Here is a 57,671-nt window from a genome sequence, read left to right as displayed (position 1 = left end):
GTCTCCAATCTTTTGCCTGTTGTTTTCGCTCAAGGTTTCCCGTAAGCGCCTTGATAGGTGCCTTCGCGGATAGATTTGATCATCTCGTCCTCGCGCACCATCTGAGCCTTCACCGCCTTCAGCAGGTCCGTTGCGACCGACAGTGGGAATGAGACAACCCCGTCTTCGTCGCCGGCGACAATATCGCCCGGCAAGATCACAGATCCTCCAGCCGATACAGGCACGTTGATCTCGCCCGGACCGCTTTTATACGGTCCTCGGTGGATAACGGAACGGGCGTAGCAGGGAAAATCAGACAAGCCGAATGCTGCCACATCCCTGATCGCTCCATCTATGACGAAGCCTTCAACGCCGCGAAATTCGGCGATCGTCTTTATGATCTCGCCGATCAAGGCACGCGACTCGTCTCCTCCGCCGTCTACGACGACCACATCACCAGCGCCAACCATTTCCAACGCTCTCAAAATCGCGAGATTGTCGCCGGGACGGGTCTTCACGGTGACTGCGGTGCCGATCATGTAACGCCCCTTGTGGAACGGTCTTAATCCAACACACCCAGGAAGCCGCCCAAGATTGTCCGATATGACCGAGGTCGGCGCGCCGCGGAATCCTTCGATGACGTCTTCGGGTACTTTCAGGATTTCGGTCGAAGCAATAGATACTGTCACGGTCTGTTTCCTCAGATATAAACTGGTCCAACAACGCCAGCGCGCACCGGTTGCCGCTACTTCGCGCCCGCAGCGTTGGCTCTGTTCCAGCCACGATGGTCGTCGCCAAAGCCTTCCCAGCCTGTTTCCGTAACGACAACAGTATCTTCGAGCTTGATGTACCCTCGCGTGGGATGCTTGATGGCTGTTTCAATGGATACCACCATGCCGGCTTGCAGCGGGCGGTGTTCATCATAACCGTCGTAAGGAACGGGACCGGTCCCAGTGAGGCGCGGGCCCTCATGGCTGACCAAACCCATTCCATGAGCCAGAAACTCCATATAAGGCTTGTGAGGAGACTTTTCGATTATTGCCTCAGGCACCGTGAATATGTCACCGCCGCGCGTTCCCGCTCGGATCGGCTTTCGGGCCACATCCTGGATTTCCAAAACGAGGCCGAGCAGATCCTCGAGCTCGCTATCTGGCTCGCCCAGTATTCCCATGCGGCACAAATCGCCGATGTAGCCGTGATAATTACCTGCCGAATCCAGCGACAATATATCGCCTTGCTTGTAAACCAGGTTCGAGGGCGACCTGTTTAGATCCGCTCCCGCGGTGGGCCAGCAATATTCAAACTTCAGGTCACGGTTGACTTCCTCACGACGGATTTTTGCCACGAGGTCATTCTTGGTCATCCCCGGCGCGCAGTAGTCGAAAGTAGCCTTCATGGACGCGACGACGCGCTCAGAGGCTTCCTTGAGAAATACGAGTTCTTCCGGTGTCTTGACCAGCCGCAGCCGTTCAAGGACGAAATTCGCGTCCACAACGCGACAGTCATTGTCATACAGCAGCTGGCCGCCGTCCATTGGCACGAAGGATTTTTCAACGCCTATGGTGGAAGATGATGCGCCGATCTTCCTGATGTGGTCGACTGCGAGCTGCATTGCGTCAACGCTGGTCCACGTGACGGTTTGCGTAACTGGCGTCCAGAACTTGCCGAGAAGCTTCTCAAAGTTTTCCAGCGCGGCGCCGAAGTACGCGCTGTTTTCGGGCTTGCCTTTTTGGTAGACAAGGACGGGGAGATATCGGCTCAACGCGACGGCGTCCATGTAGTCGAAAAAGAAGAAGCGGTAGCCACCTAGCAGATACTGGATGTTGTGCTTAGAGGTAACGATCAGGACGTCTATGCCGGCTTCATCGAGGAGTCGATCAAGAAGGGCGGCGTCGAAGGGCAGAGAGGTAAGCGCAAGAGGCGGTGGAGCGTTCATGGAATATCCCCTTATGAATGATTGGCCTGAGACACTTCGCGAGGGTATCAGGCGGCTCTAAAAGGTCGCGGTGGAGTGCGCCGATCGGTGTCTAGACCGCGCTGTTGAGGGGGGAGAGCGATCCGTATGACCGAGACCAGTATACGAGCGGCTGCTCCTCACCGGAGACGATCTCTTCCACGCTGCCTATGAGAAGGACGTGCGACGCAATAGGACGGGTTTCAACCAATTCGCAATCGAAGGCGGCGACAACACCTTCGAGATAACGAGGCAGTTCTCCGGGTTTCCCTGCCCACCTGGCAGCGGTGAGGTCGTAAGGACGTCCTGTGCGCGGACGGCCCGAAAAGCGTTCGGAGTGTTCCACCTGCTCAGTCGACAATATATTGATCGAAAAGCGGCTGTGAGCGGATACTGCCTTGCAGATGGGACTGGTGGCTTTAACAGAAACCAGCACCAGGGGTGGGTCAGCCGACACAGAGATGAAGGTGCCCACCGTTAGAGCAATACGCTCCTCAGGGGCTCCCGCCACGACGACCGCGACGCTCAGCGGTACCCGGCTCATGGCTGCCAGATATTGATTGCGCAGGAGTTCTGGAGTGCTTGCTGCAGTTGATGTAAAAACTGTGGTTGTCATGGCGGTGAAGCCTTCTGAAAGTGTTTGTGGTGAGGCCCGCAAAGCGGCACGACTGCCGAACCACTAAAGCGTGGGGTTATCCAGCGGCAGCCCCAGCGCCGTTCGACCGTGCGAAATCGCACTGACATCCCAATTCTGGGTAATGTGTCGGTTTGCTGCGCTCATATCCGTGAAGTAACGCGACAGAGGGTTGCGTTCGTAAATCGCACCACCGCCGGCAGCGTCCCAAACTACGTTGACAGCGCGCGTCGCAAGCTGGCCTGCAAAGGTCGCCTCAGCACGGCAGCGAGCACGCTCTTCGTCGCTAGGAAGCCGGTCAGATTCGAGGATCTCCGTCATCTGCTCACACGCACCGTAAATCAGGAGACGGGCGGCCCGGAGACACGACAGAGCTTCCGCAACTTTTACATGTTGCGTACTGAAATCGCTGACAGCCTTACCGGAGACACGCGAAATCCGCGTACGGGCCTGATCGAGGTAAATATTGACAGCACCTTCTGCGATCCCAAGCGCCGTGCCTCCGATGTACACACCAAACATGCAGTACAAAGGCGCGCGCATATTGATGGCCTCACCTTCGAACAGGGGTGCGCGGGCGCGCATGGTTTCACCAGTGGTGGTGCGGTGTTCCGGGACAAACACTTCCTCCAGCGTAACATCATGGCTCGCAGATCCCCGCAGGCCAACAGCGTGCCAAGTATCAAGGATCGTATAATCCTTCTTGGGAACGAGGAAGTGGCGATCCTCTTCTTCGCCATTGGGGCCTTCAGTAAACGCGGTGAAGATCGCCCAGTCCGCGAGGCTTACACCGCTCACGAAAGGCCAGCGACCGGAAAGTATGTACCCGCCCTCAACGCGGCGCGCCTTGCCGAGGTTTGGGATCAAAATCCCTGAAAGAAGGGCTGAGGGATCGTCCAGCCAAACGTCCTCCTGCGCCTGCTCCGGCCAACGGCACATCATCGAGTTATGCGAGATATTCTGGACAATCGACCACGCCGAGGAGCCGCAAGCCTCACCAAGAGGACGCATGACGTCGACAGCTGCCCGGAACGGCGCGTCAGCTCCGCCAAAACGCGCAGGCTGAAACAATCGATGGATACCCGAGCGCTTGACGTCCAGGCGCGTCGCCTCGGGGGGCTGTCGCAGCGAGATCGTCTCGGCAGCCCGTTCGCGCAATGCAGGCGCGAGTTCTTGCGCCCGCTTGATAAGCTCGTCTGCGGTCCCGGCACGCTCGATCTGCGGTCGCGTTTCATTCTTCAGTGCGCTTTGAATAGTCACGTATCATGCTCCCATTTAATCTGATTTTTATGGAACATATGTTATATTAAAAACTAGCGCAACCCCATTATGGATCGTCGGAAGCCGCCGAAGAGCGCGGTTGCCGCGCTCAAACGTAGCTGATAAACTAAATCAAACGTTCGAACAGGAGTTTGCAATGCCGAAGTTAGGGATGGAGGCGATCCGCCGGCGCCAGGTGATGGATGCCGTTATCCACATCTTGTCTACGAATGGCTGGCGAGACTTGACAATCCGGGAGGTCAGCGATGTCGCTGGTATCTCGTCGGGTGTCGTCACTCACTATTTTAGCAACAAGCGGGCACTCACGCTTGATGCGATCAATGACGCGACGCTGCAGTTTGTGAAGGCTCTGACCAAGTTCGAGCATCGTCGCGGCGACGCCGTGGAGCGGCTCACGGCGCTCGTGGATTTCGTTAGCCAGCCATCGCCACCCGGTATGCCGGAGTGGCGATTTTGGCTGAGTTTGTTCGGGCGGATGCCATTCGACCGGGTTTTGCAGACCGAGGTTCAGAAAGTTCACAGGCTTTACGCGGAGGTCATTGTACGGCTCGTTGAGGCGGGGGTGGTTGAGAGGCATTTCCGCCCGGTCCGCACTCCCGAAGACATCGCGGTGAAATTCATCAGCGCTTCAATCGGATTGTGCACTCATATGGTGGCAGATCCTCAAGACATGCCTGCGGAGAGATCGCGGCGGATCCTTCTCGACCTTCTCGGTCAGGACCTTGGCATCTCTCTAGGTGAGTCAGTCTCCTCGAGACCTCTCTTGGTGAGCGGCGAGTGAAAAGGGTCGCCTGCCCAGGCTCGCGCTAGGGGTTGTTTCTCAAGGAGTATGCGTAGTTGACAATAATCTATCCGGACGACTTCAGGGGTAAACGCGTCTACAGTCAGGCCTTGATAAACGCGGCTCGTAATCTGATTCCAGTTTTGAGAGAGCGTGCGGAAGAGACTGAAAAGCTTCGCTCATTACCTTCCGAAACGAGCCAGGACTTGCGTCGCACGGGGATCGCACGTCTGCTCCAGCCAGGGAGCTTTGGCGGCGCGGAAGCACCTCTCGAAAATCTCGTCGACATACTGATTCCTGTTGCAAGCGGTTGCCCATCGACGGCGTGGTGTCTCGCCCAGTACTTGTTCCATAATTACATGATTGCTCGGTGGCCGATCGAAGCGCAAAGAGAGGTATGGGAGGACCCGACATGTCTTGTCAGCGGCATTTTGGTGCCAAGGCTAGGGAAGGGGCGCCGCGTCGATGGTGGATACGAACTGAAGGGTCAATGGCCTTTTGTCAGCGGTGTTGAGCCTTCGGACTGGTGCATTCTTTCAGGCATGGTCGAGCAGGAAGCCGCCCCGGACGAGGAGCGTTACTTCCTGGTTCCTACGTCGTCACTGACTATTCTGGATACCTGGGACCCAATCGGTCTCCATGGTTCCGGCAGCCATGACGTAAAAGTAGAAGATCTCTTCATTCCCGAACATCTCAGCCTTCCAATCCAAAACATGAAAGGAGGCGACTTCCCGGGAAAGACCGTAAATCGGGGCGCGGTTTATCGACCTCCTCTCCACATGATCAGCGGGATTTTGCCGGCGGCCTGTCTTATTGGGATGGCCGAAGCGATGTTTGAGAACTTTCTCCTGCAATCAAGAGGCCGGAAGGCCCTGCGAACAAGTGAAGATACCGCAAGTTATCCAACCCATCAGATGCGGGTAGGCGAGGTGTCTGCTTCCCTCCAGGCGGCTGAGATGCTTATTCGAGCAGACTGCCGCGAGATCATGGAATTCGCGGCCGCCGACTTCAGCTACTCGGCTGTAGAGCGTTCCAATTATCGATCAAATTCCGCCTATGCAGGCCAGCTGGCAAGGCGGGCGTCGGAGGTCGTCTGGGATTTGATTGGTGCGCGGGGCGCGTACGCGACCAATATGATTGCAAGCTACTACCGCGATATCGCGGTTGCTTCGCGACACACGGCGATTAACTGGGAAGTCAACGCAACGGAGCATGGTCGAGCCCGGCTAAGGCTCCCTCTCACCAACCCGTCTCTTTAAACCTGTTCGTAGCGTTTTGTGCCTCGCACAAAAAATGAACTTACGGGATTGTACTCTAAATACGCACTAAAATCGCGCCCTGATCCTTGACAATTTTTTTTAGATGGGATGTTCTATATAAATCAGCTGCAAAGACAGACTGATGGGAACGACTGATTAGGGAAGAAGACCGCGAACGGTTCGCCGCTAGTCAGCAGGTTTATCTCCGGAGGTTTTCATGAGTGATTTATTTTCACTAGCTAAAATGCTGGCCGAGGGCCGCATTTCTCGTCGTGGCTTTATGAAGACGGCGGCGGCGTATGGTGCTGCCACGGCTACGTTGGGAGCCGGCGCGCTTTCCGTCCGTGCGGCAGATGGCCCCCTGGTCGGGTTCAGCTTTCCAAGCTTCGACGCTTTCCGTTGGCCGCACGATCGCCATTACTTTGAGATGCGCGCAAAAGAACTTGGGCTGCGTTACATTATCCAGGGCGCAAACGAAGACGTCGCCACGCAAGATTCGCAGATCGACGCGATGCTCTCGCAGGGTATTCAGGCTCTTATCATCATCCCGGTCAACGTGGAGTCCGGTGCCAAAATCGTCGAGCGTGTAAAGAACGACTCGCCGGATATCCCCATTATCTCCTACAACTACGTCATACCGTCCGCCGCCATCGATTATTGGGCTGGCCGCGACAATTACCTGGTGGGTGAACTTCAGGCTAAACAAGCTCTCAAGGAAGCCAGGAAAGGCAACTGGGTGGTCATCAGCGGCCCGGAAGGCATCGACGTGGCCCGTCAGAAGACCGAAGGTGCGCTTCGTATTCTTAAACCCTATATCGATTCTGGCGAAATCAAAATTGTTTCTCACCAGTGGCATGACAACTGGCGTCCCGAGTCGGCTCTCAAGCAGATGGAAGACGCTCTCACCAAGAACAATAACGACATCCAGGCTGTCGTTGCGAATGAGGAAGGCCTCGCGCTTGGAGCTCTCAAGGCGCTGACTGAAGAGGGGCTCAACGGAAAAGTCTGGATCTGTGGTGAAGACGTTTGGCCTGAAGGCGCTCGCTCGATCGTCAAGGGCGACATGGCCATGAGCGCCTGGACGGATCTGATTCAAATGGGTCGCGTGGCAGCAGAAGCAGCGGACGCACTCATCAAAGGGCAGAAGCCTCAGAGCAATGACACAATAGACGTCGGCGGAAAGAAAATCCCCGGCATGCGAATTCAGTCGCGTGTCGTCAACCGCGAGACACTGCCCGAGTTCCTGAAAGTCACTGACTGGTTGAAACCGGAAGATATTGGCCTGAAGGTCGAGTAGGAGCGGGAGTGGTGGAAATGTCTGTAGCGCTTGCCTCCTCCAGCAAGCAGGGTGCCGCCGAGTTGTTAAAACTTGACGGCATCACCGTCGAGTTCGGTGCCACCCGTGCTTTGAATAATGTCAGCTTTAATGTCGCCGCCGGTGAGGTCGTCGGATTGATGGGTGCCAACGGCGCGGGCAAAAGCACTCTCGCGAAAGTCATCGTGGGAGAAATACCTTGCGGCGCTTATCGCGGCACCGTCACTTGTGACGGCAAGCTGGCGGCTTTTGCGGATGCGCGTGACGCGCACTCGGCGGGCGTGGCGCTCGTTCACCAGGAAGGCGCAGTCGTACCTCATCTCACGATTGGCGAAAACGTAATGCTCACGATCGAGCCGTCTCGATTTGGCGTTATCGACTGGAAAGAGCTTTATTCCAGAGCCGATGCCGCCATGCGGAGGCTGGGTCTCGACATTGACACCAGGCGACCGCTCGCGGGGCAGGGTGGCGTCGCGCTGATGGAGCAAGTTGAGATTGCTCGCGCGATCGCCAGCGGCAGCCGCGTATTTGTGTTCGACGAATCGACTTCGGCGCTAGGCGCTGACGAGATCGGTCTTCTCCTGGACCGGATGCGCGAACTCGCATCACAGGGCGCGGGTATAATCTTTATATCCCATCGTACGGACGAGATCCTTAAAGTGTGTGATCGCGTCGTAATACTACGGGACGGTCGCGTAGCGCTTGAGGCCGCTCGTTCAGAACTCGATCAGGGGGCCATCGTTCGGGCGATGCTCGGTGGTGCATTGGCAGAATCCGAGCGTGTCAACGAGAATGGCCGTGCTATCCAGGGGAAAGCTGCCGTTCGGCTCCGCGATTGGCACCGCGCGCGCGCATTGGAATCACCGCGCGATGTCGGTCCGATTAGCCTCGACGTCCACGGAGGAGAAATCATTGCGGTTTATGGCCCTCTTGGCGCAGGTAAAACGGAGTTTGTCGAATCTCTCTACGGCTTGATGCCGGAGCTCACGAGCGGATCTGTGGAGCTCGCAGGGAGCGATTTGAGGCCACGGAATCCACGTGACTCGATTTCTCAGGGCGTTGCCTACGTGTCCGCGGAGCGCCAGAAAGACGGTCTGGTCCCGCATCTTTCCGTTGTCGAAAACATGATGCTTGGATGGCACAAGGGAACTCCCCGCAAAGGTTCAATCGTCAATCACGAGCAGTCAAAGGAACTCTGTCGGTCATTTATCCGCGACCTCGCAATTCGCACGCAGGGTCCGGACCAGCCGATTAGTAATCTAAGCGGCGGCAACCAGCAGAAAGTATTGCTCGCGAGAGCGCTGATCAACGAGCCGCGGCTCGTTCTTCTGGACGAGCCAACACGTGGCATCGATCTTGGCGCGAAACAGGATGTATATCGCCTTATCAGGAACGTCGCAGCAGCCGGGACGGCCGTGCTTTACGCCACGATGGAAGAGGACGAGGCTTTGGAGCTCTCGGACCGCATTCTTGTGCTGCGCGACGGCAAGATCGTCACGCTCCTGAACACTAGAGACACAAACCGTCATGAGCTTCTGGCTCTGGCCGGCGGTACTGTAATTGAGAAAATGGTGGAACAGCAATGAAAACGAATGTAGCTAATCTGAAAGGTGACGTGGTTATAATCACCGCTCCAGAGGTGAAGGCCTCAACCCCAAGCCGTGCCAATTCCGTCATATCGATCCTGCGTTCGGCTGCTGGCTTGCTCGTTGCCATCGCTCTTGTCTGGCTGGTCTTTTCCGTGCTGACCGACGGTGTGTTCGTCAGCGATCGAAATCTCAGCAATTTGATGCGCCAGACCGCGATCACCGCCATTGTCGCTCTTGGTATGCTGGTCGTAATCGCTCAGGGCGAGATCGATCTTTCCGTCGGTTCATTCATGAGTCTCTGTGTGACGATCGTTGCCACGATCGAGGCAAGTGGTATGGTCGCCCCTTGGGTGACGATCTGTGCCGCGCTTGCAATGGGCGTGTCAGTTGGCCTTTGGAACGGCGCTTGGATCGCCAAACTCGGCCTGCCTTCTTTCGTGGCGACCCTTGGCTCGCTTATGTTGCTTCGCGGCTTGGCCCTCGCCCTCTCTGGCGGCAGAACGATTTCCGGCATCTCGGACAGTATCCGCTTCTTCGGGGACGCTTTCGTAACGGGTCCTGCTCTTTGGGCGTTCATCGCTATAGCAGCGTTGGTATCCCTCTGGCCGCTCCGCTCAATCAAGCAAAGTGATCATCCGCGGAGTGTGATAGTTCGTGTTATGCTTGGCTTCGCTAGCGTCGTCTTGCTTGCCTGGGCAACGATTTCCTATCGCGGTCTTCCGATGCCCGTATTTATTACGCTCACAGCTGCCGGTGTCCTCTCGTGGATGCTCAGCAACACGGTCTGGGGCCGTCATGTCTACGCGGTCGGTGGTAATCGTGCTGCCGCGAAGTCCGCAGGCATTCCGATTACCAAACATTTGGTGACCTCCTTTATTCTGATCGGAGTTTTGACGGGCATCGCAACTCTGATGTTTGTAGGCCGATTGGGGTCCGCGCCACCTGAGTCAGGTTTGTTTCTAGAGCTGAACGCCATTGCCGCTGTGGTTATCGGCGGGGCGAGCCTCTACGGCGGAACCGGCAAGGTGTCCGGTGTACTGTTGGGTGCACTGCTAATGCAGAGCTTGGGCAATGGTCTTTCACTCTTGAACGTTCCCACTGCCTATCAAAACATCACGAGTGGTATCGTCCTTCTGCTCGCTGTATACATCGACGTTCTTTCCAAGCGCGGAGGTAAGCTATTCGCACGTCCCTGATTAAAGTGGTCGCAGTTTCCCTGTTGCCTGTGGCGCTCGTCGCTTACGGCACAGGATACGTGGTCAGCAGTGCGCGTAAAGGGTCGCGCGCGCTGCGACAACGGCTCAGGCGAGATTGGCGGACCTTATCATACGGGCCGCTGCAAGTCCGAACGCCTCCTACCTGGGGTGATTTCGAACCGACCGTCGACGGCATGCTTGTCCTCCACAATCGGCCAGCCAAGATGAGAGTCGACGGCGACCTTGTCTGGTACGGATCCACGATCGAGATAAGGTTCTATGCGCCCGGCGAAAAACGCGCAACGATCGACAATGCCTCTCGATCTTGGTGCCGGCAATTGGGAACGCCGGCTTCGTCGATCATTGCAGAGCTGATAGTCGCGAATGGTGTTCGGCCAATCAAAGAACGCGAAGCACTCGCTGTTTTTAAAAAAGTCCGCCTCGCTGGCAGCTCGTCTTCGATCGTCTGGCCCAGGCCAGGCAATGTCAACATTGCTCTAAGGAGCGTTATACCGAAGCACGATTCGAAGATAGCTCGGGATTTCGAGACATTTTAAATATTCGTTGCGGATTCTGCGAGTTTTGATCGGGTTCGGTTCGGGGCAAGGACGTGAGTCCGAGCGCCTGGAAGTCAGCGATCCAACGCGCCTCGTCGTATCCCAGCCAGTTGAGCGGAGTATCCCATGCAGGATCTTTGGCGTTTGTCGGCAACTGAGTTAGCCAAACTGATCAAGACGAAGCAAATTTCAGCGAAAGAGTCCGCAGAAGCGGCCCTTGACCGGCTTCATGCCGTCAACCCAATGATTAACGCAGTCGTGGATCATCGTCCTGACGACGTAATGAAACAGGCAGAGGCGATAGATGACGCTATCGCTCGGGGTGACCAGTTAGGTACTCTCGCGGGCGTTCCGGTGACGACGAAGATCGGCGCGGATCAGGAGGGTTATGCCACGAGCGACGGCATGCGGCTTCAGCGGGGCAATCTCGCGCCAGCAGATAATCCCGCCATTGCCAACCTGAGAAAGAGCGGCGCTATTCTGCTTGCCCGTACGAACTGTTCGGCAGTTTCCTATCGGTGGTTTAGCACGAACCTTCTTCACGGAGACACCAAGAATCCCCACGATCCAGACATCACACCTGGTGGGTCGTCGGGAGGGGCAGGGGCCGCCGTCGCCGCGGGGATTGGCCAAATTGCTCATGGCAGCGATATAGCGGGTTCGATACGATACCCTGCTTATGCATGCGGCGTGCACGGTCTAAGGCCTAGTCTCGGTCGGGTGCCGCATTTCAATCCATCGTTTGGCGGTCGGACGATCGGCGGCCAGATTGGGGCAGTCTCCGGACCTCTCGCAAGGACAATCGCGGACCTGCGTCTGGGGCTGGAAGCGATGTCGGTGCCGTGCCCTTACGATCCCTGGTATGCCCCTGTGCCGCTCGAAGGCCCGGCGCGTCCGAAACGCGTTGCGCTTAGTGTTGACCCGGATGGTCTTAATCCGAAGCCTGAAGTGGTCTCTGCGGTACTTAGAGCCGCGGATCACCTCAGTCGCGCGGGATGGATTGTCGAGGAGGTGCGCGATACGCCTCCTCTGCGAGAGCCCGCCGCCCTGCAAGCACGCCTTTGGTTGGGCGATTGCTATGAAGCCCAGTTGGAGGCTGCTGAGCGCGAGGGCGATCCAGGTGCGCTCGCATGCCTGGTTGGCATGCGGGAGAGGGTCTATCCGTTCGATCTTTCAGGGACTTTGATACGTCGTGACGAGATAATTCGGACTTGGTTTGCTTTCCTAGAAAAATATACCGTCGTTCTTATGCCTGTATCGGGTGAGCTGCCCTTCAAGGACAATCTTGATCTAGAAAGCCAGTCTGAGCTCGAGCGCGTTTGGCATGCCCAGATGCCGCAGGTAGGAATTCCATTCATGGGCTTGCCGGCCTTGAGTATGACAACGGGCTTCGTGGGTCGTATTCCAGTCGGCGTCCAGTTGGTGGCAGCCCGCTTCCGTGAGGACTTGTGCCTAGCAGCGGGAGAAACCATCGAGGCGGCAGGTGTAGAGATCGCTCCTGTTGATCCCGTACACTGAGAACGGAGTGATTGTCGATGGCAGCCCGCGGTGCGTTCAAAAGGTACCCGGTCCTCTCCTCTCGATCGGTGATGCATGGAAAAAACCAAAAGTCGCTCCAGGAGAGATTGGTCAGCTCCTTGGTGATCATGGGCCGCGCGGACATAGTTCTTTCTCCCGAAGCCCGCGATATCGATAAAGTGCCATCGCGCCGAGGATCAGTTGGCTGCAAATGCGGTCGAAGAAAACGACAGGTGAAAGTTTGTCCGCATTAGATAGATTTTACGCCGGCCCGTTAGCTATGGTCGGCGCAACTGGTTGTTACGTCGCAAGCGACACGACGATGAAGCTTGCCACCGCGGGACTTCCCTTATATGAGACCCTGGCTTTACGAGGCGTATTCGCAACTGCGTGTGGGGTGCTGCTGGTCTTTGTAACAGGGCAGGTGCGCGCGATACCTGGCCTCATTGATAGGTGGGTTCTGACGCGTAACGCCTTGGAGCTGGCCGCAGTAATTTGTTACATTGATGCGCTGGTGAACCTGCCAATCGCGAATGTAATTGCGATACTCCAGATAACACCGCTTGTCGTCCTCTTGGGGGCGAGAATTGCATTCAAAGAGCGACTAGGTGCCGCTCCCATGGTATGCATTTTGCTTGGTTTTACTGGAGCTGTCATGATCGCCCACCCGACAGGCGAGGGCTTGTCGTCATACGCGCTTCTCGCAATTGGCACTGCATTTCTAGGTGGCGTCCGCGATATCGTGGGCCGGATGGTCCCGGTTAGAATCGCAGGGCTCGTCGTCGCACTCGGCGCTAGCATTATCGTCTTGATCGGTACTGCGGCAATGCATCTGATAATCGAACGCACCGTCGTGCCAAGCCTAAAACAGGTCAGTCTTCTGTCCGGCTCGGGATTCTTTTTGTTCGGCGGCCATTATCTGCTCTTCAGTGCCTATAAATCAGGTCCGATAGCTGTCGTTGCTCCTCTGTACTACCTGGTAGCCCTCTGGGCGATATTCGCCGGTGCTCTCTTTTTCCGTACCGTACCAGATGCATTGGCGATCGCGGGAATGGTTTTGGTGGTGCTCACAGGGGCTGCCATCATAGTATTTGATCCGAAACACAAAGGCAAACGATCGGCGCGGGTCGATTGATCTCGTAAGTCGAAAGACGTTATTTCTGCGGTAGGATCAACACCGCGTACCTGGCGCATAGGCGTCGTATCATGCAAATCTCGTTGATAGTTCAATGGAAGGCCGAGATAATCATCTGACATCAGGATTGGGGCTGAGACTGCTTCTTTAGGGCTTCGCAGAAATCGCTGTCGAGAGCGGCATTATTGCATGGACCGGAATAAGCGGGGGGCGAGTTTCAAATGTTTGATTGTGCGGTTTCAACTTTCATACGGACGGATTTCGAGCTTGGTGTTCGTAGCATGCGATTACCGGCGCTGCATCCGATCTTAATTTCAGTTGTCTTATTTGGCAAATTTGCGTGATCGCAGCGATGTTGCACTAGGAAGCGGACCCCCATTAGCTGATGCAATCCATATCCTTGTCGCAGCGAGCTTGAGCTCGACAAGGTAGTTGTCAGCGCGTCGATCATATCGAGTGGCCAAGCCGCGCATCTGTTTGATACGATTGAAGAACCGCTCGACGAGATTACGCTGACGATAGACCCAACGGCTAAAGCTGAAGGTCTGGTTGCGATTGGCTTTTGCAGGAATGTTCGCCCAGCATTTGCGTTGCATGGCGAAGTTGCGAATTGCGTCGGTATCATATGCCTTATCGGCCAGGATCGTTGTGCCGGGCTGCAGATCACTGGGCAGCTTTTCAGCCATAGGCGCATCCGCAGCCTGACCTGCCGTGAGTTCCAGCTTAACCGGTCGGCCATCTGCATCAAAGAGAGCATGGATTTTCGTCGTCAGGCCAACACGCGAACGTCCCACGCAAGGATCGGCAGGCCCCCTTCTTAGCATTGGCACCATGCTGGTGAACGCGAACGCAGGATGAATCGATCATCACGATATCTCCGTGTAACGCTTTGAAACCGCGTCAAGAAGGCGATCCCAGACACCTGCTTTACGCCAGCGGGAGAACCGATCGTATAGCGTTGTGCGCGGGCCGTATCGTTCGGGCAAATCCCGCCACGATGAACCGGTCCGAATCCGCCAAAGGATGCGGTTTATCACTCGACGAACATCGACGCGTTCAATCCCACGGGTGTTGGTCGGCAGAAGTGGCGCGATGACCGCCATTCTTCGTCGCTCAATTCGTGACGGCGCATGGCAATCTCCTTTTACAGAGATTGGATCACATACCATTATGAATATGAACCCCGTTTATGGGGACACAACCTAGTAGATTTATAGCCGCCGATGGCATTTTCTACTCCGGTGCGTTTCCCATATCCGGTAAGGTTTTTCCATTCCATCCGACGGCGTTCAGCAATTTTCCGGCTATGCATATGCCAGTCATGTTGATCTGGTGGACCTATGCTCAATGCGATTACAGGTGATGGAATTTAACCAGGCGATCATAACGCTAAACATCGCTCGTAAATCCCGCATCGACCGGATCGTTTATCTTTCGGTATTTGCTGCCGATCGGGTTGTGAGTATGTCACACTTTGCAGTTAAGTCAGGGGCCGAGAGGATGCTTAAACAGATGAACTTCAATACCACGATCCTTCGACCGACTTATTTCATGGGCAATGAGCACATGATAAAGTACGTGATCCTCAACCATGGGGTTTGCCCTCTGTACTCCTATAGCAGTTTCGCATCTGAACTTATGTCTGCGCAGCAAGCGCCAGGGTATACTCACTTCAACTTGCAAGCTTGCCCGGATGGGGCTGCCACCAGATGGCGGCCTCATTTTCGCATTTCATTAAACCATTCCATGACAACGGCGTGATGTTCAGCTTGGCGCTAGGCATTTTGAGGGTGTTGGTGAATAGTGGGATGGATTTCTTACATCACTTGGTCACCAATTCGAACACGAGTTGACGAATCCAGCGATGAGCAGGATGTCCATGGGTACGTTCGTGCCATATAAGCTCGATTTGGAAGCGTTCGAATAGCCAAGGGACATCTATTGCATCAAGCGGAGGCATTTTGCCCCGCAGCAAGCGCCGCGGGACTAAAGCGACAAGATCACTCTTCGCGACGATCTCTGGAACTACGAGGAAGGAGGCAGCGGAGGCCACGATTTTACGTTGGCGCCCGAAGGAATCCAAGGCCGTATCGATTGGTGTTGAAAAGCCGCCGCCCGAGGGCGAGACTATAATCTGCGCTAAATCTGAGAACCCCTCTGCGGTTACCCCCTCGGCTATACGCGGATGTCCCTTTCGTCCAATGAGAGTGTAAGTTTCCTCAAACAGGTGCTGGGTATGAATTTGAGCATGCTCATTTTCGGGCGTCGCGATCGCCATATCTACTTCGCCGTCAGCCAATCGCTGATTAAGTCTTGCCGGGTTGAGCCGATGCACTGCAACGCGCACCGCTGGCGCTTTCTCCTGTAACGCTAGTATGAGCGGTGTAACAACGACCGCTTCAATGTAGTCTGTACAAGCAATCGAAATGGTCAAGGCCGCAGTTTCGGGCGAGAAATCCGCATGATTACGAAGCGTTCCTCTAAGTTGCTCCATTGCCATTCGGAGCGGGCCGATCAGATCCAAAGCCTTGGCTGTTGGGATCATTCCCCGATGCGCGGGGATCAGCAACTGATCTTCGAACACGTCGCGCAGACGATTTAATTGCGCGCTTAGTGCTGGCTGGCTCAAATGCAAACGAGCTGCTGCCTTGGTGACGTTTCGCTCTATGAGCAAGGCTTCCAGGCTCACAAGCAAGTTAAGATCGACGCGCTTGATATCCATTGTATGGATTGGAACTCACAACTTAATCGATTTCACAAATACTGCTCGGCAAGCCAATTTGCAAGCGCGGTGGTCACCAATCGATGTACTCCGCTCAATTTGGAAAGGAAGTTTGCATGTCAAATGAGACAAGACCTCTGATTGTGATTGCGGGAAGCCTGAGCAAGCAAGGCAGGAGCGTTTCCCACTCGCTTCTTCAAAGCGGTCGTTATCGTGTCCGCGCACTGACGAGACGAACTGACTCACCTGAGGCTGTCAAATTGGCTAACGCAGGTGCAGAACTAGTCGCCGTCCCCCTTGCGGGGGGGAGGAAGGATGAATTCACCAAAGCCTTTCTGGGCGCCAATGGTGCATTCCTGCTGACGCCGGGTGTGGTGCCACCCGAAACAACTGAATTCGAGATCGGCAAGGAATTGGTTGATGCAGCAACCGAGGCAGGCGTCAAGCACATCGTATTCAGCTCGCTGGAAGACGTACACACGATTACTCAAGGGAAAATTCTCGCCCGCCATTTCACGGAGAAGGCGCGCGTCGAGGCCTATATTCGGGGTCTGCCAGTCACAAGTTCGTTTATTGAGCTTGCATTTTTCTACACTAATCTTCTTGAATATTATCCGCCGCGTCTGGACGGTGATACATTGGTGTTTCCAATCTATTTGCCAGAATATTTTCCAACTCCCTTTGTCGACCCGCTGACAGCGACCGGTCCTGCGGTTCTCGAGATATTCGATCATCCCTCCACATACGCCGGTCAAACTCTGCCAGTGATCGGAGACATTATTTCCCCTGCCGAAATGGTAGCTACGTTCAGTCGTGTCAGCGGACAAAAGGCAGCATATATCCCGGCTCATACGTCAGAGGATTTTCGAACGAATTTTCCGCAATTCAGCCAGGACTTTGTCCACGAGACAATGGAAATGGTCGAGTATGCAGTTCAATATGGATACTTTCGTTCGGACCGCGACATTGAGTGGAGCCGAAAGAACAATCCAGACACCCTGAACTGGGAGCAGTTTCTGAGAAACACCGGTTGGGATGGCCAGAAAAAGGTGTTCGGTTTGTAGACGTGACTTCGGCTCTCTAGATCACGTCGGAATGGAAGAATGTGAGTTGATCCACTTACTTCACTGTGCGGGCAAGTGGAAACCGGCTTTGCGGTGGACCGTTGCCGGTTTCCTGACACCCTTCCTATATTTTGCGATTAATTGAAAGTGTCACACGGGAACGCGCAAAGGACGTACCGTTTGCAGATGTCGAGTAATGATATAAACCGATGGTTGTGATGCGCGATAACTCAGTTCAGGATTGCGCGAATAATTAATCCAACAATGGATACTGCGGCGACGCCGACCAGCCATAGACCGATGAAATAACCGGTTCGAGAAATAAATTTATTCATGTCATGTTGTTCCTACTGCTACGGCAACTCACCCCATTCACCCGGTCTGGCGGTCAGGGGGTAACGCTGCTGATCTCATTGAGTTTACTCAGTCGTATGTGCTGTCGAGATGAGATCACCTCTTAAAGATACCGGTCGATAGAGGTATTCAATTGAATGGAAGACCGAAAGACTTTCCCGAATTATCCCACGGTTGGACCGGTTTGGTAAAAGCCATTATTCCCTCAGAATTAGGCACAACGTCGTGATCGTCGGGTGCCAGAACCCGGCCAATTCATAGCTTTTGTAATCCGGCGGACACACGCGTCTGAATTTGAGGGAAGATTGTCATTTCTCGAATGTTCGGCCAACCGTAGTGTGCCGCAAACTTATGAAAGGACGCATGATGGTTCTGAGAATTGCGATTAATGGCTATGGCCGGATCGGGAGAAATGCACTTCGGGCGCTTTATGAAGGGAGTAAGCGTGAGGCGATCGAAATTATCGCTATTAACGATCTTGCAAGTGCTGAAATCAATGCGCATTTGAGTCAGTTCGACACGACCCACGGCAAATTCCCGGGCGAAATCTCTGTTTCTGACGGGGCGCTTGTCGTCAACGGAGATTCGATAAAAGTTCTGGCGGAGCGTGATCCGGCAAAACTTCCGTGGGGTGAGTTGAATATAGACGTCGTTCTTGAATGTACGGGATTGTTCGCAAACCGTGCTGCCGCGTCGGCTCACCTCGCTGCCGGTGCGAAGCGGGTAATAATCTCGGCGCCGGCGGGTCGCGATATTGACGCTACCATCGTTCATGGCGTCAACGATGATGCTTTAAGAGCAGAGCATCGTGTCATCGCTATTGGATCATGTACAACCAACTGTCTCGCCGCGGTTGCAAAGCCGTTGAACGATGCGATCGGTATCGTTGCTGGAAACATGACCACGGTTCATGCTGTGACTAACGATCAGGTTTTGACCGACGTCTATCATTCCGATCCGCGCCGCGCCCGCTCTGCAATGGCGTCGATCATTCCAACAAAGACAGGCGCGGCATCAGCTATCGGTCTGGTTCTGCCCGAGCTGGAGCGTCGGCTAGATGGATTTTCTATTCGTGTTCCAACCATGGACGTATGCCTTCTGATTGTAAGCTTCGCCTGCGGACGCGAAACTTCTGTCGAGGAAATCAACGCTCTGATGCGTTCTGTTGCCAGCGAAGGACCTCTCCAAGGGATACTCACCCTTAACGATCTTCCACTGGTTTCAAGCGACTTCATCCACAATCCTGCTTCGGCGATCTTCGATACGACACTCACCAAAGTGATCGACGATGGCAAACACGCCACCGTACATGCCTGGTATGACAATGAGTGGGGTTTTGCGAACCGCTTGCTAGACAATGCCATACAGTTTGGTGAGATGCCTTTAGTATACCGCACGATTGCCAATGCGTTATAGCGCTTATTCCAAGCTGAACAGTTGAGCGTACTGGCGGCATATCAGTTATTCTATAGTGGCTTATCATGATTTGAGAAATATTAGAGCGCAGTGCGTTCTTTCGGACGTACAAAGCCGCTCTAACTTTCTAATTTTACGCGTCGTACTTTACAAAGATAGATTCCGATTTTTGCGCCAATTGGCGAATCGCAAGTCTGCGGAAGTATTCTGTGGAGGCGGCGAATTGCTTGAGGAGAAACCATGTGATGTTCGCACCCGGTAAACACTTGCAAATAGGATCGTTGATTTTTGATCGTTTTGATCAAATTGATCTGACAGGCCCATATGAAGTCCTTTCCGCTATTCCGAACGCCACATTCCACATAGGTGCAAAAAAGAAGCAAGTTGTGAAGGATTTCCATGGACTGCCATTAATGCCCACGATTACTCTGAGCGAAATGCCAAAGCTCGATATTTTGCATATTCCAGGAGGCCCAGGGCAGCAGGATGTGATGGAGGACGAGGAGGTCCTTGGTTTTATTCGCACGCAGGCAGAGGCAGCGACATACGTGTTTTCCGTTTGCACCGGTGCGCTTGTGCTGGGCGCAGCCGGGCTTCTGACGGGGAGACGAGCGACCACGCACTGGGCATCAATGGAAGTCCTTCCGCTATATGGAGCAAATCCAGTCAACGAACGCGTTGTTATTGATGGCAAGTGGATTTTCGCGGCGGGTGTTACTTCAGGTATAGATGGGGCACTGCGACTCGCCGCTATGGTACGCGACGAAGATTTAGCCAAACAGATTCAGCTTTATATGCAGTATCAACCGGAACCACCTTTCGATAGTGGAACTCCCGACCGGGCTCCTGCGCATATCGTTGAGAGGCAACGTAATGCAGTTGCTGACCTCACCGCAGCACGTATCGAAACGGCAAAGAGAATAAGAGAAAAACTCATTGTTGAACGGCGCCACGAAGGAATTAGCGAAAAGAAGAGCTAACGGCGATATCAGGATTTAGCTCCAATATTCTGAGAGCGACAGTTCAAAAGTCGGCCACGGAAGAGGCGGGATAACCCTGCGCCGGAGTAAAACTCAGCCACCTAATTAATCCTTTTGCTGCGACAGCAGGAAGGGGTAGGAATCTACACCTTGGAACTTTATCTGAGTGTTTGCCTGGTAGTCTCGGAAGGTATGTGCCGGCGACAGGCCGAGAAGCATTTCAACATATCGCGTGACAGGATGGCCAAGATCGCGGCCTATTCGACACCGCCGGGCTATCAGTGGCGCACACCGATCCGGCGTCCGAAGCTGGATACTTTTGTGTCGGCGATCGAGCATTGGCTCGACGACGATCTAAAGATGCCGCGCAAACCGCGCCATACCGCCAAGCGGTTGTTCGACCAGCTGCGTGACAAGTGCGGCTTGACCGGCGGCTACGCGATCATCAAGGATAACATGGGCGAGTGGAATCCGCGCCGCCAGAAGATAGCTCGCTCCGTGATCTGGCGCGCAGCGTCACGCTTAAATTCTTCTGTGAACTTCGATTTGCTCATGATACTCTTCCTGTCCCAAGCTTAAGAAAGAGGGCGTCGACAAATCTCGGGGCTATTCACACCTGTGTCAACAGATCGTAAGGTTTTTTCAATTAAGCTTGTAACTATCTTGCCTTGGTAAAAATCAAAAATCCCTCAAACTTAGAGCCTGAATCATATTGAACGTAACGATATCAGGCTCTTGCGATCCTTCTCGTGAGGGATCGGATACTTGCGATGTAGATCCACGCTTCGGAGGAAGAGATGGTTTTCTCGAAGTCTTTGGCCAGTCTGCGACACCGTCCCAGCCATGCAAATGTGCGCTCGACAACCCATCGGCGTGGGAGTAATTCGAAACCTTCAACGTGATCGGACCGCTTGACGATTTCCAGTGTAAACTTACCAACCTTTTCCAGCCTGCCTTTGAGCTTTGGTCCTGCGTAGCCACCGTCAGCAAAGATATGTCGCAACCACGGCCAACGTTTGAGAATGGTTTTCAAGACATCCGGCGCACCGTCTCTGTCCTGAATGCCCGCGGAATGGATCACCATGCCAACCATCAAACCGAGTGTGTCAACAACGATGTGGCGCTTGCGACCGTTGATCTTCTTCCCCGCATCAAAGCCTCGTATTCCGCCACTTTCGGTGGTTTTCACCGACTGGCTCACATGGGGATAGGCAGTGTCAAGTTGGTTATTGCATCTCGATCTTCCTCAGAAGTTTCAGTTCCAGGCTCGGGCTCGATGCTACGTGACATGGCTCATTTCGCAAAGCCTGATCAAACTCACATTCGGTCGCCGATAATCGCGGCTGCACCAATATCCCGCTTGCGGGGGCTGAGCCCGGGAGGACGGGACCATTCTATCGAGCGGCATTTAGCCAAGCCAGTCGTCGGTTCGTCACCCGGATCCGCCGGGGTTCATGAGGCCCCGGTAGATTACAGAAAGATTGAAGTCGTGTTGATGCTATGCGACTTTCACGATGGCGCCTTCGATCACAACTCCGGAGTTCACGTATTTCCAAAGCGCCACCAACAGCTTGCGTGCCAGCGCGACAATGGTCGTTTTCTTCATACGCCCTCCATTGCGCTCAACACGTGCCCTGAACCATTTCGCCAGTGTCGAATCCGGTTGGTGCCGCAACCATAGCCAGGATAGCTGGATCAATGTCGCCCGCAGCCCCGGATTGCCCGCCTTCGACAGCCCTTGCTCTCGATTAACCGAACCACTTTGCCAGGGCGTTGGCACAAGACCAGCATAAGCAGCCACCTGACGACGGTTATCAAATTGTCGGAACAGTCCCTCCGACCAGAGAATGTTCGCAAACTCCGCGCCAATTCCTTTGATCCCAAGCAGCATCATGACAGGCGATGGCTTGATGCTATCCGTGGTTTGCGCTGCAATAAGCGCATCGCGTTCATCCTCTATGGTCCCGATCTGACTAATGACCAGTTCCAGCCGATCCAGTTCCCGGAGGATCTGTGCCTTCATGTGCGACGGCAATATCTGTCCGTCTCCCGTTCGCAATTCTTCCAGCCGCTGGCGCCGATTTTTATGAAGGGGCTCGTAATCGGTGATGCCCTGCGAGAATAACAGGCCCTTGATGCGGTTGACATGCGCGACGCGCTCCACCATCAGCGCATTCCGCTCCCGGCCGATCCGCCGTCGGTCTTCATCCTCGCGAGAGATATCCCGCACCATTGAGCATACACGGGGCTCTCCTCTCTTATACGCCATCAGTACCCGCAGCAGCGTCTCGCCGTCGACGCGATCGGTCTTCACATGCCGCCGTTTGCGCGGGGTTGCGATCGATGCCGCATCAACGATATGGCTCTCAATATCTTCTTTCACGAGAGCACGGTGTATCCAGAAGCCATCAAGGCCCGCCTCCTGGATGGTGATGATCGGCCAGGCCTGCCCGGTCCTGGCCCGGCTCCTTTCCTGCAGCTTCGAGAACAGAGCGAACAACTCGGCCATGTTGCCGGCCGCAATGGAATATTTCGACATCTTCTCACCGTTACCCGGCAACAAGGTTGTAATCAGCCAGGTTGAGCGGGAGAGTTCCATCGAGACAAAAATTGCGGCAAGATTGGTCTGGATGGCGGTGGCGGATTTTTCGGTCTTGAACATCGGAACCTCTGAACAAAGTGGTTGCTGGAACGACCATTCATTCTGCAAAAAACGCTGGCCGTCATCCACCCCATGGGATCTATCGATCACGCCAGCGGTCGGGCTGGACTGCTTTCCGGTCAGCTCGCGCGCAGCCATAACAAGCGTGTTGTTGAGGGCCCGCAACGTGCCTTCATCCCTCCACCGATAGAAGTATTTCTGCACCGTGGAAAACGGTGGAAAGTCCGTCGGCAAAAGCCGCCACGCACCACCCGACGAAGCTATATAAAGAAGTGCGTTAACTACCTCACGCAGGTCTGTCTTTCGATGACGTCCAAGCCGTCTGGGGGCTGGCACCAATGGTTCGATGATGGACCATTCAGCATCTGTTAAATCACTTGCGCAATGTGAATTCCGGCGTTCATACTGTCGGCGAGCGGTTTCAGTCCAGGCCATCGTGATCTCCATCGTATGTCAGAAATCCGATTGAATCATAACCTGCTGAAATCGCTCAACTGAACCGCGCCGGCTTTGCCGGAGACCGTTTGGCTTAAGTTATGCGGCCATAGCTGGTGCGTCCAGCATGGCGTAGTATCGTTCTTCGGCCTCGGCTGGCGGTATGTTGCCGATGGGCTCCAGAAGGCGGCGGTTGTTGAACCAATCGACCCATTCGAGCGTGGCGAACTCCACGGCTTCGAAGTTGCGCCATGGTCCTCGCCGATGGATGACCTCGGCCTTGTAAAGACCGTTGATCGTTTCGGCGAGAGCATTGTCGTAACTATCACCAACGCTTCCGACAGACGGCTCGATGCCTGCCTCCGCCAGCCGTTCGGAATAGCGAATGGACACATATTGGGCAGATTCAATCGGTCGTCGCAACACCCACCGATTGGAGGTTGTTATGATGGTTCGCAAACGAGCAACAAACCGATGCACACGAGAGAAGGTGCGCTCCCCTGGGCGTCCATCTGCATGGCAGCGTGAAGAACGGGGCCGTTTCTGGCAAGCTATTGCCTTGGGGCGCACAAGTGAGGAGGCTGCGTTGGATGCCGGAGCATCCGCCCCGCTCGGTCCACGCTGGTTTCGGGAGGCAGGCGGAATGCCACCAACACATATGGCGCCATGGGCAAAGCCCCGAACAGGTCGTTATCTCTCATTTTCGGAACGTGAGGATATTGCGATAGAGCTTGCCAAAGGAGTTGGCATTCGCGCTATCGCGTATAAGCTTGGTCGCTCACCGAGCACAATCTCACGAGAAGTCCGCCGTAATGCCGCCACTCGGAGCGGTCGTATGGATTATCGACCAAGCACAGCGCAGTGGCATGCTGACCGCGCGGCACGGCGCCCGCGAGTAGGTAAATTGGCAAGCAACCTACTTCTCCGCCAGTATGTTGAGGAGCGTTTGGCTGGTAAGGTCGCCAATGGAGACGGCGTCGCTTTTGATGGCCCTGTGGTGGTATGGAAGAAGCGGCGAGCGGTTCACCGCCAGAGCCGCAGGTGGTCTATGGCCTGGAGCCCCGAGCAAATAGCGCGCCGCCTTGTGATTGACTATCCAGAGGATGATACGATGCGGATTAGTCATGAGGCGATTTATCAGGCCCCGTATATTCAGGGACGCGGTGCGTTGCGCCGCGAATTGACTGCTTGCCTGCGAACCGGACGAGCGTTGCGTGTTCCACGCGAACGATCGCGATCCCGGAACAAGTCCTTTATCGGTGATGCTGTCATGATCAGCGATCGGCCTGCCGACATCAATGACCGGGCAATTCCAGGGCATTGGGAGGGTGATCTCATTCTGGGGCTTGGTAGTTCGGCCATCGGCACACTTGTTGAGCGGAGTTCACGCTTCACAATGCTACTCCACCTGCCACGTATGGAAGGTTATCAGCAGGAGCCAAGAGTTAGGAACGGGCCCGCGCTCGCAGGGCATGGTGCGGAAGCTGTTTACAAAGCCATTGTTCGTTCCATGGCAAAACTTCCGGAGCAACTACGTAAATCACTGACTTGGGATCAGGGGGCAGAAATGGCACAACACGCTAAACTGCGCGTTGATGCGGGGTTGAAGATTTATTTTTGCGATCCGCAAAGCCCATGGCAACGTGGATCGAATGAAAACACGAACGGCTTGCTGCGGCAGTATTTCCCCAAAGGAACAGATTTGAGCCGTCACACGGTCCGGGAACTGGATGCCGTAGCCCACTCGCTCAACACCAGACCGCGCAAAACGCTCGGCTGGAAAACACCCGCTGAAGTTCTCGACCAATTTCTGGCAATGCAGTAAAACAGTCCTGTTGCGACGACCGATTGAATCTGCCTTGCGAGCCGCGGTCGGAATGATGAACCAGCCCGCCACGTTTGACGGGCCGCCGATCATGAAGCGCCTGGTCGAGGGCATCGAGCACAAAGCCCGCATGGGCCGTTCGGCATGCCCGCCAACCGACGATACGGCGGGCGAAGGCATCAATGACGAACGCCACGTAAACGAAGCCCTGCCAGGTCGCGACATAGGTGAAATCGGATAACCACAGCATGTTCGGCGCGGGAGCGAAGAACTGTCGGTTCACCCGGTCTAGCGGGCATGGAGCGGACTTGTCCGACACGGTGGTTTTGACTGGCTTGCCGCGAATGACGCCTTGAAGCCCCATCATTCTCATAAGCCGAGCGACGGTGCAGCGGGCAATATCGTAACCCTCTCGCTGCAACTGCCGCCAGACTTTGCGCACGCCATAGACCTGGAAGTTCTCGTTGAACACCCGGCGTATCTCGACTTTCATGGCAATATCATTCCGTTCGCGGGCTGACAGGCGGTCCACGTCCGTGCGTTTGGCAACGACCTCATAATAGGTGGACGGGGCAATCGGCAGCAGCCTGCAAATCGGCTCGACCCCGAGCACCGAGCGGTGTGCATCGATGAAGGAAATCATCGCTTCAGTGGGCGGTCGAGCTCCGCCTGGGCAAAATACGCCGAGGCTTTGCGTAAAATCTCATTCGCCTGACGAAGCTCCCGGTTCTCCCGCTACAAAGCCTTCATCTTCTCCGCCACGTCACTCGGCAAACCTGCACGCTTGCCGCTGTCGACCTCGGCCTTCTTCACCCATTCATTGAGCGTATGCGCCGAGCAGCCGATCTTGGCCGCTATGGAAGATACAGCCGCCCACCGGGAAGGATGTTCGGCTTCATGATCGGCCACCATTCGAACGGCGCGGGCGCGGACTTCAGGAGAAAATTTGTTCGTCGTCTTGCTTGTCATAGACCCTACTTCTCACGAGTTGGGGTCTCCGGCAAAGCCGGCGCGGTTCAAACCCTTTTTGGAACAGGCTCTTAGGCAGTCGTCAGTCTTATTTCTTACCAGCGACTGCGAACCTCAGCCGCTGGTGATTTGACTTTTTATTCAATGATATCCGTCTTCGGCGCGAACCTTTCCACGAAAAACCCAGTATGCATATCCGGTATATGCGAGGATAATCGGGATCAGAATTGCGGACCCAACCAATAGGAACCGCAAGGAGGTGAAAGGGGCTGAGGCTTCTCGAATCGTTAATGAATCCGGGATGATGTATGGATAAAAGCTGATCCCCAGACCCGCATAGCTCAGAACGAATAGGCCTAGAGCTGCCAGAAACGGCCGAAGCTGTTTATTTTTTCTAAGCCCGTTTAACAAAAGATAGGCACATATTGCCAATAACAGCGGCACAAAGGATGAGAAAAAAGCGGTAGGCCAGCGGAACCATCGTTGAAAGTAAATTTCGTTAATAAACGGGGTCCAGATAGACACAATGCCGATCAATTGCATAACGGCAATCTAGGTGAGATTCAGCGTCAATCAGGATGAGACTCGCGCCGGGGTGTGACGGAGTGAGGGCGTAGCCCGATCGTAGTTATACCCCGGCGTGGCGCAGAATTTGGCGTCTCAAGATCGCGGTCGGTCCGGTACATTTGCGGTTTTCTGGATTGGAGAACCAGTTTGTGCCGGGTTGCCATGTAACCGATCATCAGATGAGACTCTTCATGAAGTACCGACAAACGCATTGTGTAGAGGTCGCCGCAGCAAAAGCGTCGATCAGCCGAGCTACGGCATACCGCCTCGACAAGGAGGTGCAACTACCATCTCAGAGCAAAGCGCCGCGTGGACGCCGCCGCCCTGATCCCTTGGAGCCAATATTCGAGACTGAAGTCGTCCCGCTCTTGAAGGCCGCACCCGGCATCCGTGCCGTCGCTGTCTACAACGAGATGCTGCGCCGACATCCAGAACTGTCTGAAGGTATCCGCCGCACGCTTGAACGACGCATTCGGTCGTGGCGTGCTGTCCATGGCGAAGCGCAGGAGGTTATCTTCCGCCAGACGCACGAGCCAGGCCGGTTGGGCCTTTCGGACTTTACCGATGCCAGCGGTCTTGGTGTGACCATCGCCGGCCAGCCGCTTGATCACCTGTTCTATCACTTCCGGCTTGTCTGGTCGGGCTTCGAACATGCCCATGTCATTCTCGGCGGAGAAAGCTTTGTCGCGCTGGCCGAAGGGCTTCAAAATGCTCTATGGTCCGTGGGTGGTACGCCGCTTTATCATCGAAGCGACAGCCTTTCGGCGGCATTCCGCAACCTCGACGCCGATGCCAAGGTCGATCTCACGCACCGATACGACCAGCTTTGCTCCCATTATAGAATGACGCCGACGCGCAACAACAAAGGCGTCGCGCATGAGAACGGCTCGATAGAAAGCTCCCATGGCCATCTCAAGAACGCCGTTCATGATGCCCTGCTGATGCGGGGGACCAAGGAGTTCGACGATCTCGGTTCTTACCGCGCCTTTGTCGACGAGATCGTCAGCCGTCGCAATGCTGCCCATGGCAAGCGTATCGATGCTGAGCGATCCCATCTGCAGGCGCTGCCCGAGCGCAGGACCACGGACTTCGAGGAGATTGTTGTCACTGTGTCCCGGACGGGCGGCTTCACCTTGCGCAAGGTCTTCTACACCGTGCCATCCCGCCTGATCGGCCACAGGCTACGAGTTCGCCTGTTCGACGATCGGCTGGATGTCTTCGTCGGCGGTACGCATCTGATGACGTTGCGCCGCGGACGCGGCCACCCCGACGGGCGACACGATCAGGTCGTCAACTACCACCACGTCATCCATTCCCTGCGCAAGAAGCCGATGGCGCTCCGCGGCCTCGTTTATCGCGACAAACTCTTCCCGCGTCCGGAATATCGCAAGGCCTTCGAAGCCCTCATCGAGCATCTTCCCGACAAGCAGGCTTGCAAGATCACCGTTGAGCTTCTGGCATTGGCGCATGACCGCGGTTGCGAGCGCGAACTTGCCAAAGAATTGGCCAGAACCCTGGATGCGGGCGATTTACCGGATCTGGCCGCCATGCGAACGCTCTTCGGTCCGGATCCAGCCAAGCTGCCGACCGTTCATGTGCAGCTCGCATCGCTCAACGGTTATGAGGCCCTGATCGGGACAGGAGAAGCCGCATGAAGAACGCTCACGTTATCGACGAAGCACGGCTCGCCATCATGCTCAACGAACTTCGGCTACCGACCATCAAAACGCTGTGGCCGCAATTTGCCGAGCAGGCGGACCGGGAAGGATGGCCAGCCGCTCGCTTCCTGTCGGCTATTGCCGAGCACGAGCTGGCAGAGCGTGCCAATCGCAGGATTGAACGACATCTCGCCGAAGCGCACCTGCCGCCCGGAAAGACCTTGGACAGCTTCGCCTTTGACGCGGTACCCATGATCTCGAAGGCGCAGGTCATGGCAATTACCGCTGGCGACAGTTGGCTCGCCAAGGGAGCTAACATCCTCATGTTCGGTCCGCCCGGCGGAGGAAAGAGCCATCTTGCTGCCGCTATCGGCCTTGCGCTGATCGAGAACGGATGGCGGGTCCTGTTCACCCGGACTACCGATCTTGTGCAGAAGCTTCAGGTCGCCCGCAGGGAACTGCAGCTTGAGTCTGCCATCGATAAACTCAACAAGTACGACTTGCTCATCCTCGATGACCTCGCCTACGTCACCAAGGACCAGGCGGAAACAAGCGTGCTATTCGAGCTGATCTCGGCACGATACGAGCACCGGTCGATCTTGATCACTGCCAACCAGCCGTTCGGAGAGTGGAACCGGGTCTTTCCAGATCCTGCCATGACACTCGCAGCAGTCGACCGGCTTGTGCACCATGCCACGATCTTCGAGATGAATGTCGAAAGTTATCGCCGCAGAACCGCGCTTGAGGAAAAACGCCAGCGGGGCCGACCGGCCTCGTTTGCGACAATCAGGACCTCAACGCTGTCTGTCGCGCAGCGGCAATCAGAAAACGAAGAAGAACTTGTCAACGGCAATCAGCATGATAATTTGATCCCGACCGCGACCTAAGAATCTCATCCAGATTGTCGCAAGCGTCTCATCCTGATTGTCGCGCTATAGATCAATGCAAGCAGCAGGACCGTCAGGGGCTTGGCCAGAAATTGGCAGCGTATTTGCACATATCCCATTGTCTTCAGATTAAGCCAGGTGGCTCCAAGCAAAGCATAACCTACTAGAAGCGCAACTCCGCATAAAAGCGAAAATGGTGTCAGCCAATCCCACGGGCCGCCCGCATAAGCATGGTTTTCGACGCTTATACCCTGAATGAGGGTGCCGAGCGTAATTCCCTGCATGATCGCGGCAAGCGATGAGCCCATCCAAAATGCGATGTCCCAAAAGTGCGAGCCTGGCCTCGTTCGCCAACGAAATTCAAAAGCAACGCCCCGGAAGATCAAACTGATCAACATAATTATGATTGGCAAGTAAAGCGCCGGGAGAACGATGGAATATACCGGGGGAAAAACAGCCATAAGGCCGCCACCTCCAAGTACCAGCCAGGTTTCGTTGCCGTCCCATACCGGTGCGATGGTGTTTGTCATGAGATCACGGTGTTGTCGTTCCGGGAAAGCGGGAAATATGATTCCAACGCCCAGATCGAACCCGTCGAGAATGACATAGGCAAGAACAGCAAAGGCAATGATCCCGGCCCATACGAGTGAAAGATCAATTTCCATGATGTTCTCCGAGGTTATTACTGAGCGCATGTGCTGTAATCATTCCCGCGGTCCTTATCGGTGCGGAACCAAGTTCGTGATCATCCAGTTCAAGCGGGGGACGTCGCATGAGCTTCAGCAGATAGACAACGCCTGCACCAAAAACGATAAAGTAGACGACGATAAAGATGACAAGGGATGTGCCAACGGCTGAGGCTGATATGGGAGAAAGACTGTCCGCTGTTCTCAATTGTCCGTACACGGTCCATGGCTGTCGACCAACTTCGGTCGTGTACCAGCCGGCAAGTACCGCGATAAAGCCCGATGGTCCCATGACCACGGCAAAGCGATGCAACGACCGCGAATTGTATAGATGTCCTTTCCAACGGGCCCAGATGGACCACAGACCAACCCCTAACATCAGGAATCCCGACCCGACCATTATACGGAAGGTAATGAACGGCATCAGCGCTGGCGGGCGTTGATCCCGTGGCCACTCTTTCAGGCCCTTTATTTCTGAGATGAGGTCGTGTTTCAGTATCAGCGAACCGAGTTTTGGGATTTCAAGCGCGAATTTTGTTCGCTCCGCCTCGTCATCTGGTATTCCAAACAGTATCAAGGGAGCGCCATTCTTGTGTGTTTCAAAATGCCCCTCCATTGCCGCAATCTTGGCTGGCTGCTGTTCCAGCGTATTGAGACCGTGCATGTCCCCGAGCAAAATCTGAAGCGGAGTTCCTAGTGTGGCCATCCACATCGCCATTGAAAACATGATGCGAACCTGACGGTTTTGATTTCCTTTCAGCAAATGCCATGCTCCCACGGCACCGACAGCAAAAGCTGTTGTCAGAAAGGCCGCCACCACTGTGTGTGACATTCGATAGGGAAAAGAGGGATTGAATACGATTTGCCACCAGTTTTCAGGTATAAATATACCGTTCGCATCTATGCTGAAGCCGGCGGGCGTATGCATCCAGCTATTGGCCGAGGTGATCCACGTCGCCGAGATCAGAGTCCCTAATGCGACCATGGCGACTGCGAACATATGCGCGCCATCTCCGACGCGCTCGCGCCCGAACAGGGCGATGCCGAGAAAGCCCGCTTCAAGGAAAAACGCCGTGAGAACCTCGTATCCCATCAGTGGTCCGATGATTGACCCGGCTCTGTGGGAAAGGACAGACCAGTTCGTTCCGAACTGATAGCTCATGACGATTCCGGATACGACGCCCATGGCGAAGGTCACCGCAAAGATCGTTTTCCAGTATTCGAACAGTTTCAAATAGGCCGGATCTCTCTTCCACAGCCAGAGACCGTTGAGAACTGCGAGGAAACTCGCGGTGCCAATGGAGAATGCTGGAAAAATGAAGTGAAAGGAAACGGTGAACCCAAACTGAATTCGCGCAAGCATTTCTGCCTGTAAGCCAAAGAATGTCATCGCCCGGCTCCCCGGAAGAAGCCCGCACTACCAACACAAAAAGTGCTGTCGAGTGAAAACGATCGCCGACAAGCGAATAAAAACACAAATCGTGAATACCACGGGTGAATTGAAGCAACAGTTTGCACTTTTGCATCTCCTGTCCAAATTGATATCGTTTGGATAGAAGGGTAGGCAAAAGGCTTAAAGGACGATGTTCCCTCAATTCAGGACACCGCAGTAATTTCGCATGTGATTCGCGATCACGCCCCGGAGTTTCCCTGACTAAAACGGCGGCGGTACTCCGTGGGTGTCAGACCAACGACACGCCGGAAGCGCGCCCGGAAGGTCACCGCTGAACCAAAACCGGACAGGAATGCTGTTTGATCTATGGACGTATCACTTTCCTCAAGCAATTCGCGTGCGCGATCGATGCGGGCCATGAGAAGCCACTGCAAAGGGGTCGTACCAGTCTGCTCTTGAAATCGCCGGGCAAAGGTGCGCGAACTCATATTTGCGCGCGCCGCGAGGCTATCAACGGTATGGGCACTGTCCAGATTGTCTCGCATCCATTCGATCAAGGGCGTCAAGCTGGCCAGAGATCCCGGCGGTTCGTGGCGGATGAATTGTGCCTGACCACCGTCCCGGTGCAATGGCGCGACAGTGAGACGTGCGGCATCGGCGGCGACTGACTGGCCGTAATCTCGTCGCACAAGATGAAGGCACATATCCAGTCCTGCCGACGCACCGGCCGAAGTTACGATACGGCCTTCGTCTACAAAAAGCACATTCGGTTCGACTGTTATGCAGGGATGAAGTCTCGCAAGGTCCTCTGCAAAACGCCAATGGGTAGCAGCGCGTCTCCCGTCAAGCAGACCGCTCGCTGCCAATATAAAGGCTCCGGTGCATATTGACGCCACTCTTGCACCGCGCCCGTAAGCTTTTCGTAGTGCACCGCTTACGGCTGCCGGAATGTCTCGAAACGGATATTCGCTTCCCGGAATTATGATCGTTTCGGCCTGCGCAAGGTCAGCCAAACCTTGTCGTACCTGCATGTCAAAGCCAGCCGCACGAATTGTGCGCTTCGGCGCACAAATCCTAACTTCATAAGCTTTGCTTCCATCTGCCAGACGCGCCATTGCAAACACCTGATAGGCGATGCCAAAATCCAGTGGCACCACGTCATCAAGCACCAAAACAGCAATTTTATGCATTGAATTCGGCTCCTGCCGGAAAATTGTAAACTGCTATTTGCCGTGGCTGTAATCAATCGTTTTTTGTCATTCCTGCCACTCACGTAGATTGTTTGAACGCGCTATTCAATAGGAATGTTCAAGACGAAGGAAACGACGATGACGGATCAAAGAAAGAATAAGACTGAAGGCCGCCAGTTACAGATTGGCATGGTCATTTTCCCCGGCTTTACGCTGCAGGACCTTGCCGGACCCCAGACGGCGTTCGGTCTCCATGCCAAAACCCATATAATCTGGAAGACCATGGAGCCCGTCCCAACAGATATGGGCGTCACCATGAATCCCACGATCACGATTGACGAAGTTCCCGACAATCTCGACGTACTGTTCGTTGCCGGTGGGGGAGGGACACCTGAAATCATGAAGGATCAGGAGTTCCTCGATTTCATTGCTCGCGCCGGAAAAACTGCCACCTATATAACCGCAGCATGCACGGGCTCTGTGCTTCTCGCAATGGCGGGATTGCTTGAGGGTTACCGGGCGGCCACCTATTGGCCGTTCTATGAGCCCCTGATAGCACTGGGTATCGAGCCAAGCTATGAACGTGTCTGCGTTGACAGAAATCGCATTACTGGCGGGGGTGTCACAGCCGGTATCGATTTCGCACTTCAGGTCATCGCGGAACTCAAAGGACAAGACGCGGCTGAGTTCACACAGCTTGTTCTCGAATACGACCCGCAGCCCACCATGAACTCAGGTCATCCCCGAAGTGCTCGCCCAGAAATTGTAGCACAGGTGAAGGGTTTATGGGGGCGAACTGACGCAGCCGTGAAAGTGGCGGAGGAACATATGCAGCGCCGGTCCCAATCGGCAAGGCTCGCTTCTGCCTGATTGAAGAATAGCTGTTTTCAACCTTAGATCATGGGTGCCGCTGATCGAACCGATGGTTCTGCGGCACCCCTCTCTAAGGCTCACAGCATGATATTTCGGCCAAGCACACAGTATGGCTAGCAATGAGGGAAATACGTCTTTTACTTTGCTCAGCCTTTAAGGGAGAAGCAGGGTGGATCGTGAGGTCCAACTTCATTCTGTAACGGAGGCTGTCTTCATAATGACCAGACGCATCATCAATGTTCCAGCTAACTCGCCTCTCTTTCCCAGTCAGGCCGAGTTCGAAAAATATGGATACTCACCCGCAGTAAGTGCAGGCGGCTTGCTGTTTATTTCTGGCCAGGTCGCACTAGAGCCGGATGGGTCCGTGTCTGACGATATTACAGAACAGATGGACTTTGTTTTTCAGAAAACGTTTGAAGTGCTTCGCTGGGCTGGCCTGACGAAGGACGATCTGGTCGAAATATACAGCTATCACGTGAACCTCCCCGAATATTTTTCTCAGTTTATCGCGGTAAAGGAAAAATATCTCACGTCATCCTTTCCCGCGTGGACAGCACTTGGTGTCGAAGCATTGGGTCTGCCTGAGTTGAAGATTGAAATGCGCAGTATTGCGGCTTTTCGTGATTGATCGGACAAAGCCAACCAAATTGCCACCTCCTCGTTTTTCCCTCGTGAGTCAACCATATCGCTCACCAGCGGCGTGTGACGACCATTGAATACGAAAACCATGATCTCCATTAAGGAACAGCCTATGAATGAATTTGCAGGTAAGCGCGCCCTCATCACTGGTGCTTCACGTGGCATTGGCGCGGCCATCGCATTGGAATTGGCTGAAAGAGGCGCAGACATCGCATTCACCTACGTCAAATCCACGACTGCTGCCGAAGAACTGGTCAAGAAGATCGAAGCAAAAGGTCGGCGAGCCTTTGCGATTCAGGCCGATAGTGCGGACGCATCAGAGATTAAACGCTCAGTCGATGAAGCTGCTTCAAAACTCGGTGGTCTGGACATTCTGGTGAACAATGCGGGGGTATTGTTCCAGGGGCTGCTCGAGGATATGCCACTGGAACACATCGACAAGATTCTCGCGGTGAATGTCCGGGCAGTGGTAGTGGCTTCGCAAGCTGCAATCCCATACCTTGGCGAAGGCGGCAGGATTATCTCGATCGGATCATGCCTCGCGGAACGTGTCGCTTTTGAAGCCGTGGCTGTTTACTCGATGTCAAAGTCGGCGCTTCTGGCATTTACGCGCGGTTTGTCACGCGAACTTGGCTCGCGAGGCATCACGGTCAACCTCGTGCATCCCGGGCCGACCGAAACGGAAATGAGTCCGCCAGATGCGCCGGGCGCCGCCGCGATGCGCGCGCAAATTGCACTTGGCAAATATGGTACGGACAAGGATGTTGCGGCTGCAGTTGCTTTCATCGCCAGTTCGGCTGCCCGGAACATCACAGGCACAGGGCTGAATGTCGATGGCGGCATGAACGCTTAAGCCTATCAGAAATTGCTCAACACAGGGCGTATCTTGAACTTTATGTGCAAAGGTTTGCGTGTGCGTTTCAGATATCTCCTGGTGGGCTTTTTTATAGAAGTGATATGATGAGTATCAGTCATTATCTCAAGACTATTGGTCGGGGCGCGCGGGGGGCTCGTTCCCTCTCTCGCGAACAGGCCGTAGACTTGTTTGCTCAAGTTCTGGACGGTACCGTAACGGACTTGGAAATAGGTGCATTTTGCCTCGCCATGCGCATTAAAGGTGAGACGCCGGAGGAAATGGCCGGCTTTCATGATGCGCTACGACTGAGCCAGTCAATCATACCCCTTTCCCCTTCGGGGCGGGCTACCGTCATATTGCCAAGCTATAATGGTGCGAGAAAGCTCCCTGTCCTGACGGCTCTACTCGGATTGCTCCTCGCCGAAAAGGGCATACGGGTTATTGTGCATGGATTGAATCACGACCCTGGACGAACGACAGTCGCGGAGACATTTTCGGCGCTAGGACTACCCCATTGTGGTCACGTGGACGATGTGTCTGACGGTATCAATTTTCTACCTGTCGATGTTTTCGCGCCAAAGCTTGCAAAGCTTTTGGATGTCCGCAAAACCATCGGTCTAAGGAACTCCGCGCACAGCCTGGTCAAAATCCTCAATCCCACTTCTGCGCGGGCGCTGGTCATCGGAAGCTACACGCACACCGCCTACGCGGAAATCATGTCTGAGACCTATCGACTGCTCGGCGCAGATGCGATGCTGCTGAGGGGGGTCGAAGGAGAATCCGTTACCGATGCAAGGAAGATTCAGCAGATCGATGTATTCGTTGCAGGTGCCCAGACGCAGTTGCAAGAAGCTGAAAAGACACCTCTTGTCGCTGCGCCGGAATGGCCTGACAATATCACCGCATCCGCCACTGCAAACTATATAGAAGAAGTTATGGATCGCCGCAGACCGGTTCCCGAACCTATTCTACGGCAAGTCACGCATATCCAAGATACGCTACTTGTCATCGAAAAGCAGGTGAAGCCTCCGATCCCAAACGGGTAGGACGTTATTTGGAAAGAGCTTCAAGAGTATCCCACAAATGGCACGAAAGCGTTGTGCAGAGTGCTACAATTCGTTGTTGGCATCAGAATGAAGATGCTTTTCCTTCAAAAGTGCCCTTTCCGCTCTGATGCGTTGCAATTGGGGTTGGCTCTGTCGACATACGACGCAGGCTCTGAGGGGGATGACCGAAGATGCGAAGAAATGCACGTCGCATTCTTTCAGGATCGGTAAAACCAACCTGACGGGCAATGACCTCTATCGGCTCTACGCCCCGCTCGACACGGACGCGGGCTACCTCCGCTCTTAAACGTTCCACGGCTTTAGCTGGTGTTTCTCCAGTCTCTGCGAGAAATGAACGTCCGAACTGCCGCGGGCTAAGATGTGCTACATCTGCAAGACGCTCGGTGGGTAGAGACTCTGTCAAATGTTCACGAATGTAGGTGAGTACGGTTCTGATACGATCAGAAGCCGGTTCCATATCCAGCATAGCCGAGAATTGCGATTGTCCGCCTGGGCGGCGATGATACACAACGAGCATCTGAGCCACGCTTTTCGACATCTCAGTGCCTAAATCCTCCTCGATCATTGCCAGAGCAAGGTCGATGCCAGCTGTAATACCAGCCGATGTCCAGAGATCGCCGTCTTTCGTGAATATGCGATCTCCATCCACCTTAATTTTCGGGTACATTCGTTGAAGCTGACCGGCGTATTTCCAGTGCGTTGTAGCCCGACGTCCATTTAGGAGGCCGGCGGCTGCGAGTAAAAATGTGCCAGTGCAGACGCTTGCAACCCGGCGTGCAGAATGCAGACTCTTATGAAATGTACCGTCGATTTCAAATCCTATCTCAGCGGGATTTATAAGTACGTCTCCTCCGGTGAAAATGATCGTATCGTATGGCTCCGAACGGATGGCCTCGGTCTGAACGGCCAAGCCTGACGAACTTCTAATAAGCCCTCCCTCTCTCGAGACAATGTGAAGATTGTACGGCAAACATTCATTCTGCCTGCTGGCGATTTCAAATGTTGAAAGAGGGCCGCTTAAATCCTGGATCTGGAATTGGGGATACACGACGAAAGCTACGTCCCGAGTAATCAATGCAGGCCCAGTGCTAATTGCGGCAATCATATTCATCGAGAACCTCTCCGCGCAGGGAGTCGTCAACATTCACATCTGCGGCTTGTTTCATCCCTATCATGAGTTCGCTGATGGTACATCTGCGCATGGCGAAAAAAGAGGGAAGTGCGTCATTTTCCCGCGTCTGTCGCTGCTGTATGAACAGCGAGACACAAATTTTGCGCGCACCTTGGAAACGATTTGTTCTTCGAAGCTAATGGATTTGCGATGGCGAACTTATTCGGATCGTCACCTGAGGCGGTAAGGGGCAAAGACAATAAGCCCGCCTTCCGGCCGGCTGTCGCAGCTGTGCCATTGAAGAGTTAGACAGGATTATCGCTGATGAGCCCGGTGAATATTGACGAAGAGTTCTCGCAGTTGCGGCGGATGCGATTGGCATCTGTGATCGAAGCCATAACACTCATATTGCTTCTTTGCATCGCAGTACCGTTAAAGCATCTCAATGGGTTTCCTATGGCTGTCTCGGTCATGGGGCCCATCCACGGTATAGCCTTCGTCTACTATGCGTGGACCTTTATCCAAACGGTGGCGGGTGGTGACTACGACCGGTTCGAGGTCGTCCGGATGGTCGTCTCAGCCTTCATTACTTTTGGTGGCTTCCTAAACGATCGCGCGCTTGCACGACGCCAAGCTACCCTACAGTCTTCAATATAAGGAAACCCGATGGACTACCTTTGGTTAAAAGCAATCCATGTTGCTGCGGCTATCATCTGGATTGGGGGCATGTTGACCGTTGCCATCACAACAACCGCTGTCAACGTTATGCCTGTAGACGTGTCCGAGGCGCGCCGAGGTGCATTCTTTGCGCGGATTCGTCGCTGGGATCGAAGGGTGACAACGCCTGCGATGCTGATGGTCTGGGCATTCGGGCTCGCGCTGGCGGTCACGGGTCAATGGCTGTCACAGCCCTGGCTAATAGTCAAAATTGCCCTCGTCATTGTACTTTCCGGGATTCACGGCATGCTATCGGGCGGTCTGAGACGTCTCACTCTTGAGCAGCAGCCACGCGGTATTGCCGCCATCCGGTTTGCTGCTGTCGGCATCATCTGCATCGTGATCGTCGTGGTAGGTCTTGTCGTCATCAAGCCGTTCTAGCTATTGGAGTCTTCTATGTTTTCTGGTCGAAATGAACCTCATGCATCGCAACGCACCATCCTATTGACGGGTGCAAGCCGAGGTATTGGCCATGCAACCGTAAAGCTTTTTTATCAAAGCGGATGGCGGGTTCTAACTGTGTCGAGAGCTGCTTTCGCCGGGGATTGCCCATGGCCAGGAGGTCGTGACAACCATATCCAGGCGGACTTGTCGCGGGCTGACAGCTATAAAACATTGGCAGCAGAAGTAAGTGAACGTCTTGGAGGAAGCGGTCTTTTTGCAATTGTCAACAATGCGGCAATTTCCCCGAAGCTTGAAGGCGGCGTTCGCATGGGCGTCTCCGATACTTCATATGAGGACTGGCTGGCTGTCTTTAACGTCAACTTATTTTCAGCGGCAGCATTATCCCGGCTTCTTTTGCCGGAACTCAAGGCGACCAACGGGGCAATTGTCAACGTGACATCGATCGCGGGCTCTCGGGTTCACCCATTTGCAGGTGTTGCATATGCCTGTTCGAAAGCAGCTTTAGCTGCGTTGACACGCGAGCAAGCTTCCGAATTTGCCCGTTACGGAATTCGAGTCAATGCGATCGCTCCTGGAGAAATCGATACGTCGATACTCTCACCAGGCACGGAAAAAATAGTCGCCGACCAAATCCCCATGCATAGGCTCGGTGATCCAAGGGAGATCGCCCGCGTAATCCTTTTCCTGTGTTCTGGTGAAGCGTCTTATATCAACGGTGCGGAAATCAATGTTAACGGCGGCCAGCATGTCTGACCAGTCTGGATGGAGGTTTGATCATCCGATGAACCCGCGACTGGTGATTGCTGTGTACGCGACGATATGCTGGACGCTGTCTCTTCCGGTAACATTTTTTGGTGCAACTTCTTGGATTCTTTACGGGTGGCATAATTGATAATAAATATTTCGTCCAAGATTACACAATATAATATAATTTAATTATAAATTCCAAAATGTATTAGACATAAATAAGAATAGCATTGATGTGGTGTGTTAATCGAAACGTACTTTCAGTTATGTCGACCAGTATTGAGATGTATTGATCGGACGAAGCAGGAGGAAATTGCATCATGGAAATCGAGTTGCGGCAGTTACGATATTTCATGGCAGTTGCCGATCACGGTGGTATGAGAAGAGCAGCAGATGCATTGGGCGTTTTGCACGGGACACTCAGCCACCGGCTGCGTGATCTGGAAGAAGAAGTCGGCGTTGCGCTTTTCTTTCGTTCCAACAAAGGGGTAAAGCTGACAAAAGCCGGTCAGGATTTTCTGCGGCGCATTCGCCGCGTCTTCAACGAAATGCAGGAAGCCTTCGATCAGGTCTATGCGGAAGGCGATGTGGAAACCGGAGAAGTCAGCATCGGCCTGTTTTCGTCACTGGCTTCGGGTTTCTTGCCGGAGCTCCTTTCCGAGTACAAGCATGAGAACCCCTCCATTCGGTTGAGATACAGCCAAGGCTCTGCTCTTTCGCATATCGGTGAAATCCGTTCCCTTTATGACAATCGCCAAGGGGGTTCTCGCGAACGAGAGATTGGCGTTTAGATAAATGGCAAACCTCAGAATATTTACTATGCGCCCACGAACAGAAAAGAAGCAGACCAAACCAGTAACTCTAAAAAAAGAGAAAGATCGCATTGGTTATGCGAGGGTTTCTACAGACGACCAACACCTTGATTTGCAGTTAAATGCGCTTCGATTGGCAGGATGCCGCAAAATATATACGGATCAAGGCATTTCTGGGAAAGTATCTAACCGACCAGGGCTTCAGGACGCGCTGGAGCAGCTTTCAGATGGAGACACATTGGTGGTTTGGCGTCTTGACCGACTCGGTAGGTCTCTCGTTAACCTCGTTGAACTTGTTAACAATCTTGGAATGCAGGAAGTTGAGTTCCAGTCGTTAACGGAGAGTATTGATACGACGTCCTCCGGTGGACGGCTAATATTTCACATCATGGCAGCATTGGCCGAGTTTGAACGTTCGCTGATCAGCGAACGAACCAGAGCTGGTATGGAGGCGGCTCGATTGAAGGGAAAGCACATCGGACGCCCGCGAAAGGTGAAAAGCAATGAGAGAAAGGAAATTAAAAGCGCGTTTATGAGAAAAACCTCAATTTCTGAGATTGCAAAGAAATACAAAATTTCACCGCGAGCCGTTCGAGCGATAGTCAATAATTCCAGCGAAATAGCTTAGATGTTTGATCCTAGGCTTTGATGCTACAGTCCTCTCTCACGAATGGAGGGAGGTACTTGTGCTGCCTTACGTCAAGACACAGAAGAACGACGACCGTGATGCAGAGGCGATCGCCGAAGCCGCAACTCCACCGCGTACGCGACCGCCTGTGCGGTGAACGCACTTCGCGACCAACCAGAACAGAAGCTTACTTTTGGAGCGCGGGCATGTCGTCGCACAACGGCATGCTCGACTACGATTCTTGCTCGGCGAGTTGCTGGATACCGATGCGGTCACACTGAGCCCGCGTATGGTGTTTCTTATAGCGCGACAATCAGGATGAGACGCGCATTGCCTCACGAGAAATGCTCCCTGATTGTTGGCTGTTGCCTCATCTGATTTGCTCCCGGCATTTGTGGGTGCGGAGCAAATCAGATGAGGTTGATCAGCGTGACGACGAAAAATGAATTGATTGCTGCTCTGGCAAAGCGCTATGCGGCTGGAAAGCGGCAGGAAAAATCGCAGATCCTCGACCAGTTTGTTTCGATAAGTGGAATGCATCGCAAACATGCGATGCGGCTGCTGCGCGGGACCGACAAGCAGTCGCAGTCGCGAAGGCGAGCGCAGATTTATGACGAGGCGACCCGGCAGGCTTTGATCGTAGCATGGGAAGCCTCCGACCGAATCTGTAGCAAGCGATTGAAGCCCTTGCTGCCAATTTTGATCTCATCGATGGAACAGCATGGCCATTTGAAGTTAGACGATCAGGTCCGCACACTTTTGCTACAGATGAGTGCGGCTACCATCGATCGTGCATTGAAAAGCGTGCGCGAAACAGCGGGCGGCCGTCGACGTCGACGTTCCGTTGCTTCATCGGCATTGAAGCGGAGTGTCCCAATTCGAAAGTTCTCCGACTGGGGTGATCCCGCACCTGGCTTCATCGAGGCCGATCTGGTGTCGCACTCCGGTCCAAACGCACGCGGCAGCTTTATTCAAACTCTTGTCCTTACCGATATTGCGACCGGTTGGACCGAATGCGCGCCTCTGCTTGTTCGCGAACAGAAGCTCTTGACGGAAGTTTTGACCGAGCTTCGCCGCGTAATGCCGTTCCCGCTGCTTGGCTTTGATACAGATAACGATAGCGTATTCATCAACGAGACGATCAGGGATTATTGCATTGATTCAGATATCGAATTCACTCGCTGTCGACCATATCGCAAAAATGATCAGGCTTATGTAGAGCAGAAAAACGGATCGGTCGTCCGCCGTATTGTTGGCTATCATCGGTATGAAGGTGTCGAAGCTGCGGCGACGCTCGCGGAACTTTATCGTTCGGTACGCTTGTTCGTGAACTTCTTTCAACCATCGTTTAAATTGCGGGGAAAGCAGCGAGATGGTGCGATGGTCAAGAAGCTCTACTCTTCTCCCGCGACGCCACATCAACGGCTTTTGTCGGATGCAAGGACGGCGGTGGAGGTACGCGACCGCTTGTTGCACATGAGTAAACAACTCGATCCTGTAAAGCTCCTCCGCGACATTCGTGCAGGACAACAGCGGCTTGCCGACATCGCGCACCAGGGAACACCTTCAACTGAGGCTCCCGATGTCGAGAGCTTTTTGCGAAGCCTGCGTATCGCGTGGACGGAGGGCGAAGTTCGTCCGACAGCGAAAGCGAAGCCAAAACCAAAACGAGAGCGACGGCGGCCTGACCCGCTGGTTAACGTCACGAATGATCTTTACAGTTGGTTTGAAGCTGAGCCATGGAGAACCGGTCGGGAGCTACTGGAGCGGCTTCAAACCATTCATCCAGGTGAATATCCTGATGGACTAATCCGTACGGTGCAACGACGGGTGAAAGGCTGGCGCCGCGATCGCGCGCATAGAATGATCTTCGGAATCGAACCTGGCGAAGCTGATCAGCTACCAGAGTTCACCGGAGGATAGGGAGCATTCTGCTGAGGCAATGTGCTATCCGTTTGGGAGCATTCTCTGATGAGGCAATACGAATCTCACCTAGATTGCCGCTGTGCACCGTCCGTCAGCTCGATGGCGGGAGCCTCGATATAGATGGGGACGGCATTGGAGCATACTGGACACATATCGGCCCCTCCGGCTGGTATGTCGATGCTGATGGAATGTACAACTGGCTCGATGGAGAAGCTGTTTCGAATTATGGTGCCGGAGCGGATCTTTCTGGCGACTCGATCCTGCTGTCGCTCGAAAGTGGGTATCCCTTCGCCCTTGGGGGAGGCTGGAAGCTTGAGCCTCAGGCCCAGATCATATGGCAACGCGTCGATTTCGACGACACATACGATCAATATTCGAGCATAGACTACGATGCCTCCAACAGCTGGACAGGACGTCTTGGCTTGCGACTGGAAGCCGATACGACGATCAACGAGGTGCCCGTCCAACCGTTCGTCGACGTCAACCTGTGGCATAATTTTTCCTCAAGCTATGCCACTCAGTTCAACGATGGCTCCATGACCACAAAGAAGGCACTTCGCTTGAACTGGGCGCTGGTGTCTCCGTCCAGCTTTCTGCAAATGTCAGCACTTATGGTGCTGTGCGCTATACAACCGGTCTGGATGGAGATAACGAACGCGGATTTGGCGGCAATCTCGGCTTGCGGGTCAAATGGTAGGCTGAGCGGATGAAGCAGCTCACGGCCTATGTCGTCGATGGGCACGAGGTTCGCATCCGGCCCGCACCAGTCGAGCGGCAATGGATGGATGACAGCGATCAGCGGTTTGCTTATCGCTGTTTGCCATTGAACATAGCGAATGCCCATGGCTGGGAAATCTTGTGTACAGGCGCTTTCTCTGCGATTTGGGACGGTCATCCGAACATCGATGCAGTGCATGTGAAAGCTAGACCGCTCGGCAGCACACCTCCGGCTATCAGCCATTTCCGTGGTGGAACCCTGACCTTCCATATTCCCTGCCTTTTCCAGACGGAACCAGGCGTCGATCTATTCGTCACGGGACCAATCAATCGACCGAAAGACGGCATCGCGCCACTTTCAGGCGTGATCGAGACCGACTGGTCGCCCTATGCCCTATACCTTCACTATGAACTGGAAGTTCACGCGTCCGAACCACCGCGTACACTTCGGGGTGGATGAACCATTTTGCCATATTTTTCCGCTTCAGCGCGGCAGCCTCGAAGATGTCACACCTGTCATCCGTAAGCTCTCCGACGCACCCGACCTTGAACGCGAATTCAAAATCTGGTCGCAGCGCCGAAATGCCTTCAATGCCGATCTGGCCGATCCAGCCTCGCAAGCCGCGCAAGAGAAATGGCAGAAGGGATATTTCAAAGGCAAACAGCCCTCGGGAGGGGCAGGTTCGCAGACACATTACAGTCGTCTTCGTTTGCGATCATTCAAGTAAAACGGAGCTGTGATCTGAGAAACGGTTCTGGCCTATAGGCCATCATGTTCCTTAACGCACCTTACTCTCTCCGAAGTATCTCAAATATTATTCTGTTGTTATCGGATTTACCTGCCATGCAAACTGCATAGGACTTTATACCGAATGATCGAAAATTGATCGGAAGCGAATAAGTCGCACCCATGACCCACGTGACACTATTACGTGATAGCGAAGGAGGAGTTGTCTTTTAACTGCTCAATTAGCCCCTCTTTGGGCAATGCTCGCAAGAAATAATACCCTTGGATTAGATCGCATCCTTCGCTGACCAGAAAATCCAGTTGTTCTTTTGTTTCCACGCCCTCTGCCACTACGGTGAATGACATCTCCTTTGCGAGTCTTATGATGGCGGACGTTAGGTTGCATTGTTTGGTGTCATTAGGAATATCAGTAATGAAACTGCGGTCGATCTTGATGGCGTTCCACGGCATTTCTCGAAGATAAGACAAAGAGGAATATCCGGTTCCAAAGTCGTCAACTGCGATAGAGACACCGATTGCCCTTAGCTCGCTGAGCAGAGACGCGACTTCAGCTTCCCTCTCGATATATGAAGATTCCGTGATTTCGATTTCCAGCTTGTCTGCAGGAAAACCCGTGTCGGACAAGGTCTTTTTCAGTACTGATGTAAAACAACCGAACCGTAATTGGCTGGCGGAGACATTAACCGCTATCCTGACCGGGTCGTATCCGGCCCCCAGCCATTCCTGCCCGTCTTGGCATGCTCGCTTCAGAACGTAATCTCCAAGGGCATCGATGAGGCCCATGCGTTCGGCGACGGGAATGAAATCGCTTGGTGGAACCGGTCCGAGCTCAGTATCTGTCCATCGGGCAAGAGCCTCAACGCCCCTCAGTTGGTGACTGACAGCATCGAACTGTGGCTGATAGTAGACTTCAAGCTGGTTGTTTGAAATTGCGTGCTTGAGTTTCAGGCCAAGCGTCATCTGCTTCTGGCTTTCCAACGTCAGCCTATCTTCATAGACTCCGACGGAGCCCCGTCTGGTTCGTTTGGCCTCATACAATGCTGCGTCAGCTTCAAGCAATGGATCACGATCCCCTTGCGGCGTCTGGAAACTGACGCCTATGGTTGCCGACGAAAAGACTTCAATACCATCATTGACCCGAATAGTCTGGTCCAACGTCGCTCTGATGCTTTCCAGAGTCCCCTCAATATCCGTTTGACCCGCAGTGTTGATGACGAAAGCGAATTCGTCGCCGCCGAGCCGACACAGCATGTTGTTTTCGTCGACGAATTTCTTTCGAACTTCTTCAAGTCTGCTGGCAATGACCCGCAGAACCTTATCACCGACGAGATGTCCATAGCTGTCATTCACATCCTTGAAATGGTCAAGATCTATAATGACAAGAGCAAACGGGGTGTCGTGGCGGCGACCAAGAAACTTGTCAAGTGCACGGCGGTTAGGTAAGCCCGTGAGCTGATCATGCAAGGCGAGATATTCCAATTCACGCTGGGCATTCTTCTGCTCCGAAATATCCGTCAACGAATAGACGTAAGTGGCCTTTCCTCCGACATCGTTTCCGGCCGGGGTTATCGAAAGGATACCGAAACGCCGCTCTTCCTTTCCAAACACAACTTCACGACGCCATTTGCCGTTTAGTTCCTTGGGCAAATTGATAGGTCTGCCATTAACCTGGGAGACTTGGTTCTCCAGATCAATGATTTTCGGCCGTGACGCGTCCATCGCGATATTCAGCATTCTCGAAAAGGCTGGGTTTGCCTTGAGAACGGTGCCTGTTTGATCGACAATTGCGAGACCCTCGGTCGAATTTCGAAAAACGGTATCCCCATGTCGTATATCTTGTTCCTTTTGGGCCATTTCCTTGATCAGGTCGGAACTGGAGGACACGAGGAGCCGCCAGCGAATGGTATCGCTCTGGAGATAATCGACGAAGGCTCTGCGTTGCCAAACCATGAACAAAGCCAAGGGCAAGCTGAACGTGAGAGCCGTCAGGATTTTCCCGCTCAGTCCACCGATCACGAGAGTTACGATTTCAGAATTGATGCCGAAAGCAATGAACGGAAAAACGACGCCGTCCAGAACCAGCACAAGTATAAAGGAGAAGAGATATATCGCTCCTGTAAGAAAGAGCGACGATACCCGTTTCTTAGTATGTTCGAAAATGAACAGCAGAAGCAATAACTCTGTGACGATAAGGACGCCGCCGAGAAGGATCAGCGGCACCGAAACCTCAAAAATCGCAGGTGGAACGCCATGTGGATTGATGGTGCCGTTCGTTGTCAAAATGGAATGAACAAGGAATGAGAAGCCGATATTGAAGATGTCGACCAGGATCACAAGCTTGACGAGGTGCCGAAGGATGAACGCATTTTTCTCGATCCAGACAAACATTACACATGTCATCATGAAGGCGCTGTAACAGACATTCCCCCCAGATATGACGACGCCATCGGCAACCTGCAGGGAGAATATGTTTCCGAGATAGCCGCCGATAAGCAGAACGAGAGCGATATAGATATAGAAATGAATTTGACGAAGCGGTCCTGAAAGGGTCGTGAAATAGAGAGGAAATGCCGAAAACGCGAGCAGTTGCAGGATCAGCACGTTGGTCATGAATGTTCAATCCGTGGCTAGGCGGCCAAATTGCAACGATGCGCCCCGTAGAAACGAAAGCTGCCCCTCAGTTGATTATCTGTCCCTAAAATACGTATTTGCATGAGTTAGGCAACAGGGGAGATTGCTTCTTTGAAAGCCAATCAAACCTATCCCCCTGCGATCTCGCTTTCTTTTAAGACTTTGTCTGCTATCTGACAGCGTATTGTCGTCGTCGTCGCCACCGTTACCCTGTCAAATCGTTTCGTATTCGCAATAACTTTCTCGGTGCGTCCAACGGGATAGCGTCCGGATACGAAGTGCGCCATAGCGGCCGCTCAGATGAAGACGAAGAGGATTCATCTGACGGACATTACGGAAACGATTGTGGCAGCGCTTCATGCAATAGCAGTGGAGGCGATGGTGGCGGTGGAGACTGACGGGCGGCAATAAAAAAAGCTCCTTCCGGAGCTTTAATTATTTCCCTTTCAGCATCCCGCGTTGTTGCCAGAGAGGGCCGACAATAAACACGAGTGGATGACAGAAGCAAAGCTGGAGCCACAGCCGTTGTCATCTAGCGCTCGTGGACAAAGGGTATCCATAGTTTGACTGCAGCGATTGCGACGAAACCGAGGTAGTATTCCTTGGTCTTGTCATAGCGGGTTGCGACCCGTCGCCAGTTCTTGAGCTTGTTGAAGAGGCGCTCGATCTGATTGCGCCATTTGTATTTGGCTTTGTCGTGCGGGATTGGTTGGCGTCTGTTGCTTTTTGTCGGAATGACGGCCTCGATATTGGCGCTGGCGATCTCGTCGCGAATGGCGTCAGCGTCATAACCCTTGTCGGCGAGGAACGCCTCGATCTGGTCGGAGATCATCCGGAATAACGGCGCGAAGCCCTGGGTATCATGCGTTTGTCCGGGCGTCAGGACGAAGCCAAGCGGTCGGCCTTTCGCATCGCACCGAGCATGGAGCTTGGTTGTGAAACCGCCGCGCGATCGGCCAAGTGCCTCGGTCTCTTGAGTCCCCTTTTTATGCCGACTGCACAATGGTGTGCCCGGACGACGGTGCTGTCGATCATGTCGGCACTTCGATCCCGTTCCACCAGTTCGGCCAGTGTCTCAAGCATTGCCTCGAAAACACCGGTCTCGACCCAGCGTCGATATCGGCGGAAGACGCTGTTCCACTTGCCGTATTCATCAGGCAGATGCCGCCATTGCGCTCCTGTGCGCGCCATCCACAGCATGCCTTCGAAATAACGCCGATTGTCCTGAGCAGGGCGGCATCCACGCCCACTTTCAGCAGGTAGAAGCGGACTGATTACCGACCATTCCTCGTCTGTCAAACCTTTCCGTTCGCCCAAAGCAGCCTCCAAATGGCAGCCTTGAATCAAAAATTGATTCCTCAGTCAACCTTTGTCCACGAGCGCTAGCCTGGTTATGAGATCAAACGACAGGCTTTCGGGTCAACCATCTGGATTTTGGTGGAGGTCCTGTGACATTCGCTTCGCAAATTATTCATAACAAGGGCCACAAGTATAATAGCTTCGGCAGGCCCTCTGGCAAAATTTCGGTTTGGGTTTACGTCAGCTTCAGGTAGATTCCGCTTGTCCGGTTCAGGCAGCGAAAATAATTCAGACTGGCAATCAAAGCTCCCTCCGACCGCTTCCTGCCCTGTTCCAGTCATTCAAAGACTGATTGCCAGTGGCCAGAGTTCATATAGCATTTCCAATGCAAGGGAGATCTGCACTTTGCATAACGCGTGAGGGGCTGATTCCATTAATCGCCACCCGTGATCTTTGATGGAGCGACATATCGATATGTCGCACAATTGCTAGATCGTCGGTAACACCGCGCGTACTAATTTCATTCTATTAGGCTAATGAAAAGTCTTTTAACAAAACTAGCGAAGGAAGATTTCCCCTTTTAACTGCTGTCTGACGTGCTAATTTTTCCGAGCGATCGAATTCGCAACTCTGTTTCAGCGCGCTCTCCATTTCGGATCAGTTTAAGCGCGACGCGCGACATCGTTTCTCGCTCTTCGCGCGATACGTCATTAAAAAGTATGTCATTCACGAATTGCACCAGGGGCACCACTTTTTCAATCGCTGCGCGCCCCTGATCGGTAAGCGTCACTAACACGCTTCGCTTATCGGTCTCATGTGGACGTTTCTTTAGTAGTCCGGCACGCGTCAATCTACCCACATCGGTCGTAACATGTGTCGAAGCGAGACCCAGTTCGTTTGCCAAAGCGGCAATACTTAAGCCCTCAGTTTCGCTTTGATAGGCGATGCACATCAGGATGAGGAATTGATTGGGGGTAACCGAAATCTCCTCCGCAAATGCCGTGCGCATTTCCGTGAGACGAGCAGCTGCGTGAACAACAAGATAAATCGAATGCCTGAAATCCCTGCACGAACCATCTTTGAGATGTTCGGCCAACGTAACGGTGGCAGGTGGAAAATGAGATTCTCTCGCATCGAATCGCTTCGGACTATTCAATTGCAGACCCCTGTTCGACGTTACAAATGATCTGCGCCCCTTGTACCGCCCTGGCTTCGGTGAACTAAATCATTGAATCCAAAGACAATAATCGCCTCTGCATTCAATAAAAAGACCATAACAAAAAAAATGAGCTCAGGAAACTCCATTCACTTGACACCTACATAAAATAGCTACATGATGTATATAAATAACAAAGGGAACTCGACATGGAACACCGAGAGTTAAGGGACCTCTTTGGTCATTTTCCTACTGGCGTTGCGATCGTGACGACAACGGACGCTGGATCGGAGAAGGTGGGCGTTACCATTTCCTCATTCAATTCCGTCTCACTCGATCCCTGCCTGGTGATGTTTTCGCTCACCAATGAGTTGAGGTCGCTTCCAGTCTATTTGGCTGCAGAAACCTTCGGCATCAATTTTCTGTCCGCAGACCAGACCGAATTGTCGAACCGGTTTGCCAGCAAAGGTGCCGACAAATGGCTAGGCACGAGACATCGCATGGGCACAACAAGCGTGCCGCTTCTTGAGGATGCGCTTGCACATATAGAGTGTGAGAAGTTCCAAGTTGTCGAAGGTGGGGATCACATGATCTTCATCTGTCGCGTCATCGCCTACGAAACATTCGAGAAATCCTCCCCGCTGATTTTCTTCAAAGGCCGGTACCGCACCGTCGAAGCCGCCTAATCTTTTCACTGCGTAACGAGAACATTACAATGCAAACTTCAGCACTTGCCGCCACCCAGGATATATTTCCCTCCAAGCCGTTGAGAACGGGTGAAAGTTTTCTGGCCGATTTACGCAGCACGCCTCGGCATATCGTTGTTGACGGCCGGGTTGTCACTGACCCTTCGTCAGATCCCGTTTTTGCTAATGCGGCACGTTCAATAGCCCGTTTGTATGACTTTGCAGCGGCGCCTGAAAATCGTGAGATTATGACTTATCCGTCGCCGATTGATGGCCAGCCGGTGTTACGGGCCTATCAGATTCCGAAATCCCATGCGGATCTGAAGGCAAAACGGATTGCTTCTGAAAAATGGGCTGAGCTGACTTTCGGTCTGATGGGCCGGTCACCAGATCACGTGGCAGGCTTTTTCGTCGGCTTCGCAGCCAAGCCCGAAGTCTTTGCTCGCGGCGGACAACGTTTTGCCGACAATGTTGTCCGTTTCTATGAACATTTGCGCGCAATGCATGCTTACGTCACCTATGCCATCGTGCCGCCGCAGATAGACCGCTCAAAACCTGCCAATGAACAGGCCGACCCGACGCTTTATGCAGGCGTTACGCGCGAGACAGCGGATGGAATTTATATATCCGGTGCACAGCAACTGGCCACGGGGGCAGTGTTTTCCGACTATATTCATCTAAGCTGCATTCACCCGTTGCGTCCCGGTGAAGAGAACTACGCCGTTTCACTTGCCGTTCCTACCACGGCCAAGGGCGTTAAGCTCTATGTTCGCAAGCCTTATACGATCAATATCGCTGATCCTGACGAGTATCCGCTGACGGCTCGCTTCGATGAAAGTGACAGTTTCGTCGTCTTCGACGATGTATTCGTGCCTTGGGAGCATGTCTTTGCTTATAAGAACCTAGAAGTGACATTCCAGCAATGGTGGCAGACGCCTTCACACGCCTATGGCAATCTTCAAGCCCAAGCGCGTTATGCAACCAAACTTCGCTTTTTGGCGGGCCTCGCCAAAAAGATGAATGAAGTGACGGGACATGACAAGAACCCGCCATTGATGGTCGTCATGGGAGAACTGGCTTCTTACGTCACGATAGTCGATACGATGCTCAAGGCGCAGGAAGTTGTCGCGGAATTCGATGCAGACGGTGTTCTCTGGCCATCGAAACCAGCCCTTCATTCCATCATGGCGCTGCAATCGGAAATTAATCCCAAACTTGTCGACATGGTACGCGAGATGACGGGCGCCGGTATGTTGACACTCCCCTCCAGCGACCGGGATTACACCATTCCCGACGCCGCCGCCGATATAGAACGCTATTATGTATCAGGCGCGACCAATGCGAAAGATCGCATAGCCCTCATGCGCTTGGCTTGGGACTTCATCGGCTCCGAATTCGGCAATCGACACCAGCAATATGAGAAGTTCTATGGTGGCGCATCACATCTCGTGAAGATGAATGTTTACCGTGGATACGATTTCAAGCGAGCAACCGAGTTGGTCGATAAGGCCCTGTCTCTACCGCCACTAGTCTAAGCTCGTATCCACCCGTAATTCCAAGGACAATAGACAATGAATCTCAATATTCGACGCGTACTGACCCAGGTAGATGACACCTTCGAAGAAGGCGTATCACGTGTAGATATACCGCTCCGTAAAGCCGCGGTAATTTTTATCGTCGAGAACCCTCTTGCTGGTACTAAGGGTGAAGACCTGAAGGCGATGATCGATGTCAGCCCCGAACTTGGCTTGCTCGTTGGGCAGAAGCTTGTCGAGGTTATGGGCAATTTTCCGGTGCAAGGGTACGGCAAAGGCGGTCTTGTCGGGCTTCGGGGTGAGGCCGAACATGCCAATGCATTGCTGACTACCATTTTTGCTAACCCCATTCGCGAACAGATTGGTGGCGGCGAAGCTTGGATTTCCTCGTTTCAGAAAATCGCAGCACCCGGTGCGTCGATCGACATTCCAATGAACCACAAGGATGACGTTTATGTGCGTTCGCACTATGACGGCATGACGGTAACCGTTCCCGGTGGTCCGAAGGACGATGAGATCGCAATCATTTTCTGCGCGTCCAGCGGCAAGCGCTTGAATGCCCGGGTCGGTGGCCTGACCCATGAAGAAGTTGAAGCGCGCAAGGCAAAGACTGCCTGATTACACAACGGGAGCTGGGAATGAAAACGGCCATCGTCAATATCGGACAGGTATTCACCGGAGATATCGAAAACCCTCTCCTGCGAGCAGAGGCCATATATATGGAAGATGGCCTTATTCAAACAGTTGGAACACTAGACAATGCTCTGCTCGCAGCCGCGGATGTCGTTATTGATGCTGCCGGAACCATTGCGGCACCCGGCCTCATTGATTCACATGTCCATATCACGTTCGGAGATTACACGCCGCGCCAGAAGACGGTTGGTTTTCTGGAAAGTTATGTTCATGGCGGCGTAACATCCTCGATCTCAGCGTCCGAAGTTCACACACCGGGGCGTCCTAAAGATCCTGCTGGTGTCAAGGCTTTGGCGTTGGCTGCGATGAAGTGTTTCGAAACTTTCCGTCCTGGTGGTATGAAAGTGCATGCCGGTGCACTCATCCTTGAACCAGGCCTCACCGATGACGACATCGCAGAAATGGCGGGGCTTGGACTAAAGCTGGTCAAGGCCGGGTTTGGTGCTTTCGAGACGCCGTACGATTATGTGCCGCTCATACAAAGTGCAAGAAAGCACGGACTGATCTCCATGGTCCATACTGGCGGCGCTTCCATTCCGGGATCATCAGGTATTTGGGCGGAACATTTGGTTGCCATGCAACCAGATGTTTCTTTCCATGTGAATGGCGGCCCTGTAGCGATACCTGAAACTGGCTTTGACCGGTTGATCCATGAAACCAATGTTGCAATGCAGCTTTGCACAGCCGGAAACCTACGTACGGCCTTGCTCATTGCAGACAAGATGGCCCAATCTGGCACGCTGGACCGCCTGTTGATAGCAACGGACACACCGACAGGTTCAGGCATCATGCCGCTGGGGATGCTTTACACTATTACACACCTTGTTGCTCTGAAGGGCATCGCGCCAGAAACCGCCTTTGCCGCGGCAACAGGCAATAATGCGCGATGTTTCGGTCTGAACTCGGGTATTATCGCTGCTGGGCGCGACGCAGATATCATTCTGCTTGACGCAGGTTCAGGCGGCTCACAGCCCGATGCATACAGCGCGATCATCAATGGTGATATTCCTGCCGTTTCCGCTGTGGTGACGGCTGGCGTGCCGCGCTTTGTCGGCGCGAGCCGCAATACACCGCGGGGCATTCGCGCGGTACGTACCGCCCATTCCAATATCGTGCAGAATTTTGATGGAGCGTCGCATTAACGCGCCCGCTTATCACTGGAGCAAGCCTCATGAAAATCGACGCCGTACTATTCTCTGAAATGACACCCGATCTCTCATGGGAGGATGAGTTTAATGCCTGGTACGACACCCATCACATACCCATCCGTATGAATGCACCGGGCTTCGTGGGCGCCCAGCGATACCAGAATACAGAGACCGGCGGATATCTTGCAGTCTACGATATGCGATCTCCCGGCGCGCTGAAAACATCGGAGTATACGGAGATAAAAGCAAACCCGTCTGAACAGACTGCGTGGATGCTCAAAAACGTGAAGGGTTTCACCCGGCACACAGGTAAGCTTCTAAGCTGGCAGCTGCAGCAAGGGATAAGCGATGCGCAATTCCTTGCATCCCCGTTCCTCTATGCAGTCATGTTTACCGTCCCCGAAAGCCGCGAGCGGGAATTCAACGACTGGTATGTTCAGGACCATGTTCCGCATCTGCTTAATTGCGATGCCTGGCTTGGATGCAGACGATACCGGATCGTCGACGGTCACCCCGAGCGATACACCCATTTGGCCTTGCATCATCTTCAGGATCTCTCCGCGCTTGAAAGCCCCGCACGGGAGGTCGCGCGTAAAACACCCTGGCGCAATGAACTGGCCAAAGAGCCATGGTTCAAGGGGCAATATCTCGTCTTTGCACGCCACGGAGAACGTTTCAATGCAGCAGACTCACATCCGTCGGCTGCTTGAAACGTAAAGTGCCTGTAGGGGCCCCAATACGCAAATTGGTACGAGGCATAGGTAAGAACTGAACATAACTAACATGAGAATGCGGCCGACCTAATGAGCTAGCCGTACAATTAACAATAAGAGGTGGAACAATGGAAATGATCAGACAGGCAGAGGCAGCACCATCACGAAAGCGATGGTTCATTGCTGGAATACTATTTCTTGCAGTGCTTTCAGCATTCTTCGACCGTATCAGCGTAGCGGTACTGTTTACAAATCAGGATTTCCTCGATGCCATGGGCACTGGCTTCAATCCGGCACTTCTAGGGCTTCTGATGACCGCCTTTGTGTTTGCCTATGGCTGTTCGGGCGTATTGCTAAGCTTTGTAGGCGATCTGTTCGGCCTCCGTAGATCGCTCGCAGTCAGCGCTACATGCTGGGGCATCTTTATGTTGCTGATGGGTGGGGCTGGTTCCTTCACCGCAATGTTAAGCCTACGCATCTTGCTCGGGGTTGTTGAAGGCCCGCAGTTCTCGATTACCAACTCGCTTGTAAAGCGATGGTTTCCAAAAAACGAGCAAGCGCGAGCAAACTCCATCTGGATGATTGGCAGCCCCCTTGGTTCTGCAATCGGTTTTCCGATCATGATCTATCTAGAAACGGTATTTGGCTGGCGGTGGGCCTTCTTCTCGCTTGCGGCGCTCAATCTGCTTGTCATTTTGCCATTAGTTCTCTTGTGGGTTCGTGATAATCCACCCAGTGTTATTCCGGTTCCCAAACAGCCAAAACAATCTCTCGAGAACCAGCCGACTTATCTATCTCAGGTCACGCTGTTCTATAAGGATTGGCGCTTCTGGATGTTGGTAATTTTTAATTCCGCGGCCCTTATCTATCTTTGGGGCTTGAACAGCTGGCTTCCAACTTATCTCACCAAAGCGCGAGGCTTTGATCCCCGTGCGACCAGCTTCTATTCATTTTTGCCGTTTTTTATGATGTTCCTGGGTGAAGCGACAGCTGCAATTTTGTCCGATAAGATTGGAAAGCGAGCGATTATCTGTTTTGTCGGTCTCTTCATGGCAGGTGCGTTGATGTACGTCGTATCCCAGGTTTCCGATGCACAAACGGCCGCTATCATCCTGTCGTTCAGTGCATTTTTCTGGGGGGCGTCCTTGCCGCCGTTATTTGCTCTCGCTTCTCAAATTCTGCCTTCTCGCGCGCTTGCAGCAGGGGTCGGTGCATTTAACGGCATAGGCAATGTAATCGGTGCTCTTTCTCCACTGGCCATTGGTCTTTTGATCGCGCAGACAGGAACTTTTGATGCAGGGCTTGGTCTTCTCGTCGGGGCCACGATGATCGGGTCGCTAGCAATGCTGCCGCTTGTTCGGCGTTATTAAGACTTGAACAACGACAGCTCCTCCACGTCGTTAACAACGAGGGGGAGCTCTAATAATTAGGAGTATTTTCGTCGACGACTCGGTTTCTTGACTGGCAATCTGGAGTATACATGGCCCGCTCGGGAGAGCGGGCCATGTCTTCAATAATTAAAAGTCCATACCTGAGCCAGCAGGGGCAGGTTGGATCTCCTTCTTGGGTTTTTCGGCAATCATGGCTTCGGTTGTAACTAGAAGGCCGGCAACGGACGCCGCGTCCTGAAGCGCAGTGCGCACCACTTTGGCGGGATCAATGACGCCCTGGGCGTAGAGATCGCCATATTCGCCGGTCTGCGCGTTCCAACCGTATGAGTGGTCAGTCCGCTCGCGAAGCTTCCCGACGACAACAGAGCTTTCCGCCCCGGCATTTTCGGCAATTTGCCGAACCGGCGCTTCGATCGCGCGACGCACGATATCGATACCGACCTTTTGGTCTTGATTGATAGCCGAGATATTGTCGAGTGCCGTGACCGCCCGCAGGAGGGCTACTCCGCCGCCCGGCAGAATGCCTTCCTCAACAGCGGCGCGGGTCGCATGCAGCGCGTCGTCGACCCGGTCTTTTTTCTCCTTTACTTCCACTTCTGTCGAGCCGCCGACACGGATCACAGCGACACCGCCGGCAAGCTTGGCGAGGCGCTCCTGCAACTTCTCCCGGTCGTAATCTGACGTGGTTTCTTCGGTCTGCGTTCGGATTTGTGCAGCCCGAGCGTCGATTTCGGTTTTAGAGCCTACGCCGTCAATGATTGTCGTACTCTCCTTCTCGATTGCCACTTTCCTAGCTCTGCCAAGCATGTTTAACGTAACGTTCTCGAGCTTGATGCCGAGATCATCCGAGATAACAGAGCCACCGGTCAGTACGGCAATGTCTTCGAGCATCGCCTTGCGTCGATCGCCAAAGCCCGGTGCCTTTACGGCTGCAATCTTCAAACCACCGCGCAGCTTGTTAACGACAAGCGTCGCCAGAGCTTCTCCCTCGACGTCCTCAGCGATGATCAGAAGTGGCTTGCCCGACTGGACCACAGCCTCAAGCAGTGGCAGCATAGCCTGCAAATTCGACAGCTTCTTTTCGTGGATCAGAATGTATGGATCTTCGAGTTCGACCCTCATCTTGTCCTGATTGGTAACGAAGTAGGGCGATAGATAGCCTCGGTCAAATTGCATGCCTTCAACGACTTCAAGTTCCGTTTCGGCAGTTTTGGCTTCTTCGACGGTGATGACGCCGTCGTTACCTACCTTCTCCATCGCTTCCGCAAGATAGCGCCCGATCTCTTCGTCGCCATTTGCAGAAATCGTACCGACCTGCGCGATCTCAGAATTGCTGGTAATCTTGCGCGCATTTGCCTTCAATTCCCTGACGACGGCATCGACCGCAAGGTCAATACCGCGCTTTAGGTCCATTGGATTCATACCTGAAGCAACCGCCTTTGCGCCTTCCTTGACAATCGCCTGGGCAAGAACGGTGGCAGTGGTAGTACCGTCACCGGCAAGATCATTAGTCTTCGAAGCAACTTCGCGCAGCATTTGCGCGCCCATGTTTTCGAACTTGTCTTCCAGTTCAATTTCCTTGGCGACAGAAACGCCGTCTTTGGTAATGCGTGGGGCACCGAAGGATTTGTCGATCACGACATTACGTCCCTTTGGGCCAAGGGTTACTTTAACGGCATTGGCAAGTGTGTCGACCCCACGCAGCATGCGTTCCCGGGCGTCAGTGTGAAACTTGACTTCTTTCGCAGCCATTTTTTAACTCCTCAATAGGCAGCTATCTGACTGATGGATTGAATTGATAAATTTTCGCGTTAGGCAGCTTTTTTCTGCTCGGCCGCATGCTCGATAATGCCAAAGACATCGCTTTCCTTCATGATCAAGAGTTCCTCACCATTGATCTTTAGTTCTGTGCCCGACCATTTGCCAAACAGGATGCGATCGCCAGCCTTAACGTCAAGCGCCTGAATTTGGCCAACCTCATTTCGAGTGCCGGCGCCTACCGCGACGACTTCGCCTTCTTGGGGCTTTTCCTTCGCCGTGTCAGGAATGATTATCCCACCTTGGGTCTTTTCCTGCGAATTAACCCGGCGGACAAGAATTCGATCATGAAGCGGTCGAAACGACATGTTTTCCTCCGTTGAGCAAAAAAGATGACGTAGCTCCCCCGCCCGGACCGGATCACCAGTCCGGGCGGGTGCAAAACCTCCTTGGAGCATCTTGCGCGTGATGATCTGGTTTAGCGATTTCCTGATTTCAAGGGGGGAGACGAGAAAAATTAGCATTCGCTGCTGAATGCTGCCAAGGCACTGGTAACGAACGATAAAATCATTTTCCTGTTGAATTTTTCAGGAAGCGGAGCAACATTTATTGTCAGTCTTTGGCTATCTTGAAACGGAGATGAATCATGCGATTTTCATCGGATCTGGAACGTCAGATGCACGGCTATGGCCTCACCACCGCCCACATACTCTATCGAATTCCCGATTTCGAATGCGTTTTGCAATCTTATGTCTGGCAAGACTACGATCTGGCGCCGGATTTTCCGGAAATGCACCGCTTTCTGGATTTTTGGCAGGCCAAACTTGATGGCCCGTTACATTCCGTGCGCTACACACATCAGCGCCTGATTGGGCCAAACGAATGGCGCCGCGTTGATGGCGAATTCAAATTGCACTGAGGACTTAGACGGGAATTGGGCTTCCGCTTCCCGGGAATACAAAGGTAGCTCAGATGAAAATCAAAGAAATAACCGCTATTTTGGGACCCACCGACGAGGCGCTAGCCGCAGCAATTAACGCGACTGGAGCATCATCAGCAGAGCTTGCCCAAGCTTGGGCGTGGATCAATGCTGACGAAGCACTCGTCAATGACGGACGTTCACTACCGTCGGGAATAATCGCCGATCTCATTGATATTCTGGAGGCGGCTAACGTAAGCGACGAGGAGTAATATAAGTACATTCCTCAGTGCAGTCCGCACCGTTACGTCTATGTGACCAGTCATCCACTGAGGGCTAACGGCAAGCCAAAACCTTACGGCTAGAAAGGAGAGTACGATGAGAACCGATTTGTTTGAAAAGCCAGTTTCCATTCTTGTTGGCCTTGGCCTTCCGGTCGAGGTTCGCAATGCGACTGAGGCCTACCGGTTTCTTTCAGAACAGCCCGCGT

49 protein-coding genes, 10 pseudogenes and 1 other annotated feature (1 of these 60 cut by a window edge) are annotated in these 57,671 nt (G+C 53.7%); of the genes and pseudogenes, 37 read left to right on the top strand and 22 right to left on the bottom strand.

Annotation, left to right across the window (positions count from 1 at the left end):
• Nucleotides 1-29: 29 nt before the first annotated feature.
• The 4 genes from WIX40_RS20530 to WIX40_RS20515 all read right to left on the bottom strand — a co-directional run bounded on the left by WIX40_RS20530 (nt 30) and on the right by WIX40_RS20515 (nt 3,827).
• Nucleotides 30-668 carry an RraA family protein gene (locus WIX40_RS20530; RefSeq protein ID WP_339441809.1) on the bottom strand — a complete coding sequence of 213 codons (639 nt, stop codon included), beginning with the start codon at nt 666-668 and terminating at the stop codon, nt 30-32.
• Between the two features lie 56 nt (nt 669-724).
• Nucleotides 725-1,915 carry a M24 family metallopeptidase gene (locus WIX40_RS20525; RefSeq protein ID WP_339441807.1) on the bottom strand — a complete coding sequence of 397 codons (1,191 nt, stop codon included), beginning with the start codon at nt 1,913-1,915 and terminating at the stop codon, nt 725-727.
• A 91-nt stretch (nt 1,916-2,006) separates the two neighbouring features.
• A complete protein-coding gene (locus WIX40_RS20520) occupies nt 2,007-2,549 on the bottom strand; it encodes a flavin reductase family protein (RefSeq protein ID WP_339441805.1) in 543 nt (180 codons plus the stop codon).
• A gap of 63 nt (nt 2,550-2,612) precedes the next feature.
• Nucleotides 2,613-3,827, bottom strand: coding sequence for an acyl-CoA dehydrogenase family protein (locus tag WIX40_RS20515; protein ID WP_339441803.1), 1,215 nt, complete (start codon nt 3,825-3,827; stop codon nt 2,613-2,615).
• Between the two features lie 157 nt (nt 3,828-3,984).
• On the opposite strand from WIX40_RS20515, the gene WIX40_RS20510 reads away from it, so the two are divergent.
• The 7 genes from WIX40_RS20510 to WIX40_RS20480 all read left to right on the top strand — a co-directional run bounded on the left by WIX40_RS20510 (nt 3,985) and on the right by WIX40_RS20480 (nt 13,198).
• On the top strand, nt 3,985-4,629 hold the full coding sequence (locus tag WIX40_RS20510) for a TetR/AcrR family transcriptional regulator (protein WP_339441801.1): 645 nt from the start codon (nt 3,985-3,987) through the stop codon (nt 4,627-4,629).
• Between the two features lie 56 nt (nt 4,630-4,685).
• Entirely contained in the window at nt 4,686-5,888 is a 1,203-nt protein-coding gene (locus tag WIX40_RS20505; protein ID WP_339441800.1) for an acyl-CoA dehydrogenase family protein, read from the top strand.
• 217 nt (nt 5,889-6,105) lie between these two features.
• Nucleotides 6,106-7,185: a sugar ABC transporter substrate-binding protein gene (locus WIX40_RS20500; RefSeq protein ID WP_339441798.1), complete on the top strand. Its 1,080-nt coding sequence runs from the start codon at nt 6,106-6,108 to the stop codon at nt 7,183-7,185.
• Nucleotides 7,186-7,202: 17 nt separating this feature from the next.
• Nucleotides 7,203-8,789, top strand: coding sequence for a sugar ABC transporter ATP-binding protein (locus tag WIX40_RS20495; RefSeq protein WP_339441796.1), 1,587 nt, complete (start codon nt 7,203-7,205; stop codon nt 8,787-8,789).
• On the top strand, nt 8,786-9,988 hold the full coding sequence (locus WIX40_RS20490) for a sugar ABC transporter permease (protein ID WP_339441794.1): 1,203 nt from the start codon (nt 8,786-8,788) through the stop codon (nt 9,986-9,988). The genes WIX40_RS20495 and WIX40_RS20490 overlap by 4 nt, the downstream gene beginning before the upstream one ends.
• A gap of 683 nt (nt 9,989-10,671) precedes the next feature.
• A complete protein-coding gene (locus WIX40_RS20485) occupies nt 10,672-12,063 on the top strand; it encodes an amidase family protein (RefSeq protein WP_339441792.1) in 1,392 nt (463 codons plus the stop codon).
• Nucleotides 12,064-12,274: 211 nt separating this feature from the next.
• On the top strand, nt 12,275-13,198 hold the full coding sequence (locus tag WIX40_RS20480; RefSeq protein WP_339441791.1) for a DMT family transporter: 924 nt from the start codon (nt 12,275-12,277) through the stop codon (nt 13,196-13,198).
• Between the two features lie 323 nt (nt 13,199-13,521).
• Here WIX40_RS20480 and WIX40_RS20475 read toward each other — a convergent pair.
• The 3 genes and pseudogenes from WIX40_RS20475 to WIX40_RS20460 form a co-directional block, all read right to left on the bottom strand.
• Nucleotides 13,522-14,336, bottom strand: a pseudogene (locus tag WIX40_RS20475) (IS5 family transposase).
• Between the two features lie 66 nt (nt 14,337-14,402).
• A pseudogene (locus WIX40_RS23710) lies at nt 14,403-14,543 on the bottom strand (IS5/IS1182 family transposase); the annotation flags it as partial.
• Between the two features lie 477 nt (nt 14,544-15,020).
• On the bottom strand, nt 15,021-15,920 hold the full coding sequence (locus WIX40_RS20460) for a LysR family transcriptional regulator (RefSeq protein ID WP_339441788.1): 900 nt from the start codon (nt 15,918-15,920) through the stop codon (nt 15,021-15,023).
• Between the two features lie 116 nt (nt 15,921-16,036).
• Between WIX40_RS20460 and WIX40_RS20455 the strand changes: the two genes are divergently transcribed.
• The 4 genes from WIX40_RS20455 to WIX40_RS20440 all read left to right on the top strand — a co-directional run bounded on the left by WIX40_RS20455 (nt 16,037) and on the right by WIX40_RS20440 (nt 20,313).
• Nucleotides 16,037-16,984: an NmrA/HSCARG family protein gene (locus WIX40_RS20455; RefSeq protein ID WP_339441786.1), complete on the top strand. Its 948-nt coding sequence runs from the start codon at nt 16,037-16,039 to the stop codon at nt 16,982-16,984.
• A gap of 720 nt (nt 16,985-17,704) precedes the next feature.
• Nucleotides 17,705-18,754 carry a type I glyceraldehyde-3-phosphate dehydrogenase gene (gene gap / locus WIX40_RS20450; protein ID WP_339442378.1) on the top strand — a complete coding sequence of 350 codons (1,050 nt, stop codon included), beginning with the start codon at nt 17,705-17,707 and terminating at the stop codon, nt 18,752-18,754.
• 245 nt (nt 18,755-18,999) lie between these two features.
• Nucleotides 19,000-19,734 carry a DJ-1/PfpI family protein gene (locus tag WIX40_RS20445; RefSeq protein WP_339442377.1) on the top strand — a complete coding sequence of 245 codons (735 nt, stop codon included), beginning with the start codon at nt 19,000-19,002 and terminating at the stop codon, nt 19,732-19,734.
• A gap of 150 nt (nt 19,735-19,884) precedes the next feature.
• Nucleotides 19,885-20,313 carry a hypothetical protein gene (locus WIX40_RS20440; RefSeq protein WP_339441784.1) on the top strand — a complete coding sequence of 143 codons (429 nt, stop codon included), beginning with the start codon at nt 19,885-19,887 and terminating at the stop codon, nt 20,311-20,313.
• A 148-nt stretch (nt 20,314-20,461) separates the two neighbouring features.
• Here WIX40_RS20440 and WIX40_RS20435 read toward each other — a convergent pair.
• The 4 genes and pseudogenes from WIX40_RS20435 to WIX40_RS20420 all read right to left on the bottom strand — a co-directional run.
• Nucleotides 20,462-20,944 (bottom strand): annotated as a pseudogene (locus tag WIX40_RS20435) (IS5 family transposase); the annotation flags it as partial.
• A 288-nt stretch (nt 20,945-21,232) separates the two neighbouring features.
• Nucleotides 21,233-22,396, bottom strand: coding sequence for an IS110 family RNA-guided transposase (locus WIX40_RS20430; protein ID WP_235817987.1), 1,164 nt, complete (start codon nt 22,394-22,396; stop codon nt 21,233-21,235).
• Between the two features lie 81 nt (nt 22,397-22,477).
• A pseudogene (locus WIX40_RS20425) lies at nt 22,478-22,831 on the bottom strand (transposase); the annotation flags it as partial.
• 99 nt (nt 22,832-22,930) lie between these two features.
• Nucleotides 22,931-23,233, bottom strand: a pseudogene (locus WIX40_RS20420) (integrase core domain-containing protein); the annotation flags it as partial.
• Between the two features lie 46 nt (nt 23,234-23,279).
• Here WIX40_RS20420 and WIX40_RS20415 point away from each other — a divergent pair.
• Nucleotides 23,280-24,656: an IS30 family transposase gene (locus WIX40_RS20415; RefSeq protein ID WP_339442375.1), complete on the top strand. Its 1,377-nt coding sequence runs from the start codon at nt 23,280-23,282 to the stop codon at nt 24,654-24,656.
• A gap of 34 nt (nt 24,657-24,690) precedes the next feature.
• Here the strand turns inward: WIX40_RS20415 and WIX40_RS20410 are convergent.
• Nucleotides 24,691-25,625: pseudogene (locus WIX40_RS20410) on the bottom strand (IS3 family transposase); the annotation flags it as partial.
• Nucleotides 25,225-25,341, bottom strand: a sequence feature (AL1L pseudoknot). Its footprint overlaps the pseudogene before it by 117 nt.
• A gap of 141 nt (nt 25,626-25,766) precedes the next feature.
• Nucleotides 25,767-26,174: pseudogene (locus WIX40_RS20405) on the bottom strand (cytochrome d ubiquinol oxidase subunit II); the annotation flags it as partial.
• 167 nt (nt 26,175-26,341) lie between these two features.
• Between WIX40_RS20405 and istA the strand changes: the two are divergent.
• A complete protein-coding gene (gene istA, locus WIX40_RS20400; RefSeq protein WP_442946391.1) occupies nt 26,342-27,847 on the top strand; it encodes an IS21 family transposase in 1,506 nt (501 codons plus the stop codon).
• On the top strand, nt 27,844-28,737 hold the full coding sequence (istB, locus tag WIX40_RS20395; protein WP_105529095.1) for an IS21-like element ISRel5 family helper ATPase IstB: 894 nt from the start codon (nt 27,844-27,846) through the stop codon (nt 28,735-28,737). The genes istA and istB overlap by 4 nt, the downstream gene beginning before the upstream one ends.
• 50 nt (nt 28,738-28,787) lie before the next feature.
• Here istB and cydB read toward each other — a convergent pair.
• From cydB to WIX40_RS20380, 3 genes and pseudogenes are all read right to left on the bottom strand, one after another.
• Nucleotides 28,788-29,402, bottom strand: a pseudogene (gene cydB / locus WIX40_RS20390) (cytochrome d ubiquinol oxidase subunit II); the annotation flags it as partial.
• Nucleotides 29,392-30,813: a cytochrome ubiquinol oxidase subunit I gene (locus WIX40_RS20385; protein ID WP_339441777.1), complete on the bottom strand. Its 1,422-nt coding sequence runs from the start codon at nt 30,811-30,813 to the stop codon at nt 29,392-29,394. The gene WIX40_RS20385 and the pseudogene cydB, both read right to left, overlap by 11 nt.
• A 242-nt stretch (nt 30,814-31,055) precedes the next feature.
• Nucleotides 31,056-32,006: a GlxA family transcriptional regulator gene (locus WIX40_RS20380; protein WP_339441776.1), complete on the bottom strand. Its 951-nt coding sequence runs from the start codon at nt 32,004-32,006 to the stop codon at nt 31,056-31,058.
• Nucleotides 32,007-32,144: 138 nt separating this feature from the next.
• Between WIX40_RS20380 and WIX40_RS20375 the strand changes: the two genes are divergently transcribed.
• From WIX40_RS20375 to ybiB, 4 genes are all read left to right on the top strand, one after another.
• Nucleotides 32,145-32,876 carry a DJ-1/PfpI family protein gene (locus WIX40_RS20375; RefSeq protein ID WP_339441775.1) on the top strand — a complete coding sequence of 244 codons (732 nt, stop codon included), beginning with the start codon at nt 32,145-32,147 and terminating at the stop codon, nt 32,874-32,876.
• Between the two features lie 220 nt (nt 32,877-33,096).
• Complete coding sequence (locus WIX40_RS20370) at nt 33,097-33,507, top strand: Rid family hydrolase (RefSeq protein ID WP_339441773.1); 411 nt, start codon at nt 33,097-33,099, stop codon at nt 33,505-33,507.
• 123 nt (nt 33,508-33,630) lie between these two features.
• Nucleotides 33,631-34,371, top strand: coding sequence for an SDR family oxidoreductase (locus tag WIX40_RS20365; RefSeq protein ID WP_339441771.1), 741 nt, complete (start codon nt 33,631-33,633; stop codon nt 34,369-34,371).
• A 104-nt stretch (nt 34,372-34,475) separates the two neighbouring features.
• The gene (gene ybiB / locus WIX40_RS20360) at nt 34,476-35,420 is read left to right on the top strand and encodes a DNA-binding protein YbiB (RefSeq protein WP_339441770.1); all 945 of its coding nucleotides are present in this window, start codon (nt 34,476-34,478) and stop codon (nt 35,418-35,420) included.
• 82 nt (nt 35,421-35,502) lie between these two features.
• On the opposite strand, the gene WIX40_RS20355 is transcribed toward ybiB, so the two are convergent.
• A complete protein-coding gene (locus WIX40_RS20355; RefSeq protein WP_339441768.1) occupies nt 35,503-36,552 on the bottom strand; it encodes a GlxA family transcriptional regulator in 1,050 nt (349 codons plus the stop codon).
• Nucleotides 36,553-36,876: 324 nt separating this feature from the next.
• Here WIX40_RS20355 and WIX40_RS20350 point away from each other — a divergent pair, with 324 nt between their 5' ends.
• The 10 genes and pseudogenes from WIX40_RS20350 to WIX40_RS20305 all read left to right on the top strand — a co-directional run bounded on the left by WIX40_RS20350 (nt 36,877) and on the right by WIX40_RS20305 (nt 43,232).
• Entirely contained in the window at nt 36,877-37,209 is a 333-nt protein-coding gene (locus WIX40_RS20350) for a DUF3817 domain-containing protein (protein ID WP_339441766.1), read from the top strand.
• 9 nt (nt 37,210-37,218) lie between these two features.
• Complete coding sequence (locus tag WIX40_RS20345; protein ID WP_339441765.1) at nt 37,219-37,650, top strand: CopD family protein; 432 nt, start codon at nt 37,219-37,221, stop codon at nt 37,648-37,650.
• Between the two features lie 15 nt (nt 37,651-37,665).
• Entirely contained in the window at nt 37,666-38,427 is a 762-nt protein-coding gene (locus tag WIX40_RS20340; RefSeq protein WP_339441763.1) for an SDR family NAD(P)-dependent oxidoreductase, read from the top strand.
• Between the two features lie 314 nt (nt 38,428-38,741).
• A complete protein-coding gene (locus WIX40_RS20335; protein ID WP_339441761.1) occupies nt 38,742-39,212 on the top strand; it encodes a LysR family transcriptional regulator in 471 nt (156 codons plus the stop codon).
• Nucleotides 39,213-39,216: 4 nt separating this feature from the next.
• A complete protein-coding gene (locus WIX40_RS20330; RefSeq protein ID WP_339441759.1) occupies nt 39,217-39,861 on the top strand; it encodes a recombinase family protein in 645 nt (214 codons plus the stop codon).
• A gap of 58 nt (nt 39,862-39,919) precedes the next feature.
• A pseudogene (locus WIX40_RS20325) lies at nt 39,920-40,168 on the top strand (IS110 family transposase); the annotation flags it as partial.
• A 107-nt stretch (nt 40,169-40,275) separates the two neighbouring features.
• Entirely contained in the window at nt 40,276-41,784 is a 1,509-nt protein-coding gene (locus WIX40_RS20320) for a DDE-type integrase/transposase/recombinase (RefSeq protein ID WP_176074623.1), read from the top strand.
• A 74-nt stretch (nt 41,785-41,858) separates the two neighbouring features.
• On the top strand, nt 41,859-42,497 hold the full coding sequence (locus WIX40_RS20315; RefSeq protein ID WP_339441755.1) for an autotransporter domain-containing protein: 639 nt from the start codon (nt 41,859-41,861) through the stop codon (nt 42,495-42,497).
• The gene (locus WIX40_RS20310) at nt 42,494-42,964 is read left to right on the top strand and encodes a DUF6065 family protein (protein ID WP_339441753.1); all 471 of its coding nucleotides are present in this window, start codon (nt 42,494-42,496) and stop codon (nt 42,962-42,964) included. Before WIX40_RS20315 ends, WIX40_RS20310 begins: the two co-directional genes overlap by 4 nt.
• A complete protein-coding gene (locus WIX40_RS20305; RefSeq protein WP_339441751.1) occupies nt 42,894-43,232 on the top strand; it encodes a DUF6065 family protein in 339 nt (112 codons plus the stop codon). Before WIX40_RS20310 ends, WIX40_RS20305 begins: the two co-directional genes overlap by 71 nt.
• Nucleotides 43,233-43,432: 200 nt before the next feature.
• Here the strand turns inward: WIX40_RS20305 and WIX40_RS20300 are convergent, their stop codons facing one another.
• From WIX40_RS20300 to WIX40_RS20290, 3 genes and pseudogenes are all read right to left on the bottom strand, one after another.
• Nucleotides 43,433-45,862 (bottom strand): putative bifunctional diguanylate cyclase/phosphodiesterase, encoded by a 2,430-nt coding sequence (locus WIX40_RS20300; protein ID WP_339441750.1) that lies wholly within the window; start codon nt 45,860-45,862, stop codon nt 43,433-43,435.
• Between the two features lie 553 nt (nt 45,863-46,415).
• Nucleotides 46,416-47,182 (bottom strand): annotated as a pseudogene (locus WIX40_RS20295) (IS5 family transposase).
• Nucleotides 47,183-47,762: 580 nt separating this feature from the next.
• Entirely contained in the window at nt 47,763-48,338 is a 576-nt protein-coding gene (locus WIX40_RS20290; RefSeq protein WP_339441749.1) for a MarR family winged helix-turn-helix transcriptional regulator, read from the bottom strand.
• A gap of 209 nt (nt 48,339-48,547) precedes the next feature.
• Here WIX40_RS20290 and WIX40_RS20285 point away from each other — a divergent pair, with 209 nt between their 5' ends.
• The 6 genes from WIX40_RS20285 to WIX40_RS20260 all read left to right on the top strand — a co-directional run bounded on the left by WIX40_RS20285 (nt 48,548) and on the right by WIX40_RS20260 (nt 54,483).
• On the top strand, nt 48,548-49,024 hold the full coding sequence (locus tag WIX40_RS20285) for a flavin reductase family protein (RefSeq protein WP_339441748.1): 477 nt from the start codon (nt 48,548-48,550) through the stop codon (nt 49,022-49,024).
• 29 nt (nt 49,025-49,053) lie between these two features.
• The gene (locus WIX40_RS20280) at nt 49,054-50,559 is read left to right on the top strand and encodes a 4-hydroxyphenylacetate 3-hydroxylase family protein (RefSeq protein ID WP_339441747.1); all 1,506 of its coding nucleotides are present in this window, start codon (nt 49,054-49,056) and stop codon (nt 50,557-50,559) included.
• A gap of 36 nt (nt 50,560-50,595) precedes the next feature.
• A complete protein-coding gene (locus tag WIX40_RS20275) occupies nt 50,596-51,177 on the top strand; it encodes an amino acid synthesis family protein (RefSeq protein WP_339441745.1) in 582 nt (193 codons plus the stop codon).
• A 20-nt stretch (nt 51,178-51,197) separates the two neighbouring features.
• Complete coding sequence (locus WIX40_RS20270; RefSeq protein WP_339441744.1) at nt 51,198-52,394, top strand: amidohydrolase family protein; 1,197 nt, start codon at nt 51,198-51,200, stop codon at nt 52,392-52,394.
• Nucleotides 52,395-52,423: 29 nt separating this feature from the next.
• On the top strand, nt 52,424-53,110 hold the full coding sequence (locus WIX40_RS20265; RefSeq protein ID WP_339441743.1) for a hypothetical protein: 687 nt from the start codon (nt 52,424-52,426) through the stop codon (nt 53,108-53,110).
• A gap of 131 nt (nt 53,111-53,241) precedes the next feature.
• On the top strand, nt 53,242-54,483 hold the full coding sequence (locus tag WIX40_RS20260; protein ID WP_339441742.1) for an MFS transporter: 1,242 nt from the start codon (nt 53,242-53,244) through the stop codon (nt 54,481-54,483).
• 147 nt (nt 54,484-54,630) lie between these two features.
• On the opposite strand, the gene groL is transcribed toward WIX40_RS20260, so the two are convergent.
• The gene (gene groL / locus WIX40_RS20255) at nt 54,631-56,256 is read right to left on the bottom strand and encodes a chaperonin GroEL (protein WP_339441740.1); all 1,626 of its coding nucleotides are present in this window, start codon (nt 56,254-56,256) and stop codon (nt 54,631-54,633) included.
• A 59-nt stretch (nt 56,257-56,315) separates the two neighbouring features.
• The gene (locus WIX40_RS20250; protein ID WP_339442374.1) at nt 56,316-56,630 is read right to left on the bottom strand and encodes a co-chaperone GroES; all 315 of its coding nucleotides are present in this window, start codon (nt 56,628-56,630) and stop codon (nt 56,316-56,318) included.
• Between the two features lie 278 nt (nt 56,631-56,908).
• On the opposite strand from WIX40_RS20250, the gene WIX40_RS20245 reads away from it, so the two are divergent.
• From WIX40_RS20245 to WIX40_RS20235, 3 genes are all read left to right on the top strand, one after another.
• Complete coding sequence (locus tag WIX40_RS20245) at nt 56,909-57,181, top strand: usg protein (RefSeq protein WP_339441738.1); 273 nt, start codon at nt 56,909-56,911, stop codon at nt 57,179-57,181.
• 53 nt (nt 57,182-57,234) lie between these two features.
• Entirely contained in the window at nt 57,235-57,453 is a 219-nt protein-coding gene (locus WIX40_RS20240) for a hypothetical protein (protein ID WP_339441736.1), read from the top strand.
• 106 nt (nt 57,454-57,559) lie between these two features.
• On the top strand, nt 57,560-57,671 hold the start of the coding sequence (locus tag WIX40_RS20235; protein WP_339441734.1) for a DUF982 domain-containing protein. It continues 188 nt past the right edge of the window; the window shows 112 of its 300 coding nt (coding positions 1-112); its start codon is at nt 57,560-57,562; its stop codon lies off the right edge, out of view.

Origin of the sequence: Ochrobactrum teleogrylli, from assembly GCF_037482325.1 — a bacterium.
GTDB lineage: Bacteria > Pseudomonadota > Alphaproteobacteria > Rhizobiales > Rhizobiaceae > Brucella > Brucella teleogrylli.
The sequence above is the reverse complement of the archived record's forward strand: the minus strand, read 5'-3'. Positions and strand labels throughout refer to the sequence as shown.

Excerpts from the sequence above, each read along its gene's own strand:
- WIX40_RS20525 (WP_339441807.1), bottom strand. The coding sequence starts at position 1,915 with ATGAACGCTCCACCGCCTCTTGCGCTTACCTCTCTGCCCTTCGACGCC.
- WIX40_RS20520 (WP_339441805.1), bottom strand. The coding sequence starts at position 2,549 with ATGACAACCACAGTTTTTACATCAACTGCAGCAAGCACTCCAGAACTC.
- WIX40_RS20510 (WP_339441801.1), top strand. The coding sequence starts at position 3,985 with ATGCCGAAGTTAGGGATGGAGGCGATCCGCCGGCGCCAGGTGATGGAT.
- WIX40_RS20500 (WP_339441798.1), top strand. The coding sequence starts at position 6,106 with ATGAGTGATTTATTTTCACTAGCTAAAATGCTGGCCGAGGGCCGCATT.
- WIX40_RS20495 (WP_339441796.1), top strand. The coding sequence starts at position 7,203 with ATGTCTGTAGCGCTTGCCTCCTCCAGCAAGCAGGGTGCCGCCGAGTTG.
- WIX40_RS20490 (WP_339441794.1), top strand. The coding sequence starts at position 8,786 with ATGAAAACGAATGTAGCTAATCTGAAAGGTGACGTGGTTATAATCACC.
- WIX40_RS20485 (WP_339441792.1), top strand. The coding sequence starts at position 10,672 with ATGCAGGATCTTTGGCGTTTGTCGGCAACTGAGTTAGCCAAACTGATC.
- WIX40_RS20480 (WP_339441791.1), top strand. The coding sequence starts at position 12,275 with ATGCGGTCGAAGAAAACGACAGGTGAAAGTTTGTCCGCATTAGATAGA.
- WIX40_RS20460 (WP_339441788.1), bottom strand. The coding sequence starts at position 15,920 with ATGGATATCAAGCGCGTCGATCTTAACTTGCTTGTGAGCCTGGAAGCC.
- WIX40_RS20455 (WP_339441786.1), top strand. The coding sequence starts at position 16,037 with ATGTCAAATGAGACAAGACCTCTGATTGTGATTGCGGGAAGCCTGAGC.
- gap (WP_339442378.1), top strand. The coding sequence starts at position 17,705 with ATGGTTCTGAGAATTGCGATTAATGGCTATGGCCGGATCGGGAGAAAT.
- WIX40_RS20445 (WP_339442377.1), top strand. The coding sequence starts at position 19,000 with ATGTTCGCACCCGGTAAACACTTGCAAATAGGATCGTTGATTTTTGAT.
- WIX40_RS20430 (WP_235817987.1), bottom strand. The coding sequence starts at position 22,396 with ATGTTCAAGACCGAAAAATCCGCCACCGCCATCCAGACCAATCTTGCC.
- WIX40_RS20415 (WP_339442375.1), top strand. The coding sequence starts at position 23,280 with ATGGTTCGCAAACGAGCAACAAACCGATGCACACGAGAGAAGGTGCGC.
- istB (WP_105529095.1), top strand. The coding sequence starts at position 27,844 with ATGAAGAACGCTCACGTTATCGACGAAGCACGGCTCGCCATCATGCTC.
- WIX40_RS20385 (WP_339441777.1), bottom strand. The coding sequence starts at position 30,813 with ATGACATTCTTTGGCTTACAGGCAGAAATGCTTGCGCGAATTCAGTTT.
- WIX40_RS20380 (WP_339441776.1), bottom strand. The coding sequence starts at position 32,006 with ATGCATAAAATTGCTGTTTTGGTGCTTGATGACGTGGTGCCACTGGAT.
- WIX40_RS20375 (WP_339441775.1), top strand. The coding sequence starts at position 32,145 with ATGACGGATCAAAGAAAGAATAAGACTGAAGGCCGCCAGTTACAGATT.
- WIX40_RS20370 (WP_339441773.1), top strand. The coding sequence starts at position 33,097 with ATGACCAGACGCATCATCAATGTTCCAGCTAACTCGCCTCTCTTTCCC.
- WIX40_RS20365 (WP_339441771.1), top strand. The coding sequence starts at position 33,631 with ATGAATGAATTTGCAGGTAAGCGCGCCCTCATCACTGGTGCTTCACGT.
- ybiB (WP_339441770.1), top strand. The coding sequence starts at position 34,476 with ATGATGAGTATCAGTCATTATCTCAAGACTATTGGTCGGGGCGCGCGG.
- WIX40_RS20355 (WP_339441768.1), bottom strand. The coding sequence starts at position 36,552 with ATGAATATGATTGCCGCAATTAGCACTGGGCCTGCATTGATTACTCGG.
- WIX40_RS20350 (WP_339441766.1), top strand. The coding sequence starts at position 36,877 with ATGAGCCCGGTGAATATTGACGAAGAGTTCTCGCAGTTGCGGCGGATG.
- WIX40_RS20345 (WP_339441765.1), top strand. The coding sequence starts at position 37,219 with ATGGACTACCTTTGGTTAAAAGCAATCCATGTTGCTGCGGCTATCATC.
- WIX40_RS20340 (WP_339441763.1), top strand. The coding sequence starts at position 37,666 with ATGTTTTCTGGTCGAAATGAACCTCATGCATCGCAACGCACCATCCTA.
- WIX40_RS20335 (WP_339441761.1), top strand. The coding sequence starts at position 38,742 with ATGGAAATCGAGTTGCGGCAGTTACGATATTTCATGGCAGTTGCCGAT.
- WIX40_RS20330 (WP_339441759.1), top strand. The coding sequence starts at position 39,217 with ATGGCAAACCTCAGAATATTTACTATGCGCCCACGAACAGAAAAGAAG.
- WIX40_RS20320 (WP_176074623.1), top strand. The coding sequence starts at position 40,276 with ATGAGGTTGATCAGCGTGACGACGAAAAATGAATTGATTGCTGCTCTG.
- WIX40_RS20310 (WP_339441753.1), top strand. The coding sequence starts at position 42,494 with ATGAAGCAGCTCACGGCCTATGTCGTCGATGGGCACGAGGTTCGCATC.
- WIX40_RS20305 (WP_339441751.1), top strand. The coding sequence starts at position 42,894 with ATGCCCTATACCTTCACTATGAACTGGAAGTTCACGCGTCCGAACCAC.
- WIX40_RS20300 (WP_339441750.1), bottom strand. The coding sequence starts at position 45,862 with ATGACCAACGTGCTGATCCTGCAACTGCTCGCGTTTTCGGCATTTCCT.
- WIX40_RS20285 (WP_339441748.1), top strand. The coding sequence starts at position 48,548 with ATGGAACACCGAGAGTTAAGGGACCTCTTTGGTCATTTTCCTACTGGC.
- WIX40_RS20280 (WP_339441747.1), top strand. The coding sequence starts at position 49,054 with ATGCAAACTTCAGCACTTGCCGCCACCCAGGATATATTTCCCTCCAAG.
- WIX40_RS20275 (WP_339441745.1), top strand. The coding sequence starts at position 50,596 with ATGAATCTCAATATTCGACGCGTACTGACCCAGGTAGATGACACCTTC.
- WIX40_RS20270 (WP_339441744.1), top strand. The coding sequence starts at position 51,198 with ATGAAAACGGCCATCGTCAATATCGGACAGGTATTCACCGGAGATATC.
- WIX40_RS20265 (WP_339441743.1), top strand. The coding sequence starts at position 52,424 with ATGAAAATCGACGCCGTACTATTCTCTGAAATGACACCCGATCTCTCA.
- WIX40_RS20260 (WP_339441742.1), top strand. The coding sequence starts at position 53,242 with ATGGAAATGATCAGACAGGCAGAGGCAGCACCATCACGAAAGCGATGG.
- groL (WP_339441740.1), bottom strand. The coding sequence starts at position 56,256 with ATGGCTGCGAAAGAAGTCAAGTTTCACACTGACGCCCGGGAACGCATG.
- WIX40_RS20250 (WP_339442374.1), bottom strand. The coding sequence starts at position 56,630 with ATGTCGTTTCGACCGCTTCATGATCGAATTCTTGTCCGCCGGGTTAAT.
- WIX40_RS20245 (WP_339441738.1), top strand. The coding sequence starts at position 56,909 with ATGCGATTTTCATCGGATCTGGAACGTCAGATGCACGGCTATGGCCTC.
- WIX40_RS20240 (WP_339441736.1), top strand. The coding sequence starts at position 57,235 with ATGAAAATCAAAGAAATAACCGCTATTTTGGGACCCACCGACGAGGCG.